This window comes from Streptomyces sp. NPDC093094, from assembly GCF_044754345.1.
Lineage (GTDB): Bacteria > Actinomycetota > Actinomycetes > Streptomycetales > Streptomycetaceae > Streptomyces.
Genome location: NZ_JBIVOX010000008.1, coordinates 343,569 through 399,663 on the forward strand (window position 1 = coordinate 343,569; position 56,095 = coordinate 399,663).

A 56,095-nucleotide genomic window follows, 5' to 3' on the forward strand; every position below is an offset into this window, starting at 1 on the left:
CGGTCCGCACGGATTCCTGTCCATCGCCGCGCACGCCCACGCGGACGCGCTGTCCGTGGAGGTCCGCCACGACGGCGTCGACGTCCTCGCCGACCCGGGGACGTTCTGCTACCACGGGCAGCCCGAGTGGCGGCAGTACTTCCGCTCGACCCTCGGCCACAACACCCTGCAGCTGGACGGCACCGACCAGTCCGTCTCCGGCGGCCCGTTCCTGTGGACCCGCCAGGCCCGCAGCCGCGTCCTGGTCGCGGACACGTCCGGCGGGGACACGGCCCGCTGGTGCGCCGAGCACGACGGCTACCCGGGCTCGGTGCACCGCCGCCGGGTGGAGCTGACGGCCGCGAGCCGGGAGCTGAGGGTGGTCGACGAGGTGCGCGGCCCGCGCCGCCCCGCGCGCCTGGCGTTCCATCTCGGCCCGGCGATCGCCGTGGACCTGGTGGGCGACCGGGCCGTGCTCACCTGGACCCGGGACGGCGAGGACCGCTCCGCGACGCTCGACCTGCCCGGGCAGCTGAGCTGGCGGGCGCACCGCGGCGAGAGCGACCCGCCGCTGGGCTGGTACTCCGCCGGCTTCGGACGCAAGGAACCCGCCACCACGCTGATCGGCACCGGTTTCGCCGACGGCACCGCGCTGTCGGGGGACTTCACCACCGTACTCAGGTTCCGCGGCTAGCGGGGAGGGGGAACTCTTGGGGATCAAGTGGCGGCACCGGGCGGCGTCGGCCGCGGCGCTGGCCCTGCTGGCGGTGACCGGCTGCGACGACACGCCGGCCGCGCAGCCGAAGCCGACCGCCGCGCCGTCCACGCCCGTGGCCCGGGTGTGCGCCCGGCCCGAGCCCGGGCCGGCGACGGCTCCGGCGGGCGCGGTGACGGTCGACCCCGCGGTGGCGGGCGACCTGGCCGCGAAGACCAGGAGCAGCCCCCCGGACACCACCTTCTGGCTCCGGCCGGGCAGACACAGGCTCGGCCCGAACCGCTACGCCCAGGTCGTCCCCAAGGAAGGGAACACCTATCTCGGCGCGCCGGGCGCGGTGCTCGACGGCCGCAGGACCAACCAGTACGCGTTCGGCGGCACCGCCCGCGACGTCACCCTCCGCCATCTGACCGTGCAGGGGTTCGTCGCGCCGCACGACGAGGGCGTGGTCAACCACGACTCGGCCGACGGGTGGGTGATCGAGCACACGACGATCCAGAACAACTCCGGCGCCGGGCTGATGGCCGGCGCCCGCCAGCAGGTCCGCGCCAACTGCCTGCGCGGCAACGGTCAGTACGGCATGAACGCGTACAAGGACCCCGGTCTCATCAGCGGCCTGGTGGTCGAGGGCAACGAGATCGTGGGCAACAACAAGGACGACTGGGAGCGGCGGCGGCCGGGCTGCGGCTGCGCCGGGGGCGTCAAGTTCTGGGCCGTCGACGGCGCCGACGTACGCGGCAACTGGGTGCACGACAACCGCGGCCCCGGGCTGTGGGCGGACACCAACAACAACGACTTCCGCATCGAGGACAACCTGATCGAGGACAACGACGGTGCCGCGCTGATCTACGAGACCAGCTACAACGCGGTCATCCGGAAGAACACGATCCGGCGCAACAACTGGGTCGAGGGCCGCAGGCACGCCGACCGCGGCGACACCTTCCCCTTCGCGACGGTCTACGTGTCCGAGTCCGGCGGTGAACCGCGCGTACCGGCCCGCACGGACAGGATCGAGATCTACCGCAACGTGCTGGAGAACAACTGGTCCGGCATCACCCTGTGGGAGAACGCCGACCGGTTCTGCAACAGTCCGGCCAACACCTCCTCCGGCGCCTGCACGCTGCTCGTGAAGGACACCGGCCGCTGCGCACAGCCGGCGATCGCCACCGCACCGCTGCTCGCCGACTGCCGCTGGAAGACCCAGCGGGTGGACATCCACGGCAACCGCTTCGTGCTGGACAAGTCCGTCGTCGACTGCACGGTGAAGTGCGACCGCATGGCGGTGCTGGCCAACTACGGCACCTATCCGGACTGGTCGCCGTACCAGGGCGACGTGGTGGCCGAGGCGATCACCCTCAGGCAGCACAACCGCTGGCACGGCAACGTCTACGTCGGACCGTGGACGTTCGTCGCCCACGACCCGAGCCGGGTCCTCGACTCCGGGCAGTGGCAGGACACGCCCTACCGGCAGGACGCGGGCAGCACCTTCCGCGCACGGGACCGTGGTTGAGATGGACACCGACCGCACGCCGAGGATCGTCGGCGCGGCCTGGGGGCTGCTGATCCTCAACACGCTGGGCTCCGCCGGGGCGAAGACCATCGTCCCGCTGCCCCGCTCCCTCATCCAGATGGCCACCATGGGCGCGCTGGTCGCCGCGTTCGTGCTGGCGCTCGTGGTCAATCGTCCCCTGCGCATCCGGCCCAGCGCCTTCGTGCTCCTGCTCACCCTGCTGCTGGTGCCGAGCGTGATCTCCAGCGCGAACCTGGAGTCCGGGTTCGGCGCGCTGTTCCGCTGCGGCCGGCTGGCCCTCTTCGTCAGCACGCTGTGGCTGCTCAGCCGCTGGTGGGACGGCGGCGACACGTTCGTCCGGCACCACATCCGGATGTATCTGGCCGTGCTCGGGTCGGTGGCCGCCGGCCTGGTCGTCTCACCGGGCGCCGCCCTGCCCGAGCTCTACGGCGGGCGGCTGGTCGGCGCGTTGTGGCCGCTCACCCCGCCGCAGATCGGGCAGTACGCCGCGGTGATCATCGGCCTCACCGTGCTGCTCGTCCTGGGCCGCCGCACCGACAGGACCAGCGCGACGGTGGTCATCGTGCCGTCGCTCGTCCTGCTCGCGCTGACCCACACCCGCACGGCCACGCTCGGCCTGCTCGCCGGGCTGGCGCTGGCGATCGGCTCGCTCGTCCTGACCAGCGCCGCCGCCCGCCGGTTCTTCGCCTGGGCGGTGCTGTGCGCCGCGGTGGCCGCGGTGGGATTCGGCTCGATGCTCCAGGCGTGGTTCCTGCGCGGGCAGAGCCAGGAGAACTTCTCCAGCCTCACCGGTCGCGCCAAGGTCTGGAACGCCCTGCTGGCGGCACCCCGGACGACCTCGGAGTATCTGTTCGGCGCGGGTCTGGGCGACAAGTCGTTCGGCGGGCTGCCCATCGACAACAGCTGGCTGGCCGTCTACCAGGAGCAGGGTGTCACCGGGGTCACCCTGGTCGCGGCGGTCGTCGTCGTGCTGGGCGGCGTCGCGCTGCTGCGTCCTCCGTCGCTGTCGAGGGCCTGCGCGATCTTCCTGATCAGCTACTGCGCGATCGCGTCGTACACCGAGGCCGGGCTGGGCGACGCCTCGCCGTATCTGCTGCATCTGGCCGTGGCCGCCTCGCTGCTCGCGGCACCTGCCGCGACCGCTCCCCCGCCGGTGCCCGAAAACCCTCGACGGCGCATCCCCCGATGGGCCCGTCGATCGGAGGTGATCTGAGCATGCACGTCCTCGTGGTGCACAACCGCTACGCCTCGGCACAGCCGAGCGGGGAGAACAAGGTCGTCGACCAGGAGGTGGCGCTGCTGCGCGGGGCCGGACACCGGGTCGAGCTGTTCGAGCGGCGCAGCGACGACATCGCCGCCCGCTCGCTGCCGGGCAAGGTCGCGGTGCCGCTGCTGGTGCCGTGGAACCCGGCGGTGCGCTCGGAGCTCGCCGTGAAGCTCCGCGCCGAACGGCCGGACGTGGTGCACGTCCACAACGTCTTCCCGCTGCTGTCGCCCGCGGTGCTGGCCGCCTGCGCCGACGCCGGTGTGCCCGCCGTCGCCACGCTGCACAACTACACCCAGATCTGCCCGCCCGGCACGCTCCAGCGGGACGGCCGGCCGTGCACCGAGTGCGTCGGGTCCACGCCGCTGCCCGCCGTCCGGCACGGCTGCTACCGCGGCTCCCGGCTGGCGACGGTGCCGCTCGCGGTCAGCATGTCGGTGAACCGGAAGCGGTGGTGGTCCGGTGTGGAGCGGTTCTTCTGCATCTCCGCGGCACAGCGCGACGTCCTGGTGCGGGCCGGCATGCCCGCCGAACGGCTGGCGGTGAAGCACAACTTCGTGCCCGACCCGGACGACTGCCGGACAGGCCCCGGCGAGCATGTGCTCTACCTCGGCCGGCTCGCCGAGGCCAAGGGCGTACGGCTGCTGATGACCGCGTGGGACGAGCTCGCCGCCGGCGGCGGTGTCGGCGTACCGCTGGTGATCGCCGGGGCGGGGCCGCTGGAGCCGGAGGTGACCGCCTGGGCGGCGGGCCGCGACGACGTGCGCTGTGTCGGCCTGTACGACCTGGCGCAGTGCCGGCGGGCCATCGCGCGGTCGGTCGCCGTGGTGGCTCCGTCGACGTGGCTGGAGGCGTTCGGCCTGGTGGTGGTGGAGGCGATGGCGGCGGGGGTCCCGACCGTCGCCGCCGGTCACGGCGCCTTCGTCGAACTCGTCGAGGACGGGAGGACCGGGCTGCTGCACCGGCCGGGCGAGTCCGCCTCGCTCGCGTCCGGCCTGCGCCGGATCACGGCCGATCCGGACACGAACCGGGAGATGGGACTGGCGGCCCGGCGCCGGTACGAGCAGCACTTCAGCCCGGCCGTCGGGCTGGAGCGACTGCTGGAGGGGTACCGCACCGCGATCGCGGGGCGGTCCGGCGACGGGGACGGCCCGCCGCCGGCAGGGGACGAAAGCACTGGCTCGCGGCGGGGACTCCCGCGCGAGCGGGATGGGGGGCACTAGATGACACGATGCCGACTCTGCGGCTCGGCGGCGCTGGAGAGCGTCGTCGACCTGGGGGCGACCCCGCCGTGCGAGAGCTTTCTCGCCGCGGACCAGCTCGACCGGCCCGAGCCGACGTACCCGCTGCACCTGCGGGTCTGCACCGACTGCTGGCTCGCGCAGATCCCGCCGCTGATCGAGCCGGAGGAGACCTTCACGGAGTACGCGTACTTCTCCTCCTACTCGACCTCCTGGGTGGAGCACGCGCGCACGTTCGTAGCCGACGCCGTGCGGCGGCTGGAACTCGGACCCGACGCATTCGTGGTCGAGGTCGCGAGCAACGACGGCTATCTGCTGAAGCACGTGGTGGACCGCGGGATGCGCTGCCTCGGCATCGAGCCGTCGGTGAACGTCGGCGCCGCGGCGCGGGAGGCGGGAGTGCCCACCGTCACGGAGTTCCTGTCCCCGGACACCGGCGCGGCCGTCCGCGCCGAGCACGGACCGGCGGACCTGGTCGTGGCCAACAACGTGTACGCGCACATCCCCGACGTCGTCGGATTCACCCGGGGGCTGCGCGCGCTGGTCGCCGACGACGGCTGGGTCTCGATCGAGGTGCAGCACCTGCTGACCCTGATCGAGGACAACCAGTACGACACGATCTACCACGAACACTTCCAGTACTACACGGTCGCCTCCGCGATCCGGGCGCTGGCCAGCGGCGGACTCACGCTGGTGGACGTCGAACTGCTGCCCACGCACGGCGGCTCCGTCCGGCTGTGGGCCCGCCCGGCCGAGGTGGCCGGAGAGCCGACGCAGCAGGTGGCCGACGTACTCGACCGGGAGAAGGCCGCCGGGCTCCAGGAGCTCTCCGGGTACACCGAGTTCTCCGCCCGGGTGGCCAAGGTGCGCCGGGACCTGCTGAAGTTCCTCGTCGAGGCGGCCGAGCGCGGCGAGACGGTCGTCGGCTACGGCGCCCCGGGCAAGGGCAACACCCTGCTCAACCACTGCGGCATCCGGCCCGACCTGCTCGCGTACACGGTCGACCGCAACCCCTACAAGCACGGCAGGTTCACCCCGGGCACCCGCATCCCGATCCTGGTGCCCGACCGGATAGCCGCCGACAAGCCGGACTACGTCCTCGTCCTGCCGTGGAACCTGCGGGCCGAGCTGACCGAGCAGCTGTCCTTCGTGCACGAGTGGGGCGGCCGGCTGGTCTTTCCCATACCGGAACTGAGCATTGTCGAGGTCAAGGCATGAAGGTCGTCCTGTTCTGCGGCGGTTACGGGATGCGGATGCGCAGCGGCGCCTCCGACGACGTGCCCAAGCCGATGGCGATGGTCGGCCCGCGACCGCTGATCTGGCACGTCATGCGCTACTACGCACACTTCGGGCACACGGAGTTCATCCTGTGCCTCGGGTACGGCGCGCACCACATCAAGGACTTCTTCCTCAACTACGAGGAGACGACGTCCAACGACTTCGTGCTGCGGGGCGGACGGACCGAGCTGCTGTCCACCGACATCTCGGACTGGACGATCACGTTCGCGCAGACCGGCGTCGAGTCACCGATCGGGGAGCGGCTGCGCCGGGTGCGGCACCATCTGGACGGCGACGAGATGTTCCTCGCCAACTACGCCGACGTGCTCACCGACGCCCCGCTGCCGGAGATGATCGACCGGTTCGCCCGGCGCGACGCCGGTGCGTCGATGATGGTGGTGCCGCCGCAGTCCTCGTTCCACTGCGTGGACCTGGGCGAGGACGGCCTGGTGGGGGGCATCACTCCGGTGAGCGAACTGCCGCTGTGGGAGAACGGCGGCTACTTCGTGCTCCGCCAGGAGGTCTTCGACCACATCCCGGAGAACGGGGACCTGGTCGCCGACGGCTGCGCCCAGCTGGCCAAGCAGGGAAGGCTGGTGGCGCACCAGCACCGCGGCTTCTGGAAGCCGACCGACACCGTGAAGGAGCGGGCCGCGCTCGACGACGCCTACGCCCGGGGCGACCGCCCGTGGGCCGTGTGGGAACGGGACGGCGCGGCAGCGGAGGCCGGGGTGGGGACCGCGTGATCCGGCTCGGCACCGGGCGCCTGGACCGGATCGTCGCGGTGGGCGCGCACTGCGACGACATCGCCATCGGCGCCGGCGCCACCCTCCTGACGATGTGCCTCGCGCGGCCGGGTCTGCGCGTCGACGCGCTGGTGCTCTCCGGCGCCGGCAGCGAGCGGGAGCAGGAGGAGCAGGCCGCGCTCGCCGCCTTCTGCCCGGGCGCCGATCTGCGCCTCACCGTGGACAAGCTGCCCGACGGACGGCTGCCCGCCCACTGGGAGGAGGCCAAGGGCGCGGTCGAGGAGCTGCGCGCGCGGACGGAACCGGATCTCGTGCTGGCCCCGCGCACCGACGACGCGCACCAGGACCACCGCGGTCTGGCGAAGCTGATGACCACCGCGTTCCGCGACCATCTCGTGCTCGGCTACGAGATCGTCAAGTGGGACGGTGATCTGGGCCGTCCGGCCGCCTACCAGCCGCTGTCGCCGGAGATCGCCGAACAGAAGGTGCGGCTGCTGCAGGAGCACTACCCCTCGCAGCGGCACCGGCCCTGGTACGACCGCGAGGCGTTCCTCGGTCTGGCCCGGATCCGCGGCATCGAATGCCACGCGCGCTACGCCGAGGCGTTCGCCGTCACCAAACTCACTCTCGACCTGGGGGAATGAACCTTGCGCGTACTGCTCACCGGACACCAGGGCTACCTGGGCACCGTGATGGCCCCCGTCCTCGCGGCCGCCGGGCACGAGGTCGTCGGCCTGGACTCCGGCCTGTTCGCCGACTGCGTGCTGGGCCCGGCGCCCGTGGACCCGCCGGGACACCGGGTGGACCTGCGTGACGTCACCGCCGACCACGTGGCCGGGTTCGACGCCGTGATCCACCTGGCCGCGCTGTCCAACGATCCGCTGGGATCGCTGGCGCCGGAGCTCACCTACGACATCAACCACCACGCGTCCGTGACGCTGGCCCGGCTCGCCCGCGACGCCGGGGTGCAGCGGTTCCTGTACGCGTCCACGTGCTCCGTCTACGGCGCCGCGGGCGGCGACGAGCTGGTCGCCGAGGACGCCCCGCTGCGGCCGGTGACGCCGTACGCGGAGTCCAAGGTGCGGGTGGAGGACGACCTGCACGCCCTGTCCGACGGCGACTTCAGCCCGGTGTACATGCGCAACGCCACCGCCTTCGGCTTCTCGCCCCGGCTGCGCGCCGACATCGTGCTGAACAACCTGGTGGGACATGCCCTTCTGTCCGGCGAGGTCCTCGTGCTCTCCGACGGCACCCCCTGGCGCCCGCTGGTGCACGCCGCCGACATCGCACGGGCCTTCACTGCCGCGCTGACCGCGCCGCGGGCCGCGGTGCACGACCGGGCGTTCAACATCGGCAGCGAGACCAACAACGTCACCGTCGCCGAGATCGCCGGACAGGTCGCCGAGGCGGTGTCCGGCTCCAAGGTGAGGATCACCGGGGAGAACGGCGCCGATCCGCGGTCCTACCGGGTGGACTTCTCCCGGTTCCGCGCGGCGGTGCCCGGCTTCGAGTGCGAGTGGACGGTGAAGCGGGGCGCGCTCGAACTCGCCGACGCCTACCGTGAGCACGGGCTGACCCGGGAGGACTTCGAGCAGCGCTTCACCCGGCTCGCCGTGCTGCGCGCGGCCTCCGACGCGGGCGCCGTCGACGGCACCCTGCGGTGGCGCCCGTGACCACGGCCGGCGAGGAGATGCACGCACTGGTGGAGCGGCTGTACCCGCTGTGCCGGAGCATCACCGGCGACGGGGTGCGCGCCACCCTGGACATCGTCGGCGAGTACATCCCGCTGACGGTGCACGAGGTGCCGACCGGGACCCGGGTGCTCGACTGGACGGTGCCGCAGGAGTGGAACATCCGGGACGCCTACATCGCCGACTCCTCCGGCAGACGGGTCGTCGACTTCGCCGCGTCCAGCCTGCATGTGCTCGGCTACAGCGTGCCGGTGTCGGCGACCATGCCGCTGGCCGAGCTGCGCGGGCATCTGCACACCCTGCCGGACCACCCGTCCTGGGTGCCGTACCGCACCAGCTACTACAAGCCGGAATGGGGGTTCTGCCTGGCCCAGGACACCCTGGACGCGATGCCGGACGGCGAGTACGAGGTGCGCATCGACTCCACCCTCGCCGACGGCCACCTCACCTACGCCGAGCACGTGGTGCCCGGTCAGGTCGCCGACGAGGTGATCGTCTCCTGCCACGTCTGCCACCCGTCGCTGGCCAACGACAACCTGGCCGGCATCGCGGTGGCCGCGTACCTGGCCCGGTCGCTGGCGGAACGGTCCCCGTACTACACCTACCGGTTCGTCTTCGCGCCCGGCACCATCGGGGCGATCACCTGGCTGGCCCGCAACGCCGAGCGGGTGGAACGGGTCAGGCACGGGCTGGTGCTGGCCTGCGCGGGCGACCCGGGCCGGCTGACGTACAAACGGAGCAGGCGCGGTGACGCGGAGATCGACCGGGTGATGCGGCATGTGCTGTCCGCCTCCGAACGCCCGCATCAGATCAACGAGTTCACGCCGTACGGCTACGACGAGCGGCAGTACTGCTCCCCCGGGTTCGACCTCGGTGTGGGCTCGCTCAGCCGGACCCCGTACGCCGGTTATCCCGAGTACCACACCTCGGCGGACGACCTGGACTTCGTCTCCCCGGAGGCGATGGAGGACACGCTCGCCGTGTGCCGCGAGGCGTTCGCGGTGCTGGACCGCAACCGGCGGTACGTCAACCTCAGCCCCTACGGCGAACCCCAGCTCGGACGGCGCGGGCTGTACGACTCGCTCGGCGGCCGCAGCGACGCCAAGGAGGCCCAGATGGCGATGCTCTGGGTGCTCAGCCTCTCCGACGGCGAGCACAGCCTGCTGGACGTCGCCGAGCGGTCCGGGCTGCCGTTCGACACCGTCGCCGACGCGGCCGACGCGCTGCACGGCGCCGAACTGATCAAGGTGTGACGCCGATGACCACCGAGAAGGAGACGACGACGGCGCCGGCCGGGTCCGCCCGGCGGGCCTTCGCCGCCCGGATGTCCTGGGGACTGGCCGACCAGGCGGCCTCCAGCATCAGCAACTTCGCGGTGGGCATCTACGTGGCGCGCTCGCTGGGGGTGACCGCGTTCGGCGTGTTCAGCCTCGCCTGGGTGACCTACGGCGTGGTGCTCAACGTCTCCCGCGGTCTGGCCACCGATCCGCTCGTGGTGCGCTTCAGCGGCGTGTCCGACGCGTCCTGGCGCAGGGCGGTGGCCCGGTCGTCGGGTACCGCGCTCGGCGTCGGCGCCGTCGTCGGAGCGGTGTGTCTGGTGGCCGGCCTCGCTCTCGGCGGCCGCGTCGGACCCGCGTTCGCCTGTCTCGGCGTGATGCTGCCGGGGCTGCTGCTGCAGGACGCCTGGCGGTACGCGTTCTTCGCCGCGGGCACCGGGCGGAAGGCGTTCGTCAACGACCTCGTGTGGGGCGTCGCGCTCGTCCCGGCCATGGTCGTGGCGGCCCGGTCGGGCGGCGTGGCCGCGTTCGTGCTCGCCTGGGGCGCGTCCGCCACGGTGGCCGCGGGCTACGGCTGCGTCCAGTCCGGGATCCGGCCCCGCGTGTCCCGGGCGCGCGCGTGGCTGCGCGAGCAGCGCGACCTCGGCCACCGGTACCTGGTCGAGAACGTCAGCCTCAGCGGCGCGAGCCAGCTGCGGGCGTACGGGCTCGGCGCGATCGCCGGGGTCGGCGCGGTGGGCGCGGTCCGGGGCGCGGAGCTGCTGCTCGGCCCGTTCCTCGCCGTGCTGATGGGGCTGTCGCTGGTCACCGTCGCGGAGGCGGCACGGGTGCTGCGGCGGGCCCCGCAGCGGCTGGGGAAGTTCTGTCTCCTCCTCGGCGGCGGACAGGCCGCCGCCGCGCTGTGCTGGGGCGGAACGCTGCTCCTGATGCCGGACCGGCTCGGCGAGCTGGTGCTCGGCGACGTCTGGACCTCCGCCTCACAGCTCATCGTGCCGGTCACCCTCGGCGTCGCGGGCGCCGGCCTCGGCACCGGCGCGGCGGCCGGGCTGCGCGCGCTCGCCGCGGCCCGGCGCAGCCTGCGCTGCCAGCTGTTCGCCTCCGCCTGCTACGTCGCCGGCGGGCTCGGCGGCGCGGCGTCGGCCGGCACGGTCGGCTCCGCCTGGGGCGTCGCCGCCGCGACCCTCGCCGGCTCGGCCGTGTGGTGGCTGCAGCTGCGCTCGGCCCTGCGCGAGCACCACCAGAACTCCATTCCCGAAGTGAGGACATCATGACCGCCCACCCCAGGCTGAGCATCGGCCTGCCCGTGTACAACGGCGAGGAGTACCTGGCCGAGTCGTTCGACGCCCTGCTCGGCCAGACCTACGAGGACTTCGAGCTGGTCGTCTCCGACAACGCCTCGACCGACGGGACCGAGGGCATCTGCCGCAAGTACGCCGCGCAGGACTCGCGTATCCGGTACATCCGGCTGCCCCGGAACATCGGTGCCGCGCCGAACCACAACCACGTGTTCGCCGAGTGCCGCGGCGAGCTGTTCAAGTGGGCCTCGCACGACGACCTGTACGCCCGGGACCTGCTGAGGCGCTGCGTCGAGGCGCTGGACGAGAGGCCGGAGGTGATCCTCGCGCACAGCGGCCAGGCGGTCATCGACGGCGAGGGCCGGGTGAAGGTCCCCTACGAGTACCGGCTCGCCACCGACTCGCCGCATGCGCCGGAGCGCTTCCGCAGCCTGCTGTTCGAGCCCGGGGGCGACGACTTCTACGGGGTGATGCGGGCGGACGTGCTGCGCCGGGTGAAACCGCACGACAGCTACCACCACGCGGACCGCACCTTCGTCGCCGAGATCACCCTGCACGGGCCCTTCCACCAGGTGCCGGAGCTGCTGTACTTCCGCCGCGACCACCCCACCCGCGCCGAACGGGCCAACCCCTCCAAGCGCTCCCGGTGCGTCAACCTGGACCCGCGCCGGGCCGGCCTGCTGCACCCGACGCCCCGGCTGCTCGCCGAGTACGTCTGGGGCTTCGTCTCGGCGATCCGGCGGGCGCCGTTGTCGCCGGCCGACCGGCGCGCGTGCTACCGCCACCTGGCCGCGTGGATGACCAGCCGGGTCCGGCCGGGCGCCGGCGAACGGGTCGAGGACCGCGCCCCGGTCGACCCGGCCCGCCTCACCGTCTCCGTCGACGCCCTCGTCGCCGGCCGCGAGGGGAGGCAGGCGTGACGCCTGCGCACAGGTCCCCGGTGCGCGTGGGGGTGTTCGGCCTGCTCGGCTCCGGCAACCTCGGCAACGACGGGTCGCTGGAGGCCGTGCTCGGGTACCTCCGCGCCGAGCACCCGCAGGCGGCCGTGGACGCGCTGTGCGGCGGACCCGAGGTCGTCACGGCCCGGTACGGGATCCCCGCGACACGGCTGCACTGGTACCGCGGGGAGTACCGGACCGCGTCACGCGCGGGCGCGATCGTGGCGAAGGGGCTGGGCAAACTCGTCGACGTCGTCCGCACCGCCGCCTGGGTGCGCCGGCACGACGTGGTGATCGTGCCGGGCATGGGTGTCCTGGAGGCCACGCTGCCGCTGCGGCCGTGGGGCTTTCCGTACTCGCTGTTCCTGCTCTGCGCGACCGGCCGGCTGTTCGGCACCCGGGTCGCCCTGGTCGGCGTCGGCGCCGACACGATCGCCGACCGCCCGACGCGGGCCCTGGTGCGCCGGGCCGCGCGGCTGGCCGCCTACCGGTCGTACCGCGACACCCTGTCCCGCGACGCGATGAGGGCGATGGGCGTGGACACCTCACGCGACGAGGTCTACCCGGACCTCGCGTTCGCCCTGCCGGCGCCGCCGGCGGGCACGCCCTCGGATGCACCGGGCCCGGTCTGCGTCGGTGTCATGGACTTCCACGGCGGCAACGACGACCGCGCCAGGGCCGAGGAGATCCACCGGCGCTACCTCGACGGGACGACCCGCTTCGTGCGCGCCCTGGCCGAGGACGGCAGGCCGGTCCGGCTGCTCACCGGCGACGAGTGCGACGCTCCGGTGGTCGCCGCGATCCTCGACGCGGTGGACTCTCCGCTGGTCACCGCGTCCGGGGCGGCCTCGCTGGCCGACCTGATGAAGGAGGCGGCGGCCGCCGACGCCGTGGTGGCGACCCGCTACCACAACCTGGTCTGTGCGCTGAAGGCCGGCACACCGACGCTCGCCCTCAGCTACGCGGCGAAGAGCGACGCGCTCATGGCCCGGATGGGGCTGGACGCGTACCGTCACCCGGCTCGCGAGGTCGACGCCGACCGGCTGCTCGAACAGTTCCGGGCACTGGAGAAGCGATCGGCGGAGCTGCGGCGGACCCTCGCCGAACGCAACCAGGCCGCCGCCCGGCGCCTCGACCAGCAGTTCACCGCCCTGACCACGGCCCTGTTCCCGGTGGCCGACCACACCCATGCCCCGCGGGAGGCCCCATGAGAACGACCCAGGTCCCGGCCGTCGCCGGCGCCTACCTGTTCGAGCCGACGCCGTACACCGACGAACGCGGTTTCTTCTGCCGCACCTTCGACGCCGATGTGGTCCGCTCGGCGGGCATCGACCCGGACGCCTTCATCCAGGACAGCGTGTCCCGCTCGGTCCAGGGCGTGCTGCGCGGCCTGCACCTGCGCTCCGGGGCCGGCGAGGCCAAGCTGGTGCGGTGCTCCTACGGGAGCATCTTCGACGTCGTCGTGGACCTGCGGCCGGACTCGCCGACCTACCGCAACGTGGCCCTCTTCGAGCTGTCCGGCGAGACACAGGCGACCCTGTACATCCCGGCGGGGTGCGCGCACGGCTTCCAGGCGCTGACCGAGACCGCCGACACCTCGTACCGGATCGACCGCCCGCACGACCCGGCCGAGGACGTGACGATCGCCTTCGACGACCCGGAGCTCGCCATTCCCTGGCCGCTGCCGGTCACATCGATGTCCCAGCGGGACCGGGAGGCGCCGAGCCTCGCCAAGGTCCTCCAGCAAAGAGAGAGTTGAGGTCGGCGTGGCCACCGAAGACACCGAAGAGCTCCTCCTCCCCCGCTCGCGGGCGGCGAACGAGCGGCTGCACGCCATGATCCCCGGCGGCGCGCACACCTACGCCAAGGGCGACGACCAGTACCCCGAGGACCTGGCCCCGGTCATCAGCCACGGCCACGGCGCCCACGTGTGGGACGTCGACGGCAACCGTTACGTCGAGTACGGCTCCGGCCTGCGGTCGGTCAGCCTGGGGCATGCCCACCCGCGCGTGGTCGAGGCGGTGCGACGGCAGCTGGACCGCGGCAGCAACTTCGTCCGGCCGTCCGTCGTGGAGGTCGAGGCCGCGGAACGTTTCCTGGCCACGGTGCCGACCGCCGAGATGGTGAAGTTCGCCAAGAACGGCTCCGACGCCACCACCGCCGCGGTGCGCCTCGCCCGCGCCGCCACGGGGCGCCGGCGGGTGGCCCTCTGCGCCGACCATCCGTTCTTCTCGGTCGACGACTGGTTCATCGGCACCACACCGATGTCCGCCGGCATTCCGGCGGAGACCGGCGAGCTGACCGTGACGTTCCCGTACGGGGACCTGGCCGCCACGGAGGAGCTGCTCACCCGGTACGAGAACGAGATCGCCTGTCTGATCCTCGAACCCGCCACCCACACCGAGCCGCCGCCCGGATATCTCGCCGGCCTGCGCGCGCTGGCCGACCGGCACGGCTGCGTCCTGGTCTTCGACGAGATGATCACCGGCTTCCGCTGGTCCGAGGCGGGCGCCCAGGGCCTGTACGGCGTCGTCCCCGACCTCTCCACGTTCGGCAAGGCGCTGGGCAACGGATTCGCCGTCTCCGCGCTGGCCGGGCGCCGTGACCTGATGGAACGGGGCGGGCTGCGTCACTCCGGCGACCGGGTGTTCCTGCTGTCCACCACGCACGGCGCGGAAACGCACTCCCTGGCGGCCGCGACGGCCGTACAGACCACCTACACCGAGGAGGGCGTCACGGCGCGGCTGCACGCCCTGGGCGAGCGGCTGGCCGCCGGTGTCCGCGAGGCCGCGGCCGGGATGGGCGTCGCGGACCATCTCGTCGTCCGGGGCCGGGCCAGCAACCTGGTCTTCGCCACCCTCGACGAGAACCTGCGGCCGTCGCAGGAGTACCGCACCCTGTTCCTGCGCCGGCTCCTCATGGGCGGAGTGCTGGCTCCGTCGTTCGTGGTGAGCAGCGCGCTCGACGACGCCGACATCGATCACACCGTCGACGTGGTGGCCCAGGCGTGTGCGGTGTACCGCAAGGCGCTGGACGCCGGCGACCCCACGCCCTGGCTTTCCGGACGGCCGGTGAAGCCCGTGTTCCGCCGCCTGGCGTGAGGGGAACCCGGCGTGGCCCGGCCCGGTGTCAGCGACGCTCCGGCCGGCCGGCGCGGGCCGTCCGGTCGGCCCGTCGGCCGGCCGTCCGGTCGACCAGCCACGCGGTCGCCGGTGTCACCGCCAGCGCGGTGCACCAACCGCCGAGGACGTCGGTCGGGTAGTGCGCGCCCAGAGCGACCTGCGCCCAGCCCATGGCGCCGCCGGCCGTCAGTGCCGCGGCGAGCACGAGTGACGTGCCGGCCGTCCTGCCGAGGCCGGGCCGGCCGCTCACGAGCAGCGCCACCACCAGGGCGAGCGCGGTGAGGAAGGCGGTGTGCCCGCTCGGGTAGGACAGATTGCCGGCACCGTGGATCGTGCGCCCCACCAGGGACTTGAGCAGCGTCGCCGTCACCACCGCGATGCCGGTGCCGGCGACGACGAGCACCGCCCCGCGAGGACGCCGGAACAGCAGGCAGCCCGTCACGGCGACCGCGACCAGCATCGCCGCCCCCAGGGGCTCCCCCAGGAAGTCCGTGGCCAGAGCGAGGTGCCGCCACGGCGGCCGCACGCTGTCCGCCGTCGGCTCGACGATCCATCTGTCCACCCTGCCGGGCCGGCTGTGACCGGCGTACAGGACCCCGATCACGACGACCACCAGCGCGGCCAGGGCCGCGACCGGCCCGAGGAACCCGCGCAGCGACAAAGGCAGCACCGCGGACGCCGACCGGCCGGTCACCCGCTCGTCGTGTCCGGCCGGCCCGCTCTGCAAGGCCGTGACCGGCAGGCGGCGTTCCGGTTCTTGTTCCTCCGGGGCAGGGCGCGGACCTTCGTCCGACCGATGGACAACCATGACTCAGCGGCCTCCTGTCTCCCCTGCTCCAGGCCCTCTTGAGGACTGCCCGGCCTGCTTCCGGCACCGACGGTACGGCTTCGAGGACCGGCCCCGACGACATCCTGGAGGACCGGGGCGGTGCGCTACCCCGTCGCGGTGAGCAGGTACCGCCAGCGGGGTTGCTCGGCGATCAGGCTGGCTGCGACCAGGACCGTCACGGCGACGGCGGCCCACGCCGGCCAGGCCACCCAGGAGGAGACGACGGCCACGACCAGTTGAAGCAGTGCCAGGGCGATGGTCACCACGCCCGGGACCGGAACGATGATCTTCTCCCGGACCAGCCCGTTGTCGCCCGGGGTGGCGAAGACGGTCAGCACGGCGAGCAACAGGACCACCGACACCACGGCGAGCAGCACGGAGTGCGGGGCGAGCGCCCAGGGCGTGGCCACCCAGGCGACCAGCATGCTGAGGAAACGAAGCGGGTCCGCCAGATGTGTCACACACCGACTCTCCCACAGCGAACGGCAGTTCGGGCCGCTTCGGCCCAGAAGGCCCGGCGACACCGGACTCACCCGGCGGACGGAGTCAGTGGTGCACCTCGCGCGCCTCGTACTTCCTGAGCCCCGGAGTCAGATCTCCCGGCCGTCGGGCGCGGGCCGTGAGATCGTCCGCGGATGACCGACACTGCCGGGGAATCGACATCGGCGCGACCCGACGACCGTGTCGCGTCCGTTCTGCGCTTCGCGGTGGAACTCGTGGCCTGGGTGGCGACCCCCTGGGCACTGTCCGGGCACTCCTGGCTGCTTGCCGCCCTGTCCGTGGCGCTCCTGATCGGCCTTCCCACGTGTTTCTCCACCCCGGGCGACAAGGCGAACGTGATCATCGCGGTACCGGGCTGGGTCACGATCCTTCTGGTGCTCCTCCAGCTCGGCGCGGCCGTGGCCTCGTCGTGGCCGGCCCGGCCGGGGTGGGCTGCGGGTCTCGTGACCCTCATGGCCGTCACGGCCCTCGTCACGGAACGCCGCCGCCGGCAACGGCTCGTCTCCGGCGGGCCGACCCGCCGGCCGAGGCGTCCGTCCGCCGCCTGAAGCACTCCGTCGCCACCGCTGCGGTCGCGTCGTCCAGGCGCTCGCACGCCACGTCGGCGTCCAGGTCCCTCCGCGCCGTCGGCCCCGGTGCCGCGCTCCCTGCGGCAACCGGCACGTCGGCGTCGGCCGGCGTCGGCTCGGCCGCCGCATGGTGACGGTACGGGACCGGCGTCAGCGCGGCGTCATCCCGTCGTCATCGGCGCGGGTCCGGGATCCGGATCCGCCGGCCGTGTTCTTCGGCAGCGGCCCTGAACGCCTCCGACCGTGGCGAGACGGTGATGAGCTGCGTCTTGCCGGCAGCGCGCCGGGATCGCAGGGCAGCGACGGGACCGGCAACGACCGGCAGCCGGCCGATGAATCGCCGACGGGCCGGGCTTCGGGTTGCAGGTCGGACGTCGACGCAAGAGGGTTGCCTTACAAGGCTCATGTGCCCCCTCTGCCTCGCCGGGTCACCTCCGAGATGCCCGGTTCCCGATCGCCCTCCGCTCGCGAGTGCCGCCGGAGAGGGCGGGCGGAGAAGGCGGGCACCCTCGCTCCCGGTGCGGCGGGGCATCGTGCCGGGACGTATGAACTCGTAGGGTCACCGGGCGGACCCCAGGAGCGGGAGAGGGTCCCCGGCCGACGCGAAGCCTTCATCGGCAGTGGCCTGCCGGCGATCTCCTCAGTCCAGTCAGAGAAGGTCTCCGATGTCCGAAAACACACAACCCGATCCTCGGAATCTGAGCTCGCTCGGCGGACCCGCGGACGACGGTTCTCCCGCCGCCGAACCCGACGTGGAGCAGGCACCGGGAAGCGCTTTGGAAGACACACTGGAACACCTTGCTTCAGGTGCGACGGAACAGAGGTCCGCCAAAGCAGCCTGGCTCGAACTGCCGCTCGCCTGGATCTCCTATCTGCGGACGGAGATCAACCTGCAGGAGTGCGTGAAGAAAGAAGAAGAGCAGCACCGGCGAGAAGTACTCCTCGCCGGGGCCAGGAAGCATCTGGACATCGCCGAGTCCGCCTGCAGGGAGAAGCGCATCTGGTTCAACCGGTTCAAGAAGTCCAACAGGCTCGAACGGATCTGGGCGAACGTGCGGGTCGCCGACGTGAACCTGCTCGCCCTGAGCTCGGACGACGAACTCAGGGCGCGGTGCAGCTTCGTGAAGGTGATGGTGCAGCAGTACATCAGCACATCGAGCCCTCAGCGCATCGAAGCGGAAAGAGTCCTCGCCTCCCTGACGAAGGATCCCTCTTCGTCAGGGACGAAGGACCCGGTGTCGGCCCAGGACCGCGTCACCGTGGTACAGGCGCTGGGCATCTCGTACGCCGCGCTCGACGGCAGGACACGAAGGGTGCGCATCCTCGCGAACATGCTCTGGCTGGTGACGGGACTCACCATGCTGGGCGCCGCCGGACTTGCCCTGTGGGGCTTCTTCGATCCACAGACCTTGAGCCTCTGCTTCGAAGTCCCGCAGAAGGGCGACCTGACCACGAACACACAGCAGCCGACGCCGGAGGACGTGATCGTCTGCCCCACAGGAGAGGAGGCGGTCGACACGGAAAGACGCTTTGTCGACGACTACGCCGATCCGCTGGACGTTCTCTCCGTGGAGCTCGCCGGCCTTGTCGGGGCAGCACTGACGACGGTCGCGGCGCTGCGGAAGATCAGCGACAATCACACCTCTCCCTACGCCCTCCCGCTGGCGGCGGCCACCCTCAAGTTCCCCATGGGCGCGATAGCCGCTTTCGTCGGGGTCCTGTTCATCCGAGGAGCATTCCTCCCGGGGCTCAGCGCTCTCGACACGCCGGTGCAGATCCTCGCCTGGGCGGTGCTCTTCGGGGCCGCACAGCAACTCATCACCCACTTCATCGACCGAAAGGCGCAAACAGCGCTTTCCGGCGTCGGGAAGCCGATCGACCCTCCGGTGAAGAACCGGGCCGAAAAGCACCACTGAAATCGACCGGGTGATACCGGAGCCGCTCCCCGTCGGCCGGCGTCCGCTCCGGGGCGACGCGGACGCCGCGCCACGCGGCCGGCATCGACGGGCCGCCGCCACAGGGCGCTTGATCGATGGCGCCGTCCGAGGCGCCGTGGAGAATGCTTCCATGCACATCCGAGCCGTGCGCCTGGACGAACTGCCCCTTCTCCAGGACATCGAGAGGGCCGCCGGGCAGTGTTTCCGGGACATCGGCATGCCGGAGATCGCCGACGACGAGCCGCTCCCCCTCGGTGAGCTCGCCCGGTACCACCGCACGGGGCTGGCCTGGGTCGTGGCCGACGGCGCCGACGCCCCGGTCGCCTACCTGATCGCCGACCGTGTCGACGGCAGCCTCCACGTCGAGCAGGTCTCGGTGCACCCGGACAGCGCGCGGCGCGGCGTCGGCCGGTCGCTGCTGGACCGTGCGGCGGCCCACGCCGTGAGCGAGGGGGCACCCGCCCTGACCCTCACCACGTTCACCGGGGTTCCCTGGAACGCCCCTTACTACGCCCGCTGCGGATTCGAGCTCATGGACGACAGCGCGCTCACTCCCGGTCTGCGCAAGATCCGCGAGCACGAGGCGGCGCACGGCCTGGACCGATGGCCCCGGGCCTGCATGCGCCGGGCGTTGTGACCCCACGGTGCCGCAGGCGCGGACACACCCCCGGCCGGAACGCCGTCCCCTGACGTGAGCGGAGCCGGTTCCTGTTTCCGGGCGGCGCAGTCGTCGGGCGACACGGCTGTCGGGCGGAACGGGTACGCGTCCGCGGGACCGACGGCGACCGGAGGGGGCTCCGGCGTCCCGCGGAGTGCGCGGGCCTCACCGAGGGCGTCACGTTCCGCCTGCTCACTCCGGGTGGGCCACAGCGTCCCTCTGCAGTTCCACGGCCGCCGGCAGGCTCAGTCCGCGTTCCGCCTGGCGCAGGGCTTTCACCGCAGCGACCGAGGCGATGTCCCCGGTGAAGCCGACGGCGGCCAGCCGGGAGCGGACCCAGCGAGCGCGCAGTTCGGTCTCCGTGGCGGCAGCGGTGGCCCCGACGAGGCCGGCAGCGCGTTCCAGGCCCGGGCGTTCCTCCGGCGAGGCGGTGGCGAGCGCCTGACGCAGAGCGGCGGCGACCACGTCCGCGTCACGGACGAGGAGCACATGGCTTTGTTTCGTCATGAGATCCACCGTGACGGCCAAGGCCGCACCGGATCAAGCGACTTGAGGAGCCTCAGAGGATCTGCCCGGGCCGGGTCCGCAGGCACCCCTCGGAACACGTGTCCCGAGGGGTGACGCCCGGTGCGCCGATCCGCGGGCGGTCTCGCGGCAGGTCCCGGTCCCCCGCCTGTCTCACGCGGCCAGGCCGGTGATGACCTGCTCGCACAGTTCATGGGTCACAAGGGCGTCGCCGGCGTCGATCCGTACTCCCGCGCGCAGGGCGTCCAGGAAGTGCCGGCACGCCCCTTCGATGCCGCGGCGGCGGCCGACCGGCTCCCAGTCGGAGCCGCGTGTCAGCGCGACCGGCCCGTCGTGGTCCGTCACGTCGGTCATGTTGACGACATCGCGCCGCATGCCGTGTCCGGCGGTCTGCAGGACCTCCGAGGCGCTGCCGCTGTCACGGTTCATCACGGCCAGCCCCGTGAACGACCCGCCGGACAGCTGGAGCACCACATGGAGCAGGTTCCCGGCCTCGTCGACGGTGCCGCGCACGTCGATGCGGGTCGCCTCGGCGGGTGCGAGCATCCGCAGGGTGTCGACGAGGTGGATGAAGTCGTCCAGCACGACGGTGCGGACGTCCCCCGTGCGGCCGCGCCGGTCCTTCTGGAGGACGACCAGGTCCCGCGGCCGGTCCAGCGCCGCGCTGTAGGCGGGGGCGAAGCGCCGGTTGAAGCCGACCATGAGGGACAGGTTCCGGTCCCGGGCCAGACCGACGAGGCGGCGGCTCTCGGCGAGGGAGTAGGACAGCGGCTTGTCGACGAACACGTCGACGCCGGCCTCCAGGAGCCGGGTGACGATCGCGGCGTGCTGCTCCGTGGGCGCGTGGACGAACGCGGCCCGGATCCCGGAGGCGACGAGCGCGTCGAGGTCGGTGAAGCGGTCCTTCACGCGGTAGGCGTCACCGATACGGTCCAGCTTCTGCCGGTCGCGTGTCATCAGGACGGGTTCCAGATCGGCCATCGCCCCCAGAACCGGCAGGTACGCCTTCTGCGCGATGTTGCCGAGCCCGATCACTCCCACGCGCAGCGCGTCCGCCCCGGCAGCCACGTCACTCACACCGGCCTCCCACATGTCTAGACCACAAGGGAGGGAGACTACCCGATCACCCGACAGCCCCGACCGGGGCAGGGCGGGCTCGACACGCACGGACGCCGCACCGACCGCCCCGCCGACGCCGTCCGGGCCGGACTCCCGCCCCTTCCTCACCGGCCGCCGGAGCGCGTCCGAGCGCTGCTGCCTCGGCCGCACCGGGGTCGGCGAGGGGTTCGGCCGGGACACGGCGTACCACGGTGCCGCGGGTACCGGTCGTCGGCCCGCTTCCCGTGCCGTCGAGAGCGAGCCCCGCCGACGCCGTGCCGGGATCCCGCCCGCCCGGCGGCGTCACCGAAGGCACCGCCCGGCGGTCCGGGAAGCCGGGATCAGCCGCCGCGCCGCACCCGGGCCGCCTTGCGGGCCTCCGCGAGCAGACGGGCCTCGCTGCTCTTGCGGGACGGCCTGCCGCCGGAGGCGCTCTTCGCGTCCTTGGTGCTGCCCAGGCCGCGGAACGGGGCGTTGTGGTTCTTGGGGCGCGGTACGGCCGGACCGCCGTCGAGAGGGGTTCCGGAAGGGGCCCTGGCGCCGGTGATCCGGCTCAGCTCCGCCTCGCCCGACCGCACTTTGGTGACCTTGGGGACGACGTCCGCGTCCGCCATGACCTGGCTCGTCTCACGGCGCTGTCCCGGCAGGACGAGCGTGACGACGGTGCCGGAACGGCCGGCCCGCGCCGTGCGGCCCGCGCGGTGCAGATAGTCCTTCGGGTCGGTGGCCGGGTCGACGTTGACCACGAGGTCGAGGTCGTCGACGTGCAGGCCGCGTGCGGCGACGTTCGTCGCCACCAGCGAGGTGACCTGCCCGTTCTTGAACTGGGCCAGGGTCCGGGTGCGCTGCGGCTGGGACTTCCCGCTGTGCAGGGCGGCGGCGGCCACGCCGCTGGCCCGCAGATGCCGGGTGAGCTGGTCGACGCCGTGCCTGGTGTCCAGGAACAGCAGGACGCGCCCGTCCCGGGCGGCGATCTCCGTGGTCACGGCGTACCGGTCGGGACCGTGCACGACGAAGACGTGGTGCTCGATCGCGGAGACCGCGCCGGACGAGGGGTCCACCGAGTGGACGGCGGGGTCGCGCAGATAGCGCTGCACCAGCTGGTCGACGTCGCGGTCGAGGGTGGCGGAGAACAGCATCCGCTGCCCGTCGGGACGCACCTGGTCCAGGATCTCGGTGACCTGCGGCAGGAATCCCATGTCGCACATCTGGTCGGCCTCGTCCAGCACCGCGATGCGCACCCGTCCCAGCCGGCAGCCCTTGCGCCCGACGAGGTCGTGCAGCCGGCCGGGGGTGGCGACGACGATCTCGGCGCCGTCCCGCAGCGCGGCGGCCTGCCGCCCGAGGGACACTCCGCCCACCACGGTCGCGACCCGCAGCCGCAGCGCCTCGGCGTACGGGGTGAGCGCCTCGCCGACCTGCTGCGCCAGCTCCCTGGTGGGTACCAGCACGAGCGCCAGCGGCTCCTTGGGCTGTGCCCGCCGCCCGGCCGTCCGGGCGAGCATCCCGAGGCCGAAGGCGAGCGTCTTGCCGGATCCCGTGCGGCCCCGGCCCAGGACGTCCCGTCCCGCGAGCGCGTCCGGCAGTGCCGCCGCCTGGATGGGGAAGGGCACGGTCACACCGCGCTCGTCGAGCACCCGCAGAACCTCGGCCGGCAGCCCCAGCTGCGCGAAGGACGCCACCGCGGGCGGCGTCGAGACGGAGGCCGGCGCCTCGGGCGCATGGTCCTGCTGCCGGGCGTCGGCACGTGCTGATTCGCTCACAGAAAGCCTTCTCCGAAGGGACCGTACCGGGGAAGGCGCGGCGGGGACGCGGCCGTCGGCCGGGGACGCCCGACCGGGCACCGGCACAGCGACGCTGCAAATGTCGCATGCTAGCACGGTTTGACCGCCCGGCCTCCGGGCGGTCGCCCGTTCCGGAGGCGGGCCGGTTCGGCAGGTCTCGTCGACCGGCTTCGGCGTGGCACGGTCCCGGCCGGGGGCAGCGGTGGCGGACCGTGCCGTGGCGGGGCCGAAAGCCCCGGACGCCGGACGCATGCCCGAGGAGAACGGCCGGGCAGGGCCGGCCCTTCGCGCCGTGAACGCGACCGGACGCGGGGAGGGGCCTGCCGCCGCTCGGCCGGCTCGTGCGGGGCCTTCTTCCGGCTCGTCCTCCCGGTCAGCCCGCGGCAGGGCCGCCGCAGCCGGAGGGTACCGACGGCGACCGCGAGCCGTGCGGAACCGCGGGGCGGACGACCGGCGTTCCGTTCGCCCGGGTCATCGCGACACCCACGAGGACCACGGCCATGCCCAGCACCACCCGGCCGCCGAAGTCCTCGCCCAGGACGACCACGCCGAGCAGGACGGAGACCACCGGCAGCAGGTAGCCGACCACGGCCGCGCTGGTGGCGCCCTCGTCGTTGATGATCCGGTAGGTGAGGTGGAACGTGATCGCGGTGCAGAGGACACCGAGGACGACAGCCGCGGCCAGGACGCCCGGACCGGGGTCGATCGGCTCCAGGCCGCCGGCCGGCATCGCGAGGGCGGTCAGTCCGCTCGCGGCGACGAGCTGGGCCGCGGAGAGGGAGACCGTGGGGGTGCCCTTGCGGACCAGGGTGCGGCCCATGTACGTGAACGCCACGGCGTAGCTGGCGGCCGCGCCGAGAATGGCGAGGGCGCCCCAGCCGACGGCCCCGGCCGTCCGCCAGGGGGCGAAGATGACGATCGTGCCGGCGAACCCGAGCAGAAGGCCCGTCAGGCGGACGGGGTGAAGGCCGCGTTCCGAGCCCAGGACGAGACCGAGGGCGACGGACCACAGGGGCGTCGTGGAGTTGAGGACTCCGGCGAGGCCCGAGTCGACGGTCTGCTGGCCCAGGCTGAACAGCGCGAACGGAAGCGCGTTGCAGAAGAAGGCCGCGACGGCGATGTGACGCCAGATCCTCGCCCCGCGGGGCAGGCTCCGGCCCGTCGCACAGCAGGCGACGGTGAGAACCAGTGCGCCGAGGGTGCAGCGGACGAACGTGACCTGGAGCGGGGAGAGCCCGCGCAGCGCCAGTTCGGTCCACAGGAAGGTCGAACCCCACAGCAGAGCGAGCACGGCCACCCGTACGCCGCCCCACAGGCGCCAAGTACTGCTGCTCACGACGGCGTTCCTCCATTCGGCCGACGGCCCGTTCCGGCGGGCCCCATCGGTCCAGCGGTCCTCTTCCGGCCAGGTCCCGGGCCGGCACCGATTCCGATCCCGGTGCCGGTCCCGGAGCCGGTGCCGGTCTTGGTCCCGGCCCTTCGAAGGTGCCCCAGTCGAGCTTTGAGGACAAGCAAATGGTTCTACCCATACTGTTAAGCTCTGCTACATGCTTGATGTGAGGCGCCTGCAGGTCCTGCGCGCGGTGGTCACCAGCGGCACGGTCACCGCCGCCGCGGCCCACCTCGGCTACACACCGTCCGCCGTCAGCCAGCAGGTGGCGGCACTGGAGAAGCAGGCCGGTACGGCGCTGCTGGAGCGGGTCGGCCGAGGGGTGCGGCCCACTGCCGCCGGTCTGCTGCTCACCGAGCACGCGGCCCTGATCAGCTCGGCGGTCGCCCGGGCGGAGACGGCCCTCGCCGATCTCCGGGCCGGCCGCACCGGACATGTGGCGGTCCGCTACTTCGCCACGGCCGGGTCCACGTTGGTGGCCCCCGCCCTGGCCCGGCTGCGCGCCGAGCACCCGGGTGTCCGCGTCGACCTCCGGCTCGCCGACCCCGAGGACCCGTTCCGGGAAGTGGCCCGGGGCGAGGCCGACCTGTCCGTGGTCGTCCAGGCGCCCGGCCGCGCCGGCGACGGCTTCCGGCTGGTCCGCCTCCTCGACGACCCCTACGCCGCCGTACTGCCCCTCGGTCACCCCCTCGCCGGTGAAGAGGTCATCGACCTGAGCGCGCTGTCCGGTGAGCAGTGGGTCGGCAGTGAGCCCCCCGGCCCCTGTCTGGAACCGGTGCTCGACTCCTGTGCGGCGGCCGGCTTCAGTCCCGACTTCGTCATCCAGAGCGAGGACTACGCCACCGCCCAGGGCTTCGTCGCGGCCGGCCTCGGTGTCGGCCTGATGCCGCGGCTGGGGCTCCGTCACCGGCACCCCGGCGTCGTCGTACGCCCGGTCCGCAACCCCGAGCCGGTGCGGGTGATCTCGGCAGCCGCACGGGAGATCGCCTTCGAGCAGCCGGCCCTGCGGGGTCTGCTGGCCGCGCTGCGGGACGCGGCCGGAGCCGCCGGCCCGCCCGACGGCTCCTGAAGGTCCGCAGGGCCGGGTGCGGGCTCCTCGCCCTCAGGGGGCTCGGGCGCTCAGGGGCGGCGCCGGTACACCGTGACTCTGCGGCCGTGGCCGCTCGATTCGGAGCAGCGGACGAAGTGGTCGGCGAGGATCCGCTGCTTGGCCTTCTCCCGGACGTTCGCAGGCGGCGAGGCATGGTCGTCGGTGACGACGATGACGCGGTCCACGGTCCGCATGGCCTCCGCTATCTGCCGGGGAGAACCCTCCCTGCCGTACAAGGTGCCCGACGCGTTCGGCCCCTGGACCAGCGCGACGTCCCTGACCCCGGTGAACGCGGCGGGTGAGACGAGTGCGGTGTCACGACGCGCTGCGGGGATGTAGAGCACCGCGTCTCCCGGCTCACGGACGGCGGCGACGTCGCGGGCCGTGAACAGGACGTCGTCGACGCGGCTGCCGGCGCCGCGCAACGAGATCTGCACGGGAAGCAGGCCGACGAAGGCGAGGGTCAGGACCGCGGCGACGACGCGCCGGGGTGCTGTCCTCGTGCGCTCCGCCAGTCCCCGGCAGGCCGCGCCGACGAGCAGGGCGAGTCCCAGACAGCTGAAGAGGACGTAGCGGGTCTGGTAGACGGGGTGCCGCATGGACACCACGACGAGCAGGAGCGGCGGAAGGACGAGCAACGGCAGGGCGAGGGCGGTCAGCGTGATCCCGGCGTCGTGGGCGGCGCGGCGTGCCGGCCGTGGTCGCGCGATCCATGCGAGCAGTACCCCTGCGAGCAGGGTCAGAAAAAGGCTGAGCAGTGCGCTCGTCCTGACCGGAGGTATCCAGGCGATCTGCCCGGCCTGTGCCTGGCTCGCGACGATGAGGGGCGAGGCGCACAGTACGGCGGCGCACGCCGTGAGCGCCCAGCGCCGGACCGTGGAGCGCGGCGGTCCGGCCAGGGCGAGGGTGACGGCATGCGCGGACAGCACCAGGAGCGAGAACCAGTTGAGCAGGGCCGCTGTCAGTACGGCGGCACCGTACGCCGCCCAGCGGCCCGCGGTGGGGCTGCCCACCGCCGCGACGAGCAGCCGGGAGGCCAGCGCCGCGCAGAGCAGGACCAGGGCGTAAGGGCGCCCCTCCTGTGCGTACTGCTGGACCACGGGGAGGAGGGCGAACGCCAGACCCGCCGCCACTCCCGCGCACCGGCCGGCCAGCCGGGAGCCCAGCGGGACGATCACCGCAGCGGTGCACGCCGTGGCCAGGACGGAAGGCAGCCGCAGGGTGAGAAGACTGTCGCCGAAGACCTGGAAGAGACCGTGCAGGAAGAGGTAATAGAGACCATGGACGATGTCGATGTGCCCCAGCAGGCGCACGAGTTGGGGGACGGTCTTGTGGACGGCCTCCCACGTCGCCGCCTCGTCGCGCCACATGCTGTCCTCACGGGTGATCCCCCACAGACCGAGGCCCAGCGTGAGGGCTGACACGCACAGCGTGTCGAGACGTGTTCCTGGCATGGCGGATCTCCGGGAAGGGCGGGGAAGGGTTCAGCGCCGGGGCGCCGACCAACCGCTCCGATCACGTGTTCCTGCCACGCTAGAACCGGAAATGATGTTGCTCGTCCGCTGCCGGGACGAGCGCCGGGACCCGTCGCGGGTACCGGGTGCCCGCCGCGTCCGCACCGGGTCGTACGTCCGAAGTACCGCAGACGGCACGGAGATCGAAGAGAGCGGAGCCCGGACGGCACTGCTGAAGGACCCGGTCCCGCGGGCACCGGGCTCCCGTACCACCGGGTCTCCGTGTCGCGGCCGGCTCATGGGCACCGGCCGTCCGGCCGTCCGTCGCGAGCGACGGTTCAGCCTGCCCCGGTGTGCCGGGACGTGCTGTCGCGCAGCGCGGAGCGGGTCTGGAGTGCGGCGAGCGCGGCGCGCGTGGTGACCCCTGTCTTGCGGTAGATGCGGCCCAGATGGGACTCGACCGTGCGAGGGCTCAGATAGAGCCGCTCCGCGATGGAGGGAGTGGTGAGCCCTTCGGCGACCAGCGCGGCGATCTCCCGCTCGCGCCGGGTGAGCGAAGCAGGAAGAGGGCCCGGGAGGGAGCCCGGGAGGGGATCGGTGAAGGGACCCGGGACGCCGGCGCCGTCGGGCGGCCCCGGCACCACGGGCCGGAGCATGTCCGCCAGCCCGGTCAGCTGGTGGGCTCCACCGGCCGCGGAGAGGCGCCGGGCCCGGTCGCACAGGGCCGACGCGTGCTCCGGACGTCCCGCGGTCGCGGCCGGCGGCGCGGCGAACAGCAGGCCGACCGCTTCCCACAGCAGAGCTCCCGCCCGGCCCGCCTCCTCCGCGGCCTCCTCGAACAGTGTGGCGGCAGCCGCTGCCTCACCACCGGCCAGCAGCCGATGGGCGTCGCTGCGCAGCGCCGAGGCGCGCTGGGAGGGCAGACCGAGTTGTTCCGCCTCTGCGCGGGCCCGTCGCGCCCAGGTGCGGGCGGCGTCCTGATCGCCGGTCAGAAGGGCGGAGACGACCAGGACCTCCAGGATGAGCGGACGCATGGAGGGGTGGAGACGACGGAGGCCGTCACCACCCGCGCGCAGGACGGCGGTACGGGCTCGGTGGGGGTCTCCGCCGTGCAGCGCGGCCTGGCCGAGGACGCACCAGGCGATGGAGGCCCACCAGGTCGTGCTGGTACCGGCCGCGGAGGTGGCCTCCTCGGCCACCGCCAGAGCGGTTCCGTCGCCCGGTGGCCGGGCGTAGAGCAGGATGTGCGCCTTGCCGGCGAGGACGAAGGCGAGAAGTTCGCCGCTTCCGATGCCGCGGGCGACGGTCTCGGCCTCGTCCACGAGTTCCAGCGCCGAGTCGATCCGGAGCGTGGTCAGACGGACGTGCGCCTTGCAGAGCAGCAGGTGCGGGACGACGTAGAGGCGGCCGCCGCGCCGGGCGACCGCCAGGCCGCGGTCGACGTGCCGTTCGGCATCGGCGTAGCGCTCCAGGAACGCCTCCGCCCAGCCGAGGCGGGCCAGCGGTTCGCCCAGACTCGCCAGGTCGTGGTCGGTGAGGCCGTCGACGAGTGCGGCGGCACGGTCGGTGGCTTCCCGGGCGGCCCGCATCTCGCCCTCGTACGTCTCCCCCAGGGCGGCGGTGGCGAGTGCGGCCGTCTCGGCGACCTCGTCGTCCAGCTGCCGTGCCAGGTCCAGCGTCCGGGCGACATCGGCACGCATCAGCGGGTACGCCGTGGCGAGCGGCGAGGAGGCGCCGAGCTCCAGGCCGAAGGCGACGGCGTCGGCGGGCGACGGGCCCGGGGAACGGGAGAGTTCACGGCGCAGCAGCGCGACCGACTCGGAGTAGCGGCCGCAGTGACGCTCCATCACCGCGCACAGGGTCACGGCCGAGGCCCGTGCCTCCGCCGCGCCCGGCTCGCCCGGCGGCGACATGGCGATCACCTCGTGCAAAAGGTCCCGGCTCTCCAGCAGGCCACCCGTCACGCCCAGGGCCTCGGCCCGTCGCAGCATCAGATCGCGGCGCAGGGCGCGGTGCCGCGGCCGGTCCGGCAGATGGGCGAGGGCGACGGCCAGCCAGTGGGCACTGCTCGCGGGCGCGGTGGAGGCGGAGCGGTCGGCGGCCTCGTCCAGGACGGAGAGGGCCTGCGGGTCCCAGCCGGTGAGCGACCGCTCGACATGGTGGGCACGTTCGGTGACCGGGGCGTCCGTCTCGGCCAGCGCGGCCGCCGCGAGGCGGTGCATGCGGACGCGGTCGCCGGGATCGATGCGTTCGTGGACCAGGGTCCGCAGCACCGGATGGCGCAGGGTCCACCGTCCGCCGGGTGCCGGACGCAGCAGGTCCCGGGCCGCCAGGGACGCCACGTCGGCGTCGACGCGGGCCTCGTCCCGGGAGGTCACCCGGGCGAGCAGGGCTGCGGTGCCGCGGTCGCCGAGCACCGCCACCGCCTCGGCGGTCCGGCGCTGGGCGGGCGGCAGCGGGGTCAGTTCGTCCAGGAGGACGGAAGCGAGACCGCCGGCGAGGGGCCGCCCGCCGTGCGTGACGCGGGTACCGCTGCCCTCGCCGCCGTGGGTCTGTCCTGCCTGCAGCAGGGCGAGGAAGTACAGCGGATTGCCGTCGCTGGCCCGGTACAGCTCATGGGCCCGGCCGGGGGCCAGGTCCGGTGCCAGCGCGGGTGCCAGGACGTCGACGCAGTCCGCGCCGCCGAGCGGACCGAGGCCGAGGCGGACCACCGTGCCCAGGTCGATGCCCCGGGTCAGGGCGGCGGCCGGGGAGTCCGCGGTCTGGCGGTCGCGCCGGGCCACGACGATCACGACGGGCGCGCGCGGCGGATGGCGTACCAGGTGGTCGAGGAGTTCCAGTGAGGCCGGGTCGGCCCAGTGCAGGTCGTCCAGCGCCACCACCAGGCCGGATTCGGCCGCTGTCCGCCCGAGCAGTTCGGCGGCCGACCGGTGCAGACCGAACCGGTCGCCGAGGCGTCCCTGTCCGGTGGCCGGATCCATGAGCTCCAGGCCGATGTCGGCCAGGGCGTCGCTGAACGGCTGGTAGGGAAGGTGCCGTTCGTATTCGGAGGCCCGGCCTCGCAGCACGGTCGCCCCTCTGGCCTCCGCGTGCCGGCAGAACTCGGCCAGCAGCCGGCTCTTGCCGATGCCCGCCGCTCCTGTGAGGTCCACGACGGCCGGTCCGCCTGCTCGGTCGAGCCGTTGGCGAAGCACCTGCTCCCACCGCTCCAGCTCGGCCTCACGCCCGACCAACGGCGTCGCGGGCACGTTCATCTCCCCTCGCCCTGCGGGCCGTTGGCGACGGCCACTGCCGTGATCCTACGGAGGAGACCTGCCCGCCTGCGACGCCGAGGTGCTCGACGGCAGAGGATCACCCGGCGTCGCCCGGGCGGGCGACCGGCGGCCGGACGGCAGAACTCCGCCGCCCGGAGCCGCCGTCCTGCCGTCCTCGGCCCCCGCGCCGCCGGGGCAGGGCCGGACGTCACCGCCCCGGCCTGCCCCGGCGCGGACCGTCCCGGTCAGGCGCCCAGCGCCGCGAGGACCACGGACCTGGCCTCCTCCTGGACCCGGTGCAGATGGTCCTGGCCGTGGAAGGACTCCGCGTAGATCTTGTAGACGTCCTCGGTGCCCGAAGGACGGGCCGCGAACCAGGCGTTGGCGGTGGTGACCTTGATGCCGCCGAGGGCCGCGCCGTTGCCGGGGGCCTCGGTGAGCACCGCGGTGACCGGTTCGCCGGCGAGGGTGTCGGCGGTGACCTGGCGCGGGGACAGCTTGGCGAGCAGAGCCTTCTCCTCGCGGGAGGCGGGGGCGTCGACACGGGCGTAGGCGGGGGAGCCGAAGCGGTCGGTGAGCTGCGCGTAGTGCTCGGAGGGCGTCCTGCCGGTGACGGCGGTGATCTCGGAGGCGAGCAGGGCCAGGGTGATGCCGTCCTTGTCGGTGGTCCACACCGAGCCGTCGCGGCGCAGGAAGGAGGCGCCCGCCGACTCCTCGCCGCCGAAGCCGAGCGTTCCGCCGGACAGGCCGTCCACGAACCACTTGAATCCGACCGGGACTTCGACCAGGTCCCGGCCGACGTCCCCCGCCACCCGGTCGATCATGCTGGACGACACCAGGGTCTTGCCGATCCCGGCGCGCGCGGGCCACTGCTCCCGGTGGGAGAACAGGTACGAGATCGCCACGGCCAGATAGTGGTTGGGGTTCATCAGACCGCCGTCGGGCGTGACGATGCCGTGCCGGTCGGCGTCGGCGTCGTTGCCGGTGGCGATGTCGAACCGGTCGCGCTGCTCGATGAGCGAGGCCATGGCGTACGGCGAGGAGCAGTCCATGCGGATCTTGCCGTCCCAGTCCAGCGTCATGAAGCGCCAGGTGGGGTCGGTGAGGGGGTTGACCACCGTCAGGTCGAGCCGGTGCTGTTCGGCGATACGGCCCCAGTAGGCGACGGAGGCACCGCCGAGCGGATCGGCGCCGATGCGCACACCGGCGGCGCGGACGGCGTCCAGGTCCAGCACGTCGGGGAGGTCGGCCACGTAGGCGCCGAGGAAGTCGTGGCGGCCGGTGCCGGGGGCGGCCAGGGCACGGCTGTAGGGGATGCGCCGTACGTCCTTCAGGCCGCCCGTGATGATCTCGTTGGCGCGGTCCTGGATCCATGAGGTCGCCTCGGACCCGGCGGGGCCGCCGCTGGGCGGGTTGTACTTGAACCCGCCGTCGGCGGGCGGGTTGTGCGAGGGGGTGACCACCACACCGTCGGCGAGGCCGGAGGTGCGGCCCCGGTTGTACGTGAGGATGGCGTGCGACACGGCAGGGGTGGGCGTGTAGCCGTCGGCCTGGTCGATGAGCACGGTCACGTCGTTGGCGGCGAAGACCTCCAGCGCCGTGATCCGTGCGGGCTCGGACAGGGCGTGGGTGTCGGCTCCGAGGAAGAGGGGGCCGTCGGTGCCCTGGTCGGCGCGGTACTCGCAGATGGCCTGGCTGGTGGCGGCGATGTGGTCCTCGTTGAAAGCCGCCACGAGGGACGAGCCGCGGTGCCCCGAGGTACCGAACGCCACCCGCTGCCCGGGCTCGGCCGGGTCGGGGTGCAGCGCGTAGTACGCCGTGACCAGACGGGCCACGTCCACGAGATCCCCGGGCCCTGCGACCTGCCCAGCTCGCGCGTCCTGCATATCCTCGCTCCTCCGTGAAGTCGGCCTTCGGCAACAGCCTCATTCTCCCCCGCCCGGGACGCCCGTGTGTCGCCGGACCTGTGCACAAGGTGACCGTGCGACGAGAACAACGCCCCGGTCCCGACGGCCACGAGTACTCATGACTGCGGCGGCAGGGGTTCTTCGAGCGGACCTCCAGCCACCCGGAGGCGGCTTCCTCGCCGCGGCGCGCTAGCGAGACCCCGCACGGCGGCAGGCGGTGCCGGACGTGCCACGACACCAGGAAGTCCGCTGAACCGGGGCAGGGCCGGCCGGCGCGTCCGGGAAGCCGTCCCGGTGCGGGCGGCACTCCTACCGCCCTGTCCGCCCGATCATGGTTCCGTATACGGAGATGCTGTCCTCGGGCCCGTTCCTGAACCGCCTCATGACGCGCCGCACCGGCCGGACGACCCCGCCCTCGGGGAGACGGACCTCCACGTCGGTCTCTCCTCGGGGGCCGTCGTCATCGACCTGCCACGTCCCGCCGTACTGCCGGCGAACGACCTCGCCGACGCAGCCGCCCAGGGCGAAGAGTTTCTGTCCGAGGCCGTCGGCCAAAAGCCCTGCCGGACGGGCGACTCCTCGGGAGGAGCGGTCGTCGATGAACCGGTCGGTCTCCGCCAGGCTGTCCATGGAGTGGTCCACCGTACAGCCCGAGTGGCGCAGAGCGCCGACGATCCGTGCGGTCGAGGATTCGAGATCCCGGAGAAGGCTTGACATGCGGCTCCTCTTCTCTCCTGTCTCTCTTGCGTCCGGGCCGGGCGGGGGCGGATCGCCGCCCGCACCGGCATCCGGGGCGGGGCCCGGCACGTCCCGTCTCCCGCCGCACGGGGACGGCCGAGACGTACTCCTCAGCCGGTGATCCGGTGGTGGACGGTTCGTCTTCCTGATGTCGCGGCGAGCCGGCACACCGTCCTGGCAACGATCCCGTCGGCGGCTTCCGGCGCGAGGGCGCCCTCGGCGTCGACGTACCGGGTACCGCCCGGTCCCCGGGACGCGCCGACGGCAGCGCGCTCGAAGCGGAACACGAACAGTCCGTCGTCCTGCAGGACTTCGCAGCCGTGGGACTCCGGCAGGAAGGCAGCGGCAAGGCCGACGGCAGGGACGGGCCAGTCGTCGCCGTCTGCCGTGCCGATCACGTACTCGGGCACGAAGGCATCGTGTCAGCCGCGGCGGTACGCTCGGCCCGTGGGGGCGCGGCCGGATCCGGGCACGTCGGCGCGCCGCCGTCTCCGCCGTGGACCTCGGTGCCGTCGGGCACGGGACGGACCGTACGAATGCCCCGGTTCGGAGGCAGAGAGGCCGGTATGAGGGTCGTTCAGGTACACCGCTCGCGATCCGCGGGCACACAGGCATGCCGCTCCCGCTCCGCCGGCCACGGGTGCGGCGGCCACCGAGCGGGCGACGGCGCTCAGCCCGCGGGGCGGTACGCTCCGGGCGACGACGGCACCACACCGCCGCCGCCCGGGGCACCGCACAAGTGCACGGCGCCCGGAGGCCGTCGTGGCTCCGCGGCACCGCGGGACCGGGCCCGGCGTGAACTGCGCGGCCGCGACGGCACAGACCTGTGAGCGACCGCTCGCGCGACAGCGCGGACATGCGCGCGCTCATCGCCGAGGTCACCCGCTCCGGCGCACGGTTCGTCTCCGCCGTCACCGCCCTGACGGACACGGGGATGCGTGAACCCTCGGCGCTGCCGGCCTGGACCCGCGGCCACGTCGTCTCCCACGTGGCACGGGCGGCGGATGCCTACACATGGCTGCTGACCGTCGCCCGTACCGGCGCCCCGCCCTTCCCGAGGCCAAGTGCCGCGGCCCTCGCCGAGGCGGTCGCCGACGGCTCCGTCCGTCCCGCCCGCGAGCTCCTCGCCGACGTCCGCTCGTCCCTCGCGGAAGTGCTGGCGCAGGCTTCGTCGATGCCCGCCCCCGCGTGGGACACGCTGGTCACCGCCGCGGCGGGATGGCGTCATCCGGCCTGGTACACGCTCCGCCGGTGCTGGCGCGAACTGGAGACACATCATGTCGATCTGGGCGTCGGGTACGGCACGGACGACTGGCCTGCGCCGTATGTGTCGTGGGCCCTGGACGACACCATCGCCTCGGTCTCCGCGAAGGGTTTCCCCGTCGCCCGTGTCGAGGCCGCCGACATCGGCCGGTCCTGGCCGATCTCTGCGGCCGGACCCACGATCCACGCCCCCGGCCATGTCCTTCTCGGCTGGCTCGGCGGCCGCCTGCCCGGCACCTCCCTCGTCGCCGACCGCTCCGTTCCCGAGCCGCCCGGGCCGTGGCCGCTGCCTCCCGCTCCCGGCTGGGGCCGGTCCTCCGGCGGCGGGGGCTGACTCGACCGGGGCTCTCCGGGCGGACCGGCCGGGCCCGGCCCGAAAGGCCGCGGGCCGCACGCCGGCCCGTCGCCGCCGCAGCCGTCGCCCGGTCAGCCGCGGGCCGCGCGGCGGGCCGCGCGGCGGGCCGCGCGGGCGACCGGGAGACAGCGCAGCCGCTCCGGCAGCAGCGGGACGACGGCGCGGATCACGGCACCGAGCCGGCGCAGTCTTCGTTCGTCCCGGGAGGTCCAGGACAGACCGAGGGATGCGCGGGCGGCAGGCGGCAGCAGGCCGGTCGTGAAGAAGACATGGAGCCGTGCCAGCGGCGGACGGAGCAGGGGCCAGAGCCGGCGCAGCAGCGCGGGTGCGCCGGGCGGCGGAGGGATCGGCGTGCACGGGATCCCCCTCCGTCGCGGGACGGCACCGGGACCGCGGCAGAACGCCAGGAGCCGGCGCTCCTGAGTCCTCTCGCACCCACCGGTGGTGACGTGCGCGCCACCACCGGCCGTGTCGAATCAGGCGGGCGTGTCAGGCAGCGGTCCGCGTGTTCCGCTCCCCGGCGGGCCGGGCCGCGAACGCGGCGCGGCGGTGCGCCCGGCGCAGCGCGCGGCGGGCCATGCACGGGTGGACCCGGCGTACCACCGCGAAGTAGAGCCGGCCGCGTGTGTTGTGCAGCCGCACGGCGGTGGCCAGCGTCACGGAGTCGTCGTCGACCAGGACCGAGGCACGGAAGTCCAGGTGGGACGCGTCCTCGCCGAGCATGAGTTCACGGCCCTCGGCGCCCCGCTCGGTGAAGGGCAGGACGTGCCGCCAGGCCCGCGGGTCGCGGGGCATGCCGGGGGCGAGCGGCATGCGCCAGGCGTCGGTGAAGTCGGGCCGCTCGAAGGCTTCGTGGAGCAGCCGGGCGTCCGCCGGGACCGGCGACTCGGCCGGCCGGAGCCACAGGAGCCGGTTGACCAGCAGGGCGCGTCGCGGACGACGGGCCGGCGGGTGCGGCAGCGAGCCGGTGGCGGCCCGCTCGGCGTTGTCGAAGATCTCCTCGATCATCGTGTCGTGCACCGGCTCGATCGTCAGCCTGAAGAAGGCGAACCTGGCCGCGCTCGTGGTGATGTCGAGGACGTGGGAGATCCGGCAGCGGTCGGGGCCGAGGGGTTCGACGTCGAGGCGGTGGTAGCCGGTGCCGAGGCCGCCCTCGGTCATGTCGAAGCGGACGGACCGTCCGGGCTCGTAGGCGGTGACCCGGTAGCGGATCCGGCCGTGACCGCCGTCGGCGCCGACGGCGAGGGGGCGGTCGAGGACCATCGCGGGCCAGACCGGGGTGGGGAACAGGGGGTCGTCCGACGCGGAGAGCCGGTCGACGAGGGCGCCGACGGTCTCGGCCGGCGCCTGGACGATCCGCTCGTGAACGTTGCGCAGCGTGCGCATACCGCACCTCCATACGGGAGCGTATGTTCAACCGTACGGTAGCGTATGGACTTATGCAGGAGCAGCCGGACCCCCCGAAGCGCCCCACGCGCAGGCGCCTCACCGCCGACGACTGGGCGGACGCCGCCCTGGCCGCACTCGCCGAGCGCGGCCTCGCCGCAGTCGCCGTGGAGCCTCTCGCGGCCCGTCTGGGCACCACCAAGGGCAGTTTCTACTGGCACTTCGCCAACCGGGACGCGCTGGTCGCGGCGGCCCTCGCCCGCTGGGAGGAGCTGTCCACCGAGCGGATCATCCAGGCCATGGAGGCCGCCGAGCCCGATCCCGCCGCCCGGCTCGGCACGCTTCTGCGGGGGGCGACCGCCACGGCCGCCGCGGATCCCCTGGAGGTGCGTCTGCTCGCCGCCGCCGACCATCCCGAGGTCGCGGCGGCACTCGCCCGCGTCACCGAACGCCGGGTCGGCTATCTCGCCCACCTCTTCGAACTGCTCGGCTTCCCGCCGCCCGAGGCCCGCCGGCGCGGTCTCCTCGCCTACACGAGCTACGTGGGCCACGCCCAGCTCGCCCGGGCCGTCCCGGGTTCCGTGCCGGCCGGCCCCGAGTACCTGGCGACCGTGATGACCGCGCTCCTCAACCGCTGACCGCCCCCTGCGGCGGCCGGCAGCCGGCAGGCCGCCGCGACGCCCGCCACCGCCGCCCCGCACGTCCGCGCCGACAGAACGACGAGCGTCCGACGAGGCTCGGTCCAGCGCGGCGATCAGCGCACACCGCTCGTCGTCGGCCCGGCGCCCCCTCAGGTCGGCCTCGTGGCCGAGGTCTTCGACACACGGTCCGGCGCAGTCCGGCGACGAGGGGCCGGACGGCGGCGGCCGGGTCCGCGGCGGCGACGCCGCGATGCCGGGGCGGGATCTCGGCGCCGGCCACGTACGGCCGTCCGGCCGGGTCCGTCCCGCCCGTGGCCGTGCGCCGCCGCGGGAGCACGCCCTGCCGGAGGGCGGGAGCGGCCACCGCCCGGCCGCACGTCAGTTCATCGCCTCGGCCTGCCGGAGGGCCTGGCACCGGAACACCTGCGCCGCGAGGGCGTCGTCACCGACCGCGATCTGCCCGGTGCCCTCGCCGTGGGCGGGAGCGGTGATCTGGGTGGACCGCTCGGTGAGCGGGACGCCCTGCCGCGTCAGGAAGGTGACGTACGCCGTGAAGGTGACCTTGCGGTCGTTGGGGTTCTGGACCTTGACGGTGGCGTACGGGTCGCCGGCCGACGCGCAGCTCACCACGATCACCGGGGTGTCCTGGGCGGGCTTCTGCGTCGAGCCGGACGAGCCGGAGCCCGACCCCGACGACCCGCCGCCCGTCGTGGACGTCGAACTGCCGTCGTGGTCCTGGCTGGAGCTGCTGCATCCACCGCCGTCGCCGCCGTCACGATTCTTGTGGCCGGCGGAGAACCCCGTGAGGGCCATGACCACCGTCGCCGTCACAGCCGTCAGTCTGAGAACTCTCCCCATTTGCGTGCGCATGCCACAACCCTAGTGACCGCCGGACCGGCCGGAAGCCACGGCGTCCGCTCATGACAAGGCCGTTACGAGGCTGTCTTCACGTCATGCCTGTCGCGCCTGTTCCCTTCACGTCGTCGAAGGTGTAGGGGCAGCGGGCGCGCGCCCGGCGCAGGCGGTGCGGGCGCCGTGATGCCGCCCGCACCGTCGCGCACCGCGGAGGTGACCTGGATCCTGCACCGGGGACCGAGACCGCGAAGACCCGTGCCAGCCGCATCACGGCCGAGCCCGGCGCCCGGGACGGACCTCGGGTCGTGGTGACGGCCTACGAGTACCGCACGGTCGGACCGGGCCGGCTCACGGGCCGGGCTGCGGCACGGCGCACGGACGCAGAACCATGAGCGAGTCCTCCAGGGCCGCCGCCATGGCGAAGGGGAACCGGTCGAGCTCGAGACAGAGCGCGACGTCATCGGGGTGCGCCCCCTGACGCACACCCTGCGCCAGCTCGGCCGCGGCGCGCGACTCGCCGGCGCGGCGGAGGAACTCGGCGGCATCCGTCCCGGGGCCGGCGACCCTGCGGGCGATGTACTGAGCGCACGCCAGGTCCTCGTCGGCCCGGCCGTCCTCGCCGGTGACCACGAACGTGACGGCGTCGCACCCGCGTGTCCGCAGGAGCAGGGCCGTCGCCTCCGCCACGACGAAGCCGGCGCACAGCACCAGCGACGCCTCCTTCACCGCGAGGGCACCGACCGTGCCTGCCGTGGTCTTCTGCACGACGGTCCGTCCGCCGAGGTCGACGGACCGCAGCAGGCCCGGCGAGTTGACGGCGTCGAACCCTGGCGCCGGCGGACCGTCCTTGAGCGCCACCCAGTCCGGGTGACGCTCCTTCAGCGCCAGGGCCTCGTCCAGCGACCCGGCGAGAACGATCTTCTCCGCCCCCCGTCCGAAGGCCCAGGCGGCCACGGTGAAAGCACGCATGACGTCGACCACGACCGCCACGGACGGGACTTCGGCCAACTCGTCGATGCCAAGAAATCGAGCGTCCATCCGGTCATGATCACGCACATCCGGCCCGAAGCGTCCGGACAGTGGCCCGCATCACAGGAACGGTCCCGGAATGCGACACCGCTTCCGCCGGCCGTGCCGGCCGCCGTCGCCTCGCGAACGCGTTCGTTACGATCGCTGCCATGACTGCGAGAAGAGAGCCGATCAGCCGCCGGGAGCGTCCGGCGAAGCCCGCCCTGTCCCGGCACTGGATCGTGGACACCGCCGTGCGGATCATGCGGGCGGAGGGGCTGGAGAAGGTCACCATGCGCCGCCTCGCACAGGAGCTGGACACCGGTCCGGCGTCGCTGTACGTCTACGTCGCCAACACCGCCGAGCTGCACGCGGCCGTCCTGGACTCCCTGCTCGGCGAGGTCGACCTGACCGGACGGGACGGCGGCGACGACTGGCGCGAGCAGCTCCGCGCCGTCATGGCGTCGTACACCTTGACACTGTTCGAGCACCCGCAACTGGCGCGGTCCGCGCTCGTCGCCCGCCCCAGCGGCGAGAACTATCTGCGCCTGGTCGAGCGTGTCCTCGATCTCCTCTCCCGCAGCGGCGCCGGCCTGGAGCAGGTCGCCTGGGGAGTGGACAAGCTGCTCCAGGACGCGACGGCCACCGCCGCCGAGCAGTCGGCGCACGAGCACGACCCCGCCTCCGAGGACGACTGGAACGCGACCGTGCGCGCGCTGCGCGCGGCGGACGAGACCACGCACCCGGCGATCGCGGCGCACATGCCCGCCCTGATCAGCGGCTCGGCCCGGGACCGGCTGCGCTGGGGCTTCGACGTCCTCGTCGACGGCATCACCCGCACGCCCGTCCCGGACCCGGCGGACTGAGCTCCGGGCGGACCCGCCCGCCCCGCCCCGCGGACACGGTCCGGGGACAGGAGTCCCGCTCGACGCCTGCCCCCTGCTTCGCCGCACCTCATGACGAACTTGTTCGTGACGAACATGTTCGCTACGGTGGAGCGAGCGGCCCACGCGTCCGCCTGCCGGCCAGTCCCCCGCGCTGCCCCGAAGGGCCCTCGCGGCATCGGCCCCGGCCCCACGGCGCGCAGAGCGTTCCCCACTCCTTCACTTCTCCCGGAGGCCCCATGAACACCGGACACTTCCCCGTCGCGATCATCGGCGGAGGTCTCGGCGGCCTCACCGCCGCCCGCGTCCTGCATGTCAACGGCATCGAGTCGGCGGTCTTCGAGCTGGAGGCGTCGGCGTCGGCCCGTACCCAGGGCGGCATGCTCGACATCCACGAGGAGAACGGGCAGAAGGCCCTGCACGCCGCGAATCTGCACGACGGCTTCCTCAAGATCGTCCACGAGGGCGGGCAGGCCATGCGCCTGCTCGGCCCCGACGGCACCGTGCACATGTCCCAGGAGGACGACGGCTCCGGCGGCCGGCCGGAGGTGGACCGCGGCGAGCTGCGCGACCTGCTCCTGGACTCCCTGCCCGACGGCACGGTCCGCTGGGGCCGGAGGATCACCGGCGCCCGGGCGCTGGGCGAGGGGCGTCACGAGGTGACGTTCGCCGACGGCTCGGCCGTCACCACCGGCCTTCTGATCGGTGCCGACGGCGCCTGGTCGCGCATACGGCCGCTGCTCTCCGGCGCCGAGCCCGCCTACACCGGCATCTCCTTCGTCGAGACCGACCTGTTCGAGGCCGACACCCGGCACCCGCGCAGCGCCTCCGTCATCGGCAGCGGCTTCTTCATCGCCCTGGGGGACGAACACGGTTTCCTCGCGCACCGGGAGACCGACGGCAGCCTGCACGTCCACGCCGCGCTCAAGACCGACGAGAGCTGGCTGGACACGGTCGACCCGACCGACCACGCCGCCGCCAAGGCCGCGGTCCTCGCCCGCTTCGAGGGCTGGGACGAGAGCCTGCGCGGCCTGGTCGCCGACGCGGAGACGATCACCCCGCGCCGCATCCACGCCCTGCCGGCCGGCCACCGCTGGGACCGCGTCCCGGGGGTGACGCTGCTCGGCGACGCCGCCCACCTGATGTCGCCGTTCGCCGGCGAGGGCGCCAATCTCGCCATGCTCGACGGCGCCGAACTCGCCCTGGCCGTCGCCGCCCACCCCGGCGACACCGAGGCCGCCCTGTCCGCCTACGAGGAGGCACTCTTCCCGCGCAGCGAGGCGTCCGCCGCCGAGTCCGCCGCCGCCCTGGACATGATGTTCGGCGAGCGGGGCCTGGAGCGGACGGCCGCGTTCTTCACCTCCGGCCCGACAGCCCGGTGAGGCCCTCCCCCGCAGCGCCGGAGCACGTACAGCGGATACAGCGGGTCCCGGCGCTCCCGCGCGCACGCCCCTCCGCCGGTGCCGACGGCCGGGGCGCGGATCCGCACGGCCTCACCAGGCCGTCCAGGCCGTCCAGGCCGTCCACGGACATCCACGGACATCCATGCCTCCCGGGCCGTCTAGGACGCCTGCGTGACGATCTGGATCAGGTTGCCGCAGGTGTCGTCGAAGACGGCCGTGGTCACGGGGCCCATCTCCAGGGGTTCCTGTGTGAAGCGGACACCGAGGCCGTGCAGGCGCTCGTACTCCGCCTGCACGTCGTCGACGGCGAACTGGGCGAGCGGGATGCCCTCCCCGACGAGCGTGTCACGGTAGGTCCTGGCCGCCGGGTGGCCGAGGGGTTCCAGAAGCAGCTCGGCGCCGCCGGGCTCCTCGGGCGAGACGACGGTCAGCCACCGGTCCTTCTCGCCCACCGGGACGTCGTGCTTCTTCACGAAGCCGAGGATCTCGGTGTAGAAGTGCAGCGCCTTGGCCTGGTCGTCGACGAAAACGCTGGTCAGACGGATCTTCATGAAGACCTCTTCTCCGGTCGGGGCTCATCGGGCAGGGGCCACCGCTCGGCGATCTGCCGCAGCGGAGCCGTGTTCAGGTCGTGGAACTTGTAGCGGCCCTCGCGCCTCACCTCGACGAGGCCGGCCGCCTCCAGCACGGCCAGATGCTGGGAGACCCCCTGGCGGGAGATCCCGAGCTGATGCTTCATGGCCAGCCGTGAGCAGATCTCGAACAGGGTCTGCCCGGACCTCAGCACGAGCTCGTCGAGGATGGTGCGACGGGTGGGGTCAGCCAACGCTCTGAAAAGGTCTCCGGCCACGACTCCACCATAGGCAAGCACACACTTGCCTATCAAGTCGGACCGCACACTGCGGCTGTTCCGCGAGCGGGACGGCCGCCGGGGCGGCTCGCCCTGGTGCTCACACCGACGCGGCAGGTCCGTCCGCGTGAGCTCGGCCGGATCGCTCACGGCCGTCATACCGGTGATCCGGCCGTCCACGACGGTGAACGCGACGGCCGAGAGCGGGACGCCGGTCCCCGTCCCGCCCGAACGCGCGCACCGCGGACGGTGCGGGTCCGGCGGCGCACTTCACCGCGTCCGTCCTTCTAGGGTGGACGCCATGAGCGACGGTCCCAGGTCTCGGAGCGTGTCCCCGGTGCTGCTGGGTGCGGGGGGCGGCGAGGGCGACTGGCTGCCCGTCACCGCGGGCGAGTCGGGAGCCGCCGTCTTCCGCAGCGCGGACGGCACCCGGTACGCCAAGTGCGTGACGGCGGCGGACGCAGCAGACCTGAAAGCCGAGCGCGACCGGGTCGCGTGGCTGAGCGGCCAGGGTGTCCCCGGACCACGGGTGCTCGACTGGCACTCCGTCGATGCGGGCGCCTGCCTGGTGACCGGTGCCGTCCGCGGCGTACCCGCCGATCAGATGTCCGCTGCGCAACTGCGGTCCTCCTGGCAGAGCATCGCGGACGCGGTTCGCGGGCTGCACGAGGTGCCCGTGCAGCGGTGCCCGTTCCGTCGGGGCCTGGACGAGACGGTCGCAGTGGCGCGCGACGTCGTGAGCCGTGGTGCGGTGAACCCGGAGTTCCTCCCCGTCGAGCAACAGCACACGCCGGCCGAGGAGTTGCTGGCCCGCCTCGTCCCGCAGGTCGCGCGGCGACGGGAACAGGAGGCCGCCGACACGGTCGTCTGCCACGGAGACCTGTGCCTGCCCAACATCGTCCTCGACCCGCGGACCCTGGAGGTGTCGGGTTTCATCGATCCGGGCCGCCTCGGGTCGGCCGACCGTCACGCCGACCTGGCGCTGCTGCTCGCCAACGCGCGGGAGACATGGCCGGACGAGGAGCAGGCGCGGGCCGCGGACGCGGCGTTCGCCGAGAGGTACGGCGTCTCCCCCGACCCCGACCGGCTGCGCTTCTACCTCCATCTCGACCCGCTCACCTGGGGCTGAGCACGGCTCCCGGCGATGCGGCTGCGGTCCGGGCCCAAACGGTGCCGACGGGCCTGCCGGAAGAGCCCGCCCGGGCCCGGCCGCAGGCCCTTCGGGCCGGGCGGCGGACGGCGCGGCGGGTGCGCGCGACGCGCCCTGCCCGCCGCCCGGTCCGGGACGGGCCTACGCCGCGTCCTCCAGGAGAGCCTCGTCGTCCAGCAGGGCCTCGTCGTCCGTGAAGGCGTCGTCCTCCGTGAAGGCGTCGTCGCCCATCATCGCGGCGCCGAACCCGCCCAGGATCTCGTCGATGTTCAGCTCGGTGGCGCCGGCCGGAACCGTGGGCGTGCGGCCCTCGCTCATCCGCACCGACAGACCCAGCTTCTTCACCTTCGCGTTCTCGGCCAGCTTGACGAGGTCGACGTAGACCTCCGTCAACTCGCCGTCCTTCAGGGTGAAGTCAGCCGTGACCTCGGTGTTCGGGGCGTCCTTGAGGTCCTTGTCCGTGGGCAGCTCCATGCCCGGCGGCAGGCTCTTCGCGAGCGGGCGGATCTCGCCGAGGAACTCCGAGACCAGCGTGCGGAACGGAGCCGTGGCGGTGATGTGCTCGGAGCCGTCCTTGTCGCCAGCGGTCTTGAAGTCGACCTCGCGGGCGACGGTCTGACGCAGCGCCTCCAGCAGCCGCTTCTGGGTCTTGGCGTCGAGGGTGGGCTCCGGCGCGGGCTTCGCACCGGGCTCCGCGCCCATCTCGGCGGTGGTCTTCTCCATCTCCTTGGTGTCGATCTTCACCCACTCGCCCTCGAGCACCTTCTTGAGCCCGCCCGCCTCCGGGGGCAGGTCCTTCACCGACGGCACGGGGAAGCCCATCGCCTTGCCGAGGACGTTCACGTCGGAGTGGATGTAGGTGTAGTCGCCGATGACCCGGTACTCGACCAGGTCGCCGTCCTTGTTGCTGATCCTCATCGCCATGCCGACGTAGTCCTTCTCCCCGGACTCGCCGATCGGCTTCTTCGACTGCACGGTGACATTGATCTTCGCACCGCTGAACAGGTCGGCGACCTCGTCGGGCATCTCGTCACCGGGCTCCGGGTCCGACGAGGCGTCCAGTGCCTTCAGACTCTCGGTGTCGGTGTCGAGATCGAGCTCGAAGGAGATCGTCTTCTGCTCGGCGAGCTCCTCGAATGCCTGGTCGAGCTTCTTCCCGGCGGAGAGCTGCTCCACGGTGCCGCAGGCGGCCGAACCCGCCAGCACGGCGCCGACGACTGCGGTGGCGGTCAGGGTCTTACGTATGGCGGTGATGATGGTCTCCTCGTCAGTGCGATCACGACGTGATCACCGACGAAGACCCATGACACCGGCGAATGGTTGTACCGCACATGGGCGATGTCGGTCACTCGTCTCCGGTCACGCGCGATCGGGCTCACGCGTCGCCGATCTCGCTTTGCCGGCCGACGAGTTCGGCCCCGGCCGCCGAGGACCGGCTCGCCCGCTGCGGCACGCCGGACAGGCGGAGGCGGACGGCGCGGCGGCACGACGCCGCGGCGAACCCCTGCGCACGGCCTGTGTGATGATGCGCGGAAGATCACCGGCCCCGGGGAGGGCCCGGACGCGCGAGAAGGGCGGGGCCGTCGTGGGCAAGGAGTCCATACCGGACGAGGAGTGGGAGCGCTTCCTCCGTGAAGCCGGGAGAGAGGACAGCGGCGCGCCCGAGGAGCCGTCCGCGCGGGCCCGTACGGTGGCGCGGCGGTTGCAGGAGGAGAACGGCCCGCCGGACCCGTGGCGCGGTCACCGGCCGGCCCGGCGGCGAGGAGGCAAGGGCTGGTACGCGATCGGTCTGTCGGCCGCGGTCGCCCTGCTGGTCGTGGCGCTCGCTCCGGGACGGGTGGTGGGATGGTTCGCGGGCGGAGGCGGCGAGGACGCTCCGCTCGCCGCGGAGTCGAGCCGTCCGGATCAACCGCCGCCGACGGAGGCGGCGACCCGGTCCCCGACCCTGGAGGAGCCGTTCAGGGGGTCACCCGCGGCGCGGTGGGCTGCCGGGACGGCGGGGATCGGCATGCCCGAGGCACGGGCGACCGGCTGGATGAGCAAGGCGCAGGTCGCGCAGGCGCTCGACAGGACCCGGGACTTCCTCGCCGCCTCCAGTCTGGATCCCGGTGTGCTGCGCGGGGAGCATCCGAAGAGGGCGATCGCGTTGATCAATCCTCATCAGCAGGACGTCCAGGACTACCTGGCGGCCGCGTTCGGCGCGCCCGACGAGGAGAACGACCCCCGGCTGCTGTTCAGCCGGTTCGAGAGGACGAAGGTCCGGCTCGTCGGGGACGTGGTCAGGACACGAGGGCGGATCACCTACCGGGAAGGCAGCCGTGGCGCGGTCGAGGTGACCACCGATGTGACGTACGTGTACCCGGTCGTCCGCGCCGCGGCGGGAAGCGACGAGGTCACCCGTACCATCGTGCGCCGTGAGGTCGTGATGAGCTGGGACGACCCGGCGAAGATCGTCATCGAGCCGGACACGTTCTCCCTCGTCTCCTACAGGGTGGACACCACCAACGGCGGCTGTGACACCTTCACCGGCTACCTCACCCCCGAGTTCGGCTCCGAGCAGGCGACCGCGAGCCCGGGAGACGGTCCCGAGGTCGACCCGTACGACCGGAGCACGTCGATGGAGGACCGTATGCGGGAGGCCGGCGACGCGGGGTGCGGCACTGCCACCCGGTCGTGAGGGACGGCGACCGGTCGTGAGGGGCAGCAGCCGGCCGTGAGCGGCGGCCGCGCCGTGGATCGGCGTCAGGGGCGTGCCGGCGGGGCGGACGACGACCGGGTCAGGGCTTCGCCGGGTGCGCTGCCGCGGCGAGTTCTCCCCCGGCAGCCGCCGGTGCGGGTTCCGGCGCGGGGGCCGCTGCGAGAAGGCTGACGTCGTCCCGTGCCCGGTCGACGGCGAATCGTTCGGCGGCTGTGCAGAGGGCGGAGACGGCGGCCGACGGGGTGGGGTCGTCCAGGCCGGCCAGGACGCCGGAGACCCGGTGGTCGCCGAACTCCTCGCCGCCCCGGCCCCGGCCCTCGGTGAGACCGTCGGTGGACAGCACCAGCAGATCGCCGGGACCGAGGCGGGACCGGCCGCGTTGAGACGGTCCGGCGGAATGACTATCTTCGTGGGGTGAGTGAGCGCGTGATGCAAGAGCCCACCTTGATGGTGCTGACGGCCCTCGCGGACGTACCCCGGCACGGATACGCCGTCGCGCAGGAGGTCAAGGCGATGACCGGCGGCCGTGTCGTACTGCGTACGGGAGCTCTGTACGGGGCTCTGGACCGCCTGCTGGCCGACGGGCTGATCGACGTCGAACGCGAGGAGGTCGTCGACGGCCGGGCCCGGCGTGTCTTCACCCTGTCCGCGTCGGGGCGGGAGCGGCTGGCGGCGGAGGCCGAGCGGCTGGCCTCGGCGGCGCGGGAGGCCACCCGCCGGCTGTCCGTCACACGGCCGTCGTCGGCCACCACGTGATCGAGCGCGTGCTGCGGCTGTATCCCGCCGCCTACCGGCGGGCCCACGGCGGGGAGATCGCCGCGACCTTCCGCGAGATGACCGAGGGCGAGCCGCTGCGCTCACGCCTGCGGGAAGGCGCGGGTGTGGCGGCGCACGCGCTGAGGATGCGGCTGGGGCTGGGGCCGGCGTCCGCCGCCTCACGGGTTCTCGCTCTGGCGTATCCCTTCGCCCTGGCCGCCTCGGCCGCCACGTGCGGCCTGTACTTCCTGCGCTGGTACGCCAGTGTCGTCTCCTCACCGGCCCCGTTGGGGCTGCGGCTCCGGGTCGACCTGGCGGGATTCTGGGGTGTGCTGCTCGTCTCGTCGCTGGTCGTGTTCGCGGGAGCGGCGTCGGCGCTGGCCGGCCGGTGGCGCGCGGGGGTGCCCTGCACGGTGGCGGGGCTGCTGTCCTTCGCGGGGGCCGCGGTGGCCGGCGGACCCGCGTTCGGCGACCCGGTCGTCACTCCGGCCGCGGCGTCGCTGGCGGCTGCCGTGGTCCTCGCCTGCCCGCCGGACCGGCGCCTGGAGAGCGTCGCGGCGGGGCGGGCGGGCGCGGCCGGTGCGGTGATCGCGCTCGTGGTCGTGCCGCGGGCGGCCGTCGACACGCACGCGGTGCCGTGGGTCAGCACCGACTACGGGTGCTGGCCGCTGCTCGTCCTCGCCGTGACCGGTGTCGCGCTGACCTGGCGCAGCGGATCGCGCGGGGGCCGCGAGCTGGGGGCGATGGTCCTGGCGTCCCCGCTGCCGCTCGCCCATGCCTGCACCACGGCATGGGGCGAGACGGCCGTTGCCGTGTGCCTCGCAGCGGCGCTGCCGGCCACCGCGGCCGCCGCTCTTCTGGCCGGGCGCCTGAGGCGCACCCGACGCACCTTCCTCTGAGCGGCTCCGCCGCGGCCGCACGTCCGGACGAGGCACACGGGCGCACTCCACCCTCTATAGTCCGTTTGACGTAGCATTCCGTTCAACGGACTATAGGGTCCGCGCGAGAGGATGCCCATGCCGTTCACCCTGTCCCACCCCGCGGCCGTACTGCCTCTGATGCGGCGGCCCTTCAGCCGGACCGCACTGGTCACCGGGGCCTTCGCGCCGGACGCGCCCTACTTCGTCGTCACCACGGGCCTGCCCGTCACCGCGCAGTCCTGGTACGAACCCTTCGTCAACGCCACCACGACGCACACCGCTCCCGGCGCCGTCACCGTCACCCTGCCGTACGCCCTCGTACTGTGGGCACTGCTGCGGGCAGGCCGTCGCCCGCTGGCATCCCTGGTGCCCCTGCCCCTCTCCCCGCCCGGGCCCCGGACGTCCGGCACCCTGATACGACGAGCCGGATGGATCGCCCTGTCCGCCCTGATCGGCATCGCCACACACCTGGTCTGGGACGCCTTCACCCACCACGACGGGTTCGTGGTCACCCGCACGCCCTGGCTCACCTCCGCACTGTTCGGCAGCCTCACCTGGGCACGGGCGCTGCAGCACGCGAGCACGATCGGGGGTCTGGTCGCCATCGCCGTGCATGTGCGCCGCGGGCGAGCCCGTCCCCTCGCCGGCACGGGCCGCCGCGCCGCGGCCGACAGCGCGACCAGGCGTCAGGTCCTCCTCGCCATGGCCCTGTTCACGGCCGCCGGGGCCGTCGCCCAGACGTGGCGGTGGTTCTTCGGCCCCGAGGCGGAGACCGGCGGGCTGCCGCTGAGCGCCGTGATCGAGGGGGTGCTGTCCGACGCGGCGAAAGGCGCGGGCGCCGGACTGACCGCCGCCCTGGCCCTCCACGTCGTCGCGTGGTGGATCCGGCACGCCGTCGCCGCCGCCCGGCACCGCAGGGACGGAGCGCCCCCGGTGCACGCCGACGGACCGCGGCGGGACACCGCCGCCTGACCCGCCGCCGAGGCCCGGTCCGCCGTTCCGGGACCGCGCCGCCCCGGTGACTCACGCCGGACCGACCGGCAGCCCCACCGAGGACGGCGCGGCCGCGTCACGCGACGGCGGTCCCCTCGAGTTCGACCATCAGGGCGGGGACCGCCAGCCGTGTCACCCCGAGCATCGTGGTGACCGGAGCCACCCCGGCGGCACCCAGCCGCGCCGCCAGCACGCCGTAGTGCCGGAGAAGCAGATCGACGTCGGTCGTGTGGACGTCGAGGCGGACGAGGTTCGCGACGGACATGCCCGCCCCGGCGAGCACGGCCTCCAGGTTGTCGGCGCTCAGCGCCAGCTGCGCCGCCATGTCGCCCTCGTGCTGAGGTTCTCCGTCACCGCTCATCGCGGTCTGCCCCGAGATGTACAGGGTCCGGGTGTGCCCGGCGACCACCTCGCCCTGGTTGAATCCCCATTCCTTCGACCACGTCACCGGGTTGACCGCCGTGCGTTCCATCGCCATGTCAGCTCCATTCGGTTCCTGGGGGGTACGTCCGTCCGCCGGCCCGGCAGCCGCCGGCTCCGACGTCGTGCGGACGAGCCTCGCAACACATCACGACACCCTTGGTCATGTATTTCGATAAAGTTCTCGTATGCGTGCCGACCGGCTGGTCTCGCTCGTGCTGCTGCTGCGTCAGCGCGGTCGGTTGACCGCGGCCACGCTGGCCCGCGAGCTGGAGGTGTCCACCCGCACCGTGCTGCGCGACATCGAGGCCCTGTCCGCGGCCGGCGTCCCGGTCTACGCCGAACGCGGCCGGCACGGCGGTTTCGTGCTGTCGCCCGGCTTCCGGACCGAGCTCACCGGGCTGAACCACGACGAGGCCCTCGCCCTGCTGACCGCCGGATCGGGGCGCGGCGCGCAGGCGTTCGGCCTCGGTTCCGCGCTCGCCTCGGCCGTGCGGAAGGTGGCCGACGCACTGCCCGAGAGCCACCGGAGCATCGCCGGCGACGCGGCCCGGCGATTCCTCGTCGACCCGGAGACCGATCTGCTCTCCCGCCGGACAGCCGCCGCGGAGGTGCCCGACGCCACGATGGCCGAGGTCCGGCGCGCGGTGCTCGCCGGTCACAAGCTGCGTATCCGGTACACGGCCACGGGCCGGACACCCCAGTGGCGCACGGTGGACCCGATCGGCGTGGTCACCGTACGCGGCCAGGGCTATCTGCTGGCCACACGATCCGGCACGGACCGCACCTACCGGCTGTCCCGGATCCTGGCCGCCGAGGAACTCCCCGAACCGGCCCAGCGGCCGCATCAGGTCGACCTGGACCGGATCTGGCGGCAGCGTTCCGCACAGTTCCGCTCCGGCGGCGACCAGATCGCCGTACTGCTCCGGACGGACCCGGCCCGGCGGGAGGAGCTGCTGGACACCGTGCTGGCCGTCCTCGCCGAAGTGCCCGACGCCGACGGCTGGTTGCGGCTGGAGGTGACCTTCCAGGACTCGCGGCACGCCGAATGGGCGCTGTGGCAGCTCGGCACGGACGCGGAGGCCCTGGCCCCGCAGTCGCTGCGCACCTCCTTGCGCAGCCGCGCCGCCGCGATCGCCGCCCGCTACGACGACACGGTCTGACGGCGCGGGCGGGCCGGACCGGACGCCCCGCCCGACCGGGTCCGCCGGCTACCGCTTCGGGGTGTCGACCCGGACCTTCGCGCTCGTGGTGACGAAGTAGGAGTGCTGGTCCTCCAGGTCGGCCCGGGTCTGCTCGCCGATGTACAGGTCGAGGTGTCTGGCGTCATCGCAGCCGATGCTGCAGAGGTCGTCGACGCGCCAGTCCGCGGATCTCACCCGCGCGCAGATGCCGGCGGAGAGACCTTCTCCGCAGTCGACGACACGGATCCGTGTGCCTGACGGCAGATGGTTGGCGGCGACGGACCGCCAGGGCACCAGCGGGTTGTCGTGGGAGCCGACGGGCGACTGCTCGGTCGAGAAGTAGCAGTGGCGTGTGAAGTCCCAGCCGAGGTAGTCCCCGCGGGCGTTCTTGCCGAAGCCCTCCAGGCCGACCCGGTCGAGGTAGTCGGCGGGGAAGGTGTCCGGCAGGCTCTGCCCGGCGCACACCCGGTCGCGGATGCTGCGCCGGGGTCCGTGGTGGTACACCTCGCTCGGTGTGTAGTAGACCGTCAGCGTGTAGCCGTCCCGGGCAGGCTCGTCGGCCCGCGGGGAGCCGGCGGGGTTCAGCGAGTGGTTCAGCTGCAGGACGACGCCCACGAGGGCGGCGACGGCCGGCAGGCCGTATGCCAGGCGCACCGCTCTTCTGCCGCGCCGGATGCGCGGGCGCCACGCGGGCGGTCGCGGCGCGGTGTCCTGGGATTCGGTCATGGGAGGTCCACTTCTCGGAGGTGCCGGGGCAAAGGACCGGCGATTCGGCTTCGACGGCGAACCGCCGGCAGCAGGAACCGGAGCCGGTGCCACGGCTCCGTCGCCGGGGGCCACCATGCCGTCGAGGACGTCCCTGTCCGTCCGTGTCCTGTGCCGTGATCTGCGTGTTCCTGCCGGTCGGCGAGCCGGCGGCGCAGACCGACGTCATGCTAACGGTCCGCAGGCCGGACCGTGCGACCGCGGTCCCCCGAGGCCGCGCCCCTCGGGATCGCGGCCGGGCCGCCGGGAGACTCCGCTGCCGCGCCCGGCCTCCGCCGGCCCTCCGGCAGCACCGACGGCGGGCGGCCTCGGTACCGTTCCCGCCCTCCGGCGCCGCCCCCCGTTCCCGCCCTCCGGCGCCGCTTTCCGCGACCGGCCCCTCGCACTCGGGCGCCACGGGTGCGGTCCGGCGGCCCCACCGCGTGAGGCCGCTCGACCGTGCCGGTCCCGGCACGGGGCGGACCGCGCGACACGGCCGACGCCGAGCGGCCGCCCGGCATGTCTTCCGGGCCTCCCCGGGCGCCGCCCGGGTGTGCCGTCCGTCGCCGGCCGACGGCGTCGCGGCTCAGGCCACCGGTTCGGCCTCGATCTCGATCACCTGCGCCGGCCCCGCCCTGAACGCCGGACTGGCGGCGTCGGCGGCGATCATGTGCGCGGTGGCGTCGTGAGCGGCCAGCGCATCCCGTGACGCCCAGAGTTCGACGAGGACGAACCGGTCCGGATCGCCGGCCACCCGGTGCAGGTCGTACTGCAGGCATCCCTGTTCGGCCCGCACGACCGGCGCGAGCCGCTCATGGGCGTCGACCTGTTCCCGGCCGCGGCCCGGAAGGGTGGTGATCAGTATGTGAAGCCGTACGGGTCGTGACATGCGTGCGAGCGTAGATCAGCAGGTACGGCAGAGGAACCACGGTCTCACCAGGCAGTCGCCGGCGGCACAGCACGGCATCGCATCGCCGCGATCGGCGGACAGGATCCGGGAGTTCGAGCGGGCCGTCCCCCCCCCCCGGAAGGAGAGTGCCGCGGCCCGCGCACGCGGCGGGCGTGTCCACGGGACCGTCCGAGGGGGCGGCGCATGACACGGCACGGGACCGTCGTGGCCCGGCGCACGACCTGGCGCAGGCGGCGCTCGGCTTCAACCGTCCCTGCCTCCAAGGGAGTTCGCGGCCGCCCTTCTCACGGACATGATTGGTCTACACCCTTGACTGGTACAGACCAAAGCGGTTGAGTGTTCCTCACACCCCCCACCACGGCGGCCCCCCACGCCGGTCCGGCTCCGTCGGCACGCGCGCACAAGGTCCGTTCGTCTCTCCTTGCCGGAGGCCGGCCGTGTCGCACGAAGGAGCTGACCCCATGTCAAGACGCCCCCTGGCCGCCGCCGTGACCGCCCTCCTGCTCGCCGGAGCGGCACCGGTGCTGCTGCCCGCCGCGAACGCCTCCGCGGCCTCCTGTTCCAGCTACCCCAACTGGGTGGCCGGCAAGGCGTACCGCACCGGCGACGTCGTCCGCTACACGGACGGCAGGGCGTACATCGCCGAGCACGACAACCCGGGCTACGACCCCGTCATCAGCACCTGGTACTGGGAGCCGTACGCCTGCGACAACGGCCCCGGGACGCCCGTCGGCACCTTCGTGGTGAGTGAGGCGCAGTTCAACCAGATGTTCCCGGGCCGGAACGGCTTCTACACCTACAGCGGCCTGGTCGCCGCACTGAACGCCTACCCCGGGTTCGCGAAGACCGGCAGCGACACGGTGAAGAAGCAGGAAGCCGCCGCCTTCCTCGCCAACGTCAGCCACGAGACCGGCGGACTGGTCCACATCGTCGAACAGAACACCGCCAACTACCCCCACTACTGCGACTGGAGCCAGCCCTACGGCTGCCCCGCCGGACAGGCCGCCTACTACGGACGCGGCCCCATCCAGCTCAGCTGGAACTTCAACTACAAGGCCGCCGGCGACGCATTGGGCATCGACCTGCTGCGCAACCCCTGGCTGGTCCAGAACGACGCCGCCGTCGCCTGGAAGACCGGCCTGTGGTACTGGAACACCCAGAACGGGCCCGGCACCATGACCCCCCACAACGCCATGGTCAACGGAGCCGGCTTCGGCCAGACCATCCGCTCCATCAACGGCTCCCTGGAATGCGACGGCCGCAACCCCGCACAGGTCCAGAGCCGCGTCACCAAGTACCAGCAGTTCACACAGATCCTCGGGGTCCCCGCCGGCAACAACCTCTCCTGCTGAGACCTCGCGGTCCACAGCGCCGCGCGGGCGGTCGCCACAGCCTCCCGCGCGGCGCGCACGCCGCGGCTTCGCGGCCGGACCGCTTGTGCCGCCCGGCACCCCGGGACGCCGGGTGCCGGGCCGCGTGCCGCGCCGCGCTGGGCGTGGACGACGCCACCTGGCTGCGCGGCCGCGGCTGGGCGCCGGCCACGGGGCTGAACGCGTACACCTTCCACGCCGCGGTCGACCCCCGGGTCGCCGCGCAGACCACGCGTCAGATCACCGAAGCCCTCCTCGGCTAGGGCCCTTCTGGCGGATCTCCGTGGGAGAAGGAGCGGCGTTCGGTGCGTGCGATCGGTGTGCGGCGCGGAGGGTCATGTGGCGGAGCCACCTGGCCCTTCGTGTCGTGCGGCTGGGGGCACCTCCCGCGCCCTTGAGGCAGTGGGGGAGTGCGTGCCGGGCGTCGCGACGCCGCGGAGATCCGTCAGAAGGGCCCTGGGCGGCGCGACGAAATCGCCTGGCGGGGCGGTGGCCGGATCGGGCAGGGTTCCGGGTGATGAACAACGAGGACGAGATGCCGTACGCCCGCTCCGACTCCGTCGAGGGCCTGCTGCAACGGGGGCGCGGTCTGGGCGCGGTGCGGGCCCTCCGGGACCCGCGGGGATCCTCCGGCTTCGTGTACGACGGGATCCGCCGTGACTGGCGGTGGGACGGGACCGACGACCGGTCCCTGTACCTGGCGCGCTCGGTCAGGGATCTGGAGTTGTCCCCCGCACCGCTCGTGGATCAGCTGGCGGGGGACGAAGAGGCGTGCCTGCGGGCCTGCGAGGTGCTCGAACTGCTGGCGCTGGCCGGGTCGGACGAGGCCAGGGAGGGCATCCGGGCGTACGTCCGCGAGGGCGAGCACTGGAGCCGCGTACTGGAGTCGGTGTCGGACAGCTGGCCGCCGCGGTGGTGGGAGGACCTCGGTGACGTCGCACGCGCCCGGATCGGCGCGGAGGCGGAGCTGCCGTGGTTCCGCGAGCCGTGGACACGGTTCGGGATCGAGGTGCGGAGCCGTCCGTCCGTCGCACGGCCGTCACTGGCCGGGCTCGGTGCCGGCGAACTCCTCGCTCTGCTCGCCGGCACCCGTACGGACGACGCCACGAAGGTCGACGCGCTGCGTGCCCTCAACGGCCGGGAGCCCGCCGTCGAGGGGCTGATCCCGCTGGTCCCCTCGCTGGGCACGCCGGACGGCCGCCGGCCCCTGCCGCTGGTCGGGCGGGCCGTCGAGCGCCTGGGCGCGCTCGCCGTACCGGCAGCGCGCGGCTGGGCACGGGACGACCGCTCCTGGCTGGCCCGGCTGGGTGCGGACGTCCTGGCCGACCACGGCGGCCCCGAGACCCTGCCGGGGCTCGTGGAGGAACTCGCCGGGCAGTGGGCGGCACGCGCCTGGTGCGGGCCCGACCGCACCGCCCGCCGCCTGGCCCGGTTCGGGCCGGACGCCGCCGCGGCGGTGCCCTGGCTGCGGCGCTTCTGGCTGCACACCCCGCACTCCTACGAGCGGGTCGCGTACCTGAAGGCACTGGCCGCCATCGACCGCGACGGCCTGGACCACGTGCACACCGAGTCCCTGTGGGACTGCGAGGAGGGTGCGCGGCTGCTGGGGATCGCCTCGGCACCCGCGAGCCCGGCGGCTCTGGAACGGATCGCCGTACTGCGCGACGACCCGATGGAGACGCCCGAAGTGCGCGCCGCGGCCCGGGCGCGCCTGGCGGCCCCCGCCTCTTCCGGCCCGTGACCGGTCACGGTACGTGTGTGCCGCCGGCGCTCGGCAGCGGTGCGCCGACGGCCAGTTCTTCGTCGAGCACGGCCACCAGGTCCTCGGCCAGAGCCGGAACATGACGGGTGGCCCACTGCCCGGTGAGGAGGAGGAAGCCGGTCAAGCTCTCCTGCACGCCCCGCAGGATCCCCGGCAGGTCGCCTGCCGCGATCTCGACGGGCCGGCCGGAAGGAGCTTCGTGCGCGTCCGCCCCGTCGGGCCACAGCCGTACGACCCCGGCGGCGTGCTCGATTCTCGGTGAAGGGTCGTGGCCGAGCCACGGGATGTCTCCGTTCGTGACACCGGACCACTCGCGCCAGCTCTCCAGGCCGCAGCAGCAGCCGGGGTCGACGGTGACGCCGGTGGCGGTGTCGTGGAAGCGCAGGCCGCCCGGTGCGACGACTCCGTCCGCCTCCAGCAGACGCCGGATCGGCTCGCCGGCGTCCGTCACGGGACGGTCGCCTGAGCTCGTCCACGACCCGCAGCCGGCCAGGGCCACCAGTGCCGTGCCGACTTCGCGCGGGGACATCCGGCCCGACAGGACCATGAACCGGCAGGAAGGCAGGTCGGCGACGGGCCAGAAGGAAGAACCAGAGGTGTCCGGGGTCTCCAGGACGGCATCCACGATCAGCACCGCGTCATTCTCTTCTCGGCCGGTCCGGCCCGCCCGGCGTTTTCCGCCCGCGGCCGTCCCGTCTGAAGGACGGACCCGCTCGCCGGGGGGAGGCCGAGGTCCGCGCGGCAGGACATGTCCGTCGGGGGCGAGGGGGCGGCTCCCTGATCCGGGCCGGTCGTCGACGAGGCCGGCCGGACCGTGACGACCGGCAGGCTGCCGCGTGCGGCGCTCGCCCCGCACGCTCACCGGGTCTCCCGGCCCCGTACCGTCCGGGGCGCGCGGATCCCGGCCGCGCCCCGCCCCGCCCGGGTCCGCCCACGCCGTTGCCCGGGCCGGCGACGGAATGCGCCGCAAACGGCGGTCCGAATCCGGGGGGCCGAGCCGTGCCCGCTCCGTCGGTCCGGAAATCCGAACGACGCCAAATCGACATTCTCGACGCAATTCCGAATCGCGCGACCGCCGGGACCGCCCTGGCGGCCGAATGCCGGGGCCCCTCCGAACCGCCCTCCGTGCCCGCCCGGCACACGCACGAACCGCGGCCGCGATCCGTGCCTGACGTGGCCGAAGACCTCACGGACGGCCGCGGCCCCCTCCGGATCGAGGACGCGGCCCCCATAGCACCGTCGGCTCCTCAACCGCACCCCTACCGCCGCCAGTTTCACTTCACGAGCATTTCCTTACCGCTTCGATCGCAAAGCGATCAACTTCGATCACTCTTTATATTGAGGAATCGTTTATGCGGTCGCTTGCTTTCGCATTCCTCGGCAGATCTTCCTCGGTGCAACACATAGACCCGTATTGAAGTATTCTCATTTCCCCTGAAGGGATTTCGCCGCCTCGGCCGCTGTCACTCACCGCAGTGCAGGGCGACGGCGCACCATCGAAAGACTTGTCCTTTTCAGCAGGGGGGAGTGAAGGGGACATGATGAGCCTGGGCAGCGACGACCCGTCGCGTCTGGGGCCGTTCACCATGCTGGCCGTCCTGGGGGCCGGCGGCATGGCGACCGTCTACCTTGCGAGCACCAGCGAACCGGGCACCGAAGAGCCGATGCTCGCCGTGGTGAAGGCGCTGCGCCGCAAACTCTGGACGAACGATTACGTGCTCCGCCTGTTCCG

General features: G+C 73.1%; 53 protein-coding genes and 2 pseudogenes (2 of these 55 only partly in view). 32 read left to right on the forward strand and 23 right to left on the reverse strand.

Annotated elements, in window-relative coordinates:
* The 14 genes in view from ACIQGV_RS19590 to ACIQGV_RS19655 are tightly spaced (at most 16 nt apart) and all read left to right on the forward strand, a layout consistent with a single transcriptional unit that may run on beyond the window.
* Positions 1-673, forward strand: partial view of an alginate lyase family protein gene (locus ACIQGV_RS19590; protein WP_402496289.1) — the 3' end only. Its footprint begins 1,295 nt before the window's first position; the window shows 673 of its 1,968 coding nt (coding positions 1,296-1,968); the start codon falls outside the window, past its left edge; the stop codon is at positions 671-673.
* Between the two features lie 16 nt (positions 674-689).
* Entirely contained in the window at positions 690-2,204 is a 1,515-nt protein-coding gene (locus tag ACIQGV_RS19595; protein WP_402496290.1) for a right-handed parallel beta-helix repeat-containing protein, read from the forward strand.
* 1 nt (position 2,205) lies between these two features.
* Positions 2,206-3,438, forward strand: coding sequence for an O-antigen ligase domain-containing protein (locus ACIQGV_RS19600; RefSeq protein ID WP_402496291.1), 1,233 nt, complete (start codon positions 2,206-2,208; stop codon positions 3,436-3,438).
* A 2-nt stretch (positions 3,439-3,440) separates the two neighbouring features.
* Positions 3,441-4,712 carry a glycosyltransferase gene (locus ACIQGV_RS19605; RefSeq protein WP_402496292.1) on the forward strand — a complete coding sequence of 424 codons (1,272 nt, stop codon included), beginning with the start codon at positions 3,441-3,443 and terminating at the stop codon, positions 4,710-4,712.
* Entirely contained in the window at positions 4,713-5,948 is a 1,236-nt protein-coding gene (locus tag ACIQGV_RS19610) for a class I SAM-dependent methyltransferase (RefSeq protein WP_402496293.1), read from the forward strand.
* The gene (locus tag ACIQGV_RS19615) at positions 5,945-6,754 is read left to right on the forward strand and encodes a glucose-1-phosphate cytidylyltransferase (protein ID WP_402496294.1); all 810 of its coding nucleotides are present in this window, start codon (positions 5,945-5,947) and stop codon (positions 6,752-6,754) included. Before ACIQGV_RS19610 ends, ACIQGV_RS19615 begins: the two co-directional genes overlap by 4 nt.
* Positions 6,751-7,398, forward strand: coding sequence for a PIG-L deacetylase family protein (locus tag ACIQGV_RS19620; RefSeq protein ID WP_402496295.1), 648 nt, complete (start codon positions 6,751-6,753; stop codon positions 7,396-7,398). The genes ACIQGV_RS19615 and ACIQGV_RS19620 overlap by 4 nt, the downstream gene beginning before the upstream one ends.
* 3 nt (positions 7,399-7,401) lie before the next feature.
* On the forward strand, positions 7,402-8,427 hold the full coding sequence (locus ACIQGV_RS19625; RefSeq protein WP_402496296.1) for an NAD-dependent epimerase/dehydratase family protein: 1,026 nt from the start codon (positions 7,402-7,404) through the stop codon (positions 8,425-8,427).
* Positions 8,415-9,698 carry a DUF4910 domain-containing protein gene (locus ACIQGV_RS19630; protein ID WP_402496297.1) on the forward strand — a complete coding sequence of 428 codons (1,284 nt, stop codon included), beginning with the start codon at positions 8,415-8,417 and terminating at the stop codon, positions 9,696-9,698. Before ACIQGV_RS19625 ends, ACIQGV_RS19630 begins: the two co-directional genes overlap by 13 nt.
* A 5-nt stretch (positions 9,699-9,703) precedes the next feature.
* Entirely contained in the window at positions 9,704-10,993 is a 1,290-nt protein-coding gene (locus ACIQGV_RS19635) for a hypothetical protein (protein WP_402496298.1), read from the forward strand.
* The gene (locus ACIQGV_RS19640; protein WP_402496299.1) at positions 10,990-11,937 is read left to right on the forward strand and encodes a glycosyltransferase family 2 protein; all 948 of its coding nucleotides are present in this window, start codon (positions 10,990-10,992) and stop codon (positions 11,935-11,937) included. The genes ACIQGV_RS19635 and ACIQGV_RS19640 overlap by 4 nt, the downstream gene beginning before the upstream one ends.
* On the forward strand, positions 11,934-13,166 hold the full coding sequence (locus ACIQGV_RS19645) for a polysaccharide pyruvyl transferase family protein (protein WP_402496300.1): 1,233 nt from the start codon (positions 11,934-11,936) through the stop codon (positions 13,164-13,166). Before ACIQGV_RS19640 ends, ACIQGV_RS19645 begins: the two co-directional genes overlap by 4 nt.
* A complete protein-coding gene (gene rfbC, locus ACIQGV_RS19650) occupies positions 13,163-13,714 on the forward strand; it encodes a dTDP-4-dehydrorhamnose 3,5-epimerase (protein ID WP_402496301.1) in 552 nt (183 codons plus the stop codon). The genes ACIQGV_RS19645 and rfbC overlap by 4 nt, the downstream gene beginning before the upstream one ends.
* Before the next feature lie 7 nt (positions 13,715-13,721).
* Positions 13,722-15,056, forward strand: a complete 1,335-nt coding sequence (locus tag ACIQGV_RS19655) for a glutamate-1-semialdehyde 2,1-aminomutase (protein ID WP_402496302.1) — start codon at positions 13,722-13,724, stop codon at positions 15,054-15,056.
* 28 nt (positions 15,057-15,084) lie between these two features.
* Here ACIQGV_RS19655 and ACIQGV_RS19660 read toward each other — a convergent pair whose 3' ends face one another.
* Both ACIQGV_RS19660 and ACIQGV_RS19665 read right to left on the reverse strand, forming a co-directional pair.
* Positions 15,085-15,771 (reverse strand): phosphatase PAP2 family protein, encoded by a 687-nt coding sequence (locus ACIQGV_RS19660; RefSeq protein ID WP_402496393.1) that lies wholly within the window; start codon positions 15,769-15,771, stop codon positions 15,085-15,087.
* A gap of 239 nt (positions 15,772-16,010) precedes the next feature.
* A complete protein-coding gene (locus tag ACIQGV_RS19665; protein ID WP_402496303.1) occupies positions 16,011-16,367 on the reverse strand; it encodes a hypothetical protein in 357 nt (118 codons plus the stop codon).
* A 174-nt stretch (positions 16,368-16,541) separates the two neighbouring features.
* On the opposite strand from ACIQGV_RS19665, the gene ACIQGV_RS19670 reads away from it, so the two are divergent.
* The 3 genes from ACIQGV_RS19670 (at position 16,542) to ACIQGV_RS19680 (ending at position 19,550) form a co-directional block, all read left to right on the forward strand.
* A complete protein-coding gene (locus tag ACIQGV_RS19670) occupies positions 16,542-16,955 on the forward strand; it encodes a hypothetical protein (RefSeq protein ID WP_402496304.1) in 414 nt (137 codons plus the stop codon).
* 686 nt (positions 16,956-17,641) lie between these two features.
* A complete protein-coding gene (locus ACIQGV_RS19675; protein WP_402496305.1) occupies positions 17,642-18,892 on the forward strand; it encodes a hypothetical protein in 1,251 nt (416 codons plus the stop codon).
* Positions 18,893-19,043: 151 nt separating this feature from the next.
* Positions 19,044-19,550, forward strand: a complete 507-nt coding sequence (locus ACIQGV_RS19680; protein ID WP_402496306.1) for a GNAT family N-acetyltransferase — start codon at positions 19,044-19,046, stop codon at positions 19,548-19,550.
* Between the two features lie 213 nt (positions 19,551-19,763).
* On the opposite strand, the gene ACIQGV_RS19685 is transcribed toward ACIQGV_RS19680, so the two are convergent.
* The 4 genes from ACIQGV_RS19685 to ACIQGV_RS19700 all read right to left on the reverse strand — a co-directional run bounded on the left by ACIQGV_RS19685 (position 19,764) and on the right by ACIQGV_RS19700 (position 24,314).
* Positions 19,764-20,078 (reverse strand): hypothetical protein, encoded by a 315-nt coding sequence (locus ACIQGV_RS19685; protein WP_402496307.1) that lies wholly within the window; start codon positions 20,076-20,078, stop codon positions 19,764-19,766.
* A 171-nt stretch (positions 20,079-20,249) separates the two neighbouring features.
* Complete coding sequence (locus ACIQGV_RS19690) at positions 20,250-21,173, reverse strand: Gfo/Idh/MocA family protein (protein WP_402496308.1); 924 nt, start codon at positions 21,171-21,173, stop codon at positions 20,250-20,252.
* A 362-nt stretch (positions 21,174-21,535) separates the two neighbouring features.
* Positions 21,536-22,957: a DEAD/DEAH box helicase gene (locus tag ACIQGV_RS19695; RefSeq protein WP_402496309.1), complete on the reverse strand. Its 1,422-nt coding sequence runs from the start codon at positions 22,955-22,957 to the stop codon at positions 21,536-21,538.
* A 394-nt stretch (positions 22,958-23,351) separates the two neighbouring features.
* On the reverse strand, positions 23,352-24,314 hold the full coding sequence (locus ACIQGV_RS19700) for a DMT family transporter (RefSeq protein ID WP_402496310.1): 963 nt from the start codon (positions 24,312-24,314) through the stop codon (positions 23,352-23,354).
* Between the two features lie 211 nt (positions 24,315-24,525).
* Between ACIQGV_RS19700 and ACIQGV_RS19705 the strand changes: the two genes are divergently transcribed.
* Positions 24,526-25,437: a LysR family transcriptional regulator gene (locus tag ACIQGV_RS19705; protein ID WP_402496311.1), complete on the forward strand. Its 912-nt coding sequence runs from the start codon at positions 24,526-24,528 to the stop codon at positions 25,435-25,437.
* A 50-nt stretch (positions 25,438-25,487) separates the two neighbouring features.
* Here ACIQGV_RS19705 and ACIQGV_RS19710 read toward each other — a convergent pair whose 3' ends face one another.
* The 5 genes from ACIQGV_RS19710 to ACIQGV_RS19730 all read right to left on the reverse strand — a co-directional run bounded on the left by ACIQGV_RS19710 (position 25,488) and on the right by ACIQGV_RS19730 (position 33,221).
* Complete coding sequence (locus ACIQGV_RS19710; protein WP_402496312.1) at positions 25,488-26,912, reverse strand: glycosyltransferase family 39 protein; 1,425 nt, start codon at positions 26,910-26,912, stop codon at positions 25,488-25,490.
* 338 nt (positions 26,913-27,250) lie between these two features.
* Complete coding sequence (locus ACIQGV_RS19715) at positions 27,251-30,166, reverse strand: AAA family ATPase (protein WP_402496313.1); 2,916 nt, start codon at positions 30,164-30,166, stop codon at positions 27,251-27,253.
* Positions 30,167-30,411: 245 nt separating this feature from the next.
* Complete coding sequence (gene pgm, locus ACIQGV_RS19720) at positions 30,412-32,052, reverse strand: phosphoglucomutase (alpha-D-glucose-1,6-bisphosphate-dependent) (protein ID WP_402496314.1); 1,641 nt, start codon at positions 32,050-32,052, stop codon at positions 30,412-30,414.
* A gap of 330 nt (positions 32,053-32,382) precedes the next feature.
* Positions 32,383-32,790 (reverse strand): hypothetical protein, encoded by a 408-nt coding sequence (locus ACIQGV_RS19725; RefSeq protein ID WP_402496315.1) that lies wholly within the window; start codon positions 32,788-32,790, stop codon positions 32,383-32,385.
* A gap of 131 nt (positions 32,791-32,921) precedes the next feature.
* Entirely contained in the window at positions 32,922-33,221 is a 300-nt protein-coding gene (locus ACIQGV_RS19730; protein WP_402496316.1) for a hypothetical protein, read from the reverse strand.
* Between the two features lie 446 nt (positions 33,222-33,667).
* On the opposite strand from ACIQGV_RS19730, the gene ACIQGV_RS19735 reads away from it, so the two are divergent.
* On the forward strand, positions 33,668-34,408 hold the full coding sequence (locus ACIQGV_RS19735; protein WP_402496317.1) for a maleylpyruvate isomerase family mycothiol-dependent enzyme: 741 nt from the start codon (positions 33,668-33,670) through the stop codon (positions 34,406-34,408).
* A gap of 191 nt (positions 34,409-34,599) precedes the next feature.
* On the opposite strand, the pseudogene ACIQGV_RS19740 reads toward ACIQGV_RS19735, so the two are convergent.
* Together ACIQGV_RS19740 and ACIQGV_RS19745 are read right to left on the reverse strand one after the other, a co-directional pair.
* Positions 34,600-34,836, reverse strand: a pseudogene (locus tag ACIQGV_RS19740) (oxygenase MpaB family protein); the annotation flags it as partial.
* 82 nt (positions 34,837-34,918) lie between these two features.
* The gene (locus ACIQGV_RS19745; protein ID WP_402496318.1) at positions 34,919-35,815 is read right to left on the reverse strand and encodes a DUF2867 domain-containing protein; all 897 of its coding nucleotides are present in this window, start codon (positions 35,813-35,815) and stop codon (positions 34,919-34,921) included.
* 53 nt (positions 35,816-35,868) lie between these two features.
* Between ACIQGV_RS19745 and ACIQGV_RS19750 the strand changes: the two genes are divergently transcribed.
* Positions 35,869-36,453: a TetR/AcrR family transcriptional regulator gene (locus tag ACIQGV_RS19750; protein ID WP_402496319.1), complete on the forward strand. Its 585-nt coding sequence runs from the start codon at positions 35,869-35,871 to the stop codon at positions 36,451-36,453.
* Positions 36,454-36,834: 381 nt separating this feature from the next.
* On the opposite strand, the gene ACIQGV_RS19755 is transcribed toward ACIQGV_RS19750, so the two are convergent.
* Positions 36,835-37,287, reverse strand: coding sequence for a hypothetical protein (locus ACIQGV_RS19755; protein ID WP_402496320.1), 453 nt, complete (start codon positions 37,285-37,287; stop codon positions 36,835-36,837).
* Positions 37,288-37,659: 372 nt separating this feature from the next.
* A complete protein-coding gene (locus tag ACIQGV_RS19760) occupies positions 37,660-38,349 on the reverse strand; it encodes a 2-phosphosulfolactate phosphatase (protein ID WP_402496321.1) in 690 nt (229 codons plus the stop codon).
* Between the two features lie 140 nt (positions 38,350-38,489).
* Between ACIQGV_RS19760 and ACIQGV_RS19765 the strand changes: the two genes are divergently transcribed.
* Both ACIQGV_RS19765 and ACIQGV_RS19770 read left to right on the forward strand, forming a co-directional pair.
* Positions 38,490-39,185: a TetR/AcrR family transcriptional regulator gene (locus tag ACIQGV_RS19765; RefSeq protein ID WP_402496322.1), complete on the forward strand. Its 696-nt coding sequence runs from the start codon at positions 38,490-38,492 to the stop codon at positions 39,183-39,185.
* Positions 39,186-39,442: 257 nt separating this feature from the next.
* Positions 39,443-40,585, forward strand: coding sequence for an FAD-dependent oxidoreductase (locus ACIQGV_RS19770; RefSeq protein ID WP_402496323.1), 1,143 nt, complete (start codon positions 39,443-39,445; stop codon positions 40,583-40,585).
* Between the two features lie 179 nt (positions 40,586-40,764).
* On the opposite strand, the gene ACIQGV_RS19775 is transcribed toward ACIQGV_RS19770, so the two are convergent.
* Together ACIQGV_RS19775 and ACIQGV_RS19780 are read right to left on the reverse strand one after the other, a co-directional pair.
* Positions 40,765-41,157 carry a VOC family protein gene (locus ACIQGV_RS19775; protein WP_402496324.1) on the reverse strand — a complete coding sequence of 131 codons (393 nt, stop codon included), beginning with the start codon at positions 41,155-41,157 and terminating at the stop codon, positions 40,765-40,767.
* Positions 41,154-41,456, reverse strand: a complete 303-nt coding sequence (locus ACIQGV_RS19780) for an ArsR/SmtB family transcription factor (protein WP_402496325.1) — start codon at positions 41,454-41,456, stop codon at positions 41,154-41,156. Before ACIQGV_RS19780 ends, ACIQGV_RS19775 begins: the two co-directional genes overlap by 4 nt.
* Before the next feature lie 301 nt (positions 41,457-41,757).
* On the opposite strand from ACIQGV_RS19780, the gene ACIQGV_RS19785 reads away from it, so the two are divergent.
* Positions 41,758-42,585 (forward strand): APH(3'') family aminoglycoside O-phosphotransferase, encoded by an 828-nt coding sequence (locus ACIQGV_RS19785; protein ID WP_402496326.1) that lies wholly within the window; start codon positions 41,758-41,760, stop codon positions 42,583-42,585.
* 162 nt (positions 42,586-42,747) lie between these two features.
* Here ACIQGV_RS19785 and ACIQGV_RS19790 read toward each other — a convergent pair whose 3' ends face one another.
* Positions 42,748-43,812 carry a hypothetical protein gene (locus ACIQGV_RS19790; protein WP_402496327.1) on the reverse strand — a complete coding sequence of 355 codons (1,065 nt, stop codon included), beginning with the start codon at positions 43,810-43,812 and terminating at the stop codon, positions 42,748-42,750.
* Positions 43,813-44,131: 319 nt separating this feature from the next.
* On the opposite strand from ACIQGV_RS19790, the gene ACIQGV_RS19795 reads away from it, so the two are divergent.
* Complete coding sequence (locus ACIQGV_RS19795) at positions 44,132-45,283, forward strand: hypothetical protein (RefSeq protein ID WP_402496394.1); 1,152 nt, start codon at positions 44,132-44,134, stop codon at positions 45,281-45,283.
* 100 nt (positions 45,284-45,383) lie between these two features.
* Here ACIQGV_RS19795 and ACIQGV_RS19800 read toward each other — a convergent pair whose 3' ends face one another.
* A complete protein-coding gene (locus tag ACIQGV_RS19800) occupies positions 45,384-45,791 on the reverse strand; it encodes a SpoIIE family protein phosphatase (protein ID WP_402496395.1) in 408 nt (135 codons plus the stop codon).
* On the opposite strand from ACIQGV_RS19800, the gene ACIQGV_RS19805 reads away from it, so the two are divergent.
* The 3 genes from ACIQGV_RS19805 to ACIQGV_RS19815 all read left to right on the forward strand — a co-directional run bounded on the left by ACIQGV_RS19805 (position 45,719) and on the right by ACIQGV_RS19815 (position 47,952).
* Positions 45,719-46,060 carry a PadR family transcriptional regulator gene (locus ACIQGV_RS19805; RefSeq protein WP_402496328.1) on the forward strand — a complete coding sequence of 114 codons (342 nt, stop codon included), beginning with the start codon at positions 45,719-45,721 and terminating at the stop codon, positions 46,058-46,060. The two genes, ACIQGV_RS19800 and ACIQGV_RS19805, sit on opposite strands and share 73 nt — an antisense overlap.
* Entirely contained in the window at positions 46,057-46,959 is a 903-nt protein-coding gene (locus tag ACIQGV_RS19810; protein ID WP_402496329.1) for a hypothetical protein, read from the forward strand. The genes ACIQGV_RS19805 and ACIQGV_RS19810 overlap by 4 nt, the downstream gene beginning before the upstream one ends.
* A 117-nt stretch (positions 46,960-47,076) precedes the next feature.
* Entirely contained in the window at positions 47,077-47,952 is an 876-nt protein-coding gene (locus tag ACIQGV_RS19815) for a DUF4184 family protein (RefSeq protein WP_402496330.1), read from the forward strand.
* Between the two features lie 97 nt (positions 47,953-48,049).
* Here the strand turns inward: ACIQGV_RS19815 and ACIQGV_RS19820 are convergent, their stop codons facing one another.
* Complete coding sequence (locus tag ACIQGV_RS19820; RefSeq protein WP_402496396.1) at positions 48,050-48,445, reverse strand: RidA family protein; 396 nt, start codon at positions 48,443-48,445, stop codon at positions 48,050-48,052.
* Between the two features lie 136 nt (positions 48,446-48,581).
* On the opposite strand from ACIQGV_RS19820, the gene ACIQGV_RS19825 reads away from it, so the two are divergent.
* Complete coding sequence (locus ACIQGV_RS19825; RefSeq protein ID WP_402496331.1) at positions 48,582-49,556, forward strand: helix-turn-helix transcriptional regulator; 975 nt, start codon at positions 48,582-48,584, stop codon at positions 49,554-49,556.
* A gap of 48 nt (positions 49,557-49,604) precedes the next feature.
* Here the strand turns inward: ACIQGV_RS19825 and ACIQGV_RS19830 are convergent, their stop codons facing one another.
* Together ACIQGV_RS19830 and ACIQGV_RS19835 are read right to left on the reverse strand one after the other, a co-directional pair.
* A complete protein-coding gene (locus tag ACIQGV_RS19830; RefSeq protein ID WP_402496332.1) occupies positions 49,605-50,303 on the reverse strand; it encodes a hypothetical protein in 699 nt (232 codons plus the stop codon).
* 604 nt (positions 50,304-50,907) lie between these two features.
* Complete coding sequence (locus tag ACIQGV_RS19835; protein WP_402496333.1) at positions 50,908-51,210, reverse strand: putative quinol monooxygenase; 303 nt, start codon at positions 51,208-51,210, stop codon at positions 50,908-50,910.
* A gap of 482 nt (positions 51,211-51,692) precedes the next feature.
* Between ACIQGV_RS19835 and ACIQGV_RS19840 the strand changes: the two genes are divergently transcribed.
* The 3 genes and pseudogenes from ACIQGV_RS19840 (at position 51,693) to ACIQGV_RS19850 (ending at position 54,342) form a co-directional block, all read left to right on the forward strand.
* Complete coding sequence (locus tag ACIQGV_RS19840) at positions 51,693-52,583, forward strand: glycoside hydrolase family 19 protein (RefSeq protein WP_402496334.1); 891 nt, start codon at positions 51,693-51,695, stop codon at positions 52,581-52,583.
* A 107-nt stretch (positions 52,584-52,690) separates the two neighbouring features.
* Positions 52,691-52,864, forward strand: a pseudogene (locus ACIQGV_RS19845) (phosphotransferase); the annotation flags it as partial.
* A 254-nt stretch (positions 52,865-53,118) separates the two neighbouring features.
* Positions 53,119-54,342: a hypothetical protein gene (locus ACIQGV_RS19850; RefSeq protein WP_402496335.1), complete on the forward strand. Its 1,224-nt coding sequence runs from the start codon at positions 53,119-53,121 to the stop codon at positions 54,340-54,342.
* 4 nt (positions 54,343-54,346) lie between these two features.
* Here the strand turns inward: ACIQGV_RS19850 and ACIQGV_RS19855 are convergent, their stop codons facing one another.
* The gene (locus ACIQGV_RS19855; RefSeq protein WP_402496336.1) at positions 54,347-54,997 is read right to left on the reverse strand and encodes a hypothetical protein; all 651 of its coding nucleotides are present in this window, start codon (positions 54,995-54,997) and stop codon (positions 54,347-54,349) included.
* A gap of 907 nt (positions 54,998-55,904) precedes the next feature.
* On the opposite strand from ACIQGV_RS19855, the gene ACIQGV_RS19860 reads away from it, so the two are divergent.
* Positions 55,905-56,095: the 5' end (the start) of a PQQ-binding-like beta-propeller repeat protein gene (locus ACIQGV_RS19860; protein WP_402496337.1), read on the forward strand. 1,756 nt of this gene lie beyond the right edge of the window; the window shows 191 of its 1,947 coding nt (coding positions 1-191); its start codon is at positions 55,905-55,907; its stop codon lies beyond the right edge, outside the window.

Excerpts from the sequence above, each read along its gene's own strand:
- ACIQGV_RS19600 (WP_402496291.1), top strand. The coding sequence starts at position 2,206 with ATGGACACCGACCGCACGCCGAGGATCGTCGGCGCGGCCTGGGGGCTG.
- ACIQGV_RS19605 (WP_402496292.1), top strand. The coding sequence starts at position 3,441 with ATGCACGTCCTCGTGGTGCACAACCGCTACGCCTCGGCACAGCCGAGC.
- ACIQGV_RS19610 (WP_402496293.1), top strand. The coding sequence starts at position 4,713 with ATGACACGATGCCGACTCTGCGGCTCGGCGGCGCTGGAGAGCGTCGTC.
- ACIQGV_RS19615 (WP_402496294.1), top strand. The coding sequence starts at position 5,945 with ATGAAGGTCGTCCTGTTCTGCGGCGGTTACGGGATGCGGATGCGCAGC.
- ACIQGV_RS19635 (WP_402496298.1), top strand. The coding sequence starts at position 9,704 with ATGACCACCGAGAAGGAGACGACGACGGCGCCGGCCGGGTCCGCCCGG.
- ACIQGV_RS19640 (WP_402496299.1), top strand. The coding sequence starts at position 10,990 with ATGACCGCCCACCCCAGGCTGAGCATCGGCCTGCCCGTGTACAACGGC.
- rfbC (WP_402496301.1), top strand. The coding sequence starts at position 13,163 with ATGAGAACGACCCAGGTCCCGGCCGTCGCCGGCGCCTACCTGTTCGAG.
- ACIQGV_RS19670 (WP_402496304.1), top strand. The coding sequence starts at position 16,542 with ATGACCGACACTGCCGGGGAATCGACATCGGCGCGACCCGACGACCGT.
- ACIQGV_RS19675 (WP_402496305.1), top strand. The coding sequence starts at position 17,642 with ATGTCCGAAAACACACAACCCGATCCTCGGAATCTGAGCTCGCTCGGC.
- ACIQGV_RS19680 (WP_402496306.1), top strand. The coding sequence starts at position 19,044 with ATGCACATCCGAGCCGTGCGCCTGGACGAACTGCCCCTTCTCCAGGAC.
- ACIQGV_RS19685 (WP_402496307.1), bottom strand. The coding sequence starts at position 20,078 with ATGACGAAACAAAGCCATGTGCTCCTCGTCCGTGACGCGGACGTGGTC.
- ACIQGV_RS19705 (WP_402496311.1), top strand. The coding sequence starts at position 24,526 with ATGCTTGATGTGAGGCGCCTGCAGGTCCTGCGCGCGGTGGTCACCAGC.
- ACIQGV_RS19710 (WP_402496312.1), bottom strand. The coding sequence starts at position 26,912 with ATGCCAGGAACACGTCTCGACACGCTGTGCGTGTCAGCCCTCACGCTG.
- ACIQGV_RS19715 (WP_402496313.1), bottom strand. The coding sequence starts at position 30,166 with ATGAACGTGCCCGCGACGCCGTTGGTCGGGCGTGAGGCCGAGCTGGAG.
- pgm (WP_402496314.1), bottom strand. The coding sequence starts at position 32,052 with ATGCAGGACGCGCGAGCTGGGCAGGTCGCAGGGCCCGGGGATCTCGTG.
- ACIQGV_RS19725 (WP_402496315.1), bottom strand. The coding sequence starts at position 32,790 with ATGTCAAGCCTTCTCCGGGATCTCGAATCCTCGACCGCACGGATCGTC.
- ACIQGV_RS19735 (WP_402496317.1), top strand. The coding sequence starts at position 33,668 with ATGCGCGCGCTCATCGCCGAGGTCACCCGCTCCGGCGCACGGTTCGTC.
- ACIQGV_RS19745 (WP_402496318.1), bottom strand. The coding sequence starts at position 35,815 with ATGCGCACGCTGCGCAACGTTCACGAGCGGATCGTCCAGGCGCCGGCC.
- ACIQGV_RS19750 (WP_402496319.1), top strand. The coding sequence starts at position 35,869 with ATGCAGGAGCAGCCGGACCCCCCGAAGCGCCCCACGCGCAGGCGCCTC.
- ACIQGV_RS19760 (WP_402496321.1), bottom strand. The coding sequence starts at position 38,349 with ATGGACGCTCGATTTCTTGGCATCGACGAGTTGGCCGAAGTCCCGTCC.
- ACIQGV_RS19765 (WP_402496322.1), top strand. The coding sequence starts at position 38,490 with ATGACTGCGAGAAGAGAGCCGATCAGCCGCCGGGAGCGTCCGGCGAAG.
- ACIQGV_RS19770 (WP_402496323.1), top strand. The coding sequence starts at position 39,443 with ATGAACACCGGACACTTCCCCGTCGCGATCATCGGCGGAGGTCTCGGC.
- ACIQGV_RS19775 (WP_402496324.1), bottom strand. The coding sequence starts at position 41,157 with ATGAAGATCCGTCTGACCAGCGTTTTCGTCGACGACCAGGCCAAGGCG.
- ACIQGV_RS19785 (WP_402496326.1), top strand. The coding sequence starts at position 41,758 with ATGAGCGACGGTCCCAGGTCTCGGAGCGTGTCCCCGGTGCTGCTGGGT.
- ACIQGV_RS19795 (WP_402496394.1), top strand. The coding sequence starts at position 44,132 with ATGCGCGGAAGATCACCGGCCCCGGGGAGGGCCCGGACGCGCGAGAAG.
- ACIQGV_RS19815 (WP_402496330.1), top strand. The coding sequence starts at position 47,077 with ATGCCGTTCACCCTGTCCCACCCCGCGGCCGTACTGCCTCTGATGCGG.
- ACIQGV_RS19820 (WP_402496396.1), bottom strand. The coding sequence starts at position 48,445 with ATGGAACGCACGGCGGTCAACCCGGTGACGTGGTCGAAGGAATGGGGA.
- ACIQGV_RS19825 (WP_402496331.1), top strand. The coding sequence starts at position 48,582 with ATGCGTGCCGACCGGCTGGTCTCGCTCGTGCTGCTGCTGCGTCAGCGC.
- ACIQGV_RS19830 (WP_402496332.1), bottom strand. The coding sequence starts at position 50,303 with ATGACCGAATCCCAGGACACCGCGCCGCGACCGCCCGCGTGGCGCCCG.
- ACIQGV_RS19835 (WP_402496333.1), bottom strand. The coding sequence starts at position 51,210 with ATGTCACGACCCGTACGGCTTCACATACTGATCACCACCCTTCCGGGC.
- ACIQGV_RS19840 (WP_402496334.1), top strand. The coding sequence starts at position 51,693 with ATGTCAAGACGCCCCCTGGCCGCCGCCGTGACCGCCCTCCTGCTCGCC.
- ACIQGV_RS19850 (WP_402496335.1), top strand. The coding sequence starts at position 53,119 with ATGAACAACGAGGACGAGATGCCGTACGCCCGCTCCGACTCCGTCGAG.